The sequence below is a fragment of the Pyxidicoccus caerfyrddinensis genome, assembly GCF_010894405.1.
In the GTDB taxonomy this organism is placed as follows: Bacteria; Myxococcota; Myxococcia; order Myxococcales; family Myxococcaceae; genus Myxococcus; species Myxococcus caerfyrddinensis.
Window position 1 is genome coordinate 1 of record NZ_JAAIYA010000018.1, and the last position, 55,846, is coordinate 55,846.

A 55,846-nucleotide genomic window follows, 5' to 3' on the forward strand; every position below is an offset into this window, starting at 1 on the left:
CGCTCAGGTCCACCACCGACTGCGTCAGCGTCGCGGTGAGGGTGGCCACGGGCGTGGTGGCGGTGCGGCCGTCGCCAGCGGCCCCCGGGCTCACGCCCGAGGCGACATCCGGATTGAGCAGGTCATGGGCCAGGGCAGCCTGCGCGCGCGCATTGGGCAGCAGCGTGCCCAGCGCCTGTCGCCAGCGGCCACCGGCGCGCTCCACCCCGGCCTCCGCGCCGCGCAGGTCCGTGGAGCGCTCGCGCACGAGGGTAAGCGCCTCATCCCAGGTCTTCACCAGCCGGGGCGCCGGTGGAACGGGGGTGAGCATCGCGTCCTCGACCTTCGGCTGGATGGAAGCCGGGGGAAGGTCGGAGGGGGTCGGCTCGGACTGCACTGAGGTGGCGGCGAGCGCCAGGAGGAGGACGGAAGGGGTTGCCATACGCCAGACGTGCGGAAGGAGAGGGGTGACTGCGGCGTGCTGCCTGGAAATCCCCCCGAATGACGGCCTGCGGCGGAGACCGATGTAATTGACAACGGTTGTGGTTCGCAACCATCTTTACGGTCAATGACGCTCGCGGAGCAAGTAGCAACCCTGCGTCGCACCGTGCGCCGGCTCCTCGCCGAGCGGCTCGGAGAGCAGACGGGCAGGCCGTTCATGCAGCTGCTGGCGCTGAAATCCATCGCACATGGCGTGCGCAGCCAGGCCGCGCTCGCGGATCGGCTGTCGGTGGATCCTCCCGCAGCCAGTCGGCTCGTGGACCGCCTCGAGGAGGACGGGCTGGTGCACCGGCGCGCGGGCGAGGACCGCCGCTGTGTGCGGCTGGAGCTGGCGGAGAAGGGGCAGGCGGAGATGGTGCTGGTGACCGACGCGCTCCAATGGGTGGACGGGCAGCTGCGCGGGTACCTGGAGGACTCCGAGGCCGCGGAGCTGCAGCGCCTGCTGGCGAAGCTCCAGGACGGACTGACGCGGGATCAGGGCCCCACGCCGCCGGGCGGGTGCGCGACGGACGAGTGAGTTGCCCTGGCTCTTCCCTTCGCCGCTGCCACCGAGGATGGGTTCAGCTCTTCCGGCGGCGGCTCTGCCCTGCGCGAGGCCGCGGGCAGATGGTCTGCATCATTTGCCACATCGTCGGCTCCTTTCCATCCGAGGGAATCATCCCTCTCGAATGGATTGGAGAACCGTCATGCTTCAGTGCTCTTGGAAGAATTTGATTCTCGGCACGGGAATCGTCGCCCAGCTTGCCTGCGGGGGCCCGCCTCCCGCCGCCGGCGAAGCCCTGGGGCAGACGAAGAGCATTGCCTTGACGGGCAACAGCGCCATCAAGCGGCTCGACACGGCCTCTCTCAAGAAACACGTGGACATCACGGCGCTTGTTTCTTCAGGGCGCTCCGCTTTCGCGGTCGCACCCACCCTGCAAGCCAACGCTTTGTACGCCGAGGGCAGTGGCGGCTCCGTCGTTCAGACGAGCGACGGTGGCTATGCGTTCACCGGCACCACCACGGCCCTGGGCGATGATGACATTCTCCTGGTGAAGACAGACGCCTTCCTGAATGTCCAATGGGCCTACGCCTATGGCACCACCAACGACGACTCTGGGGTCGAGGTCCGCGCGACGAGTGATGGCGGGTTCCTGATTGCGGGACAGACCTTCCAGAACAACAACTTCGATTTCTATCTCGTCAGGACAGACTCCGCTGGCAACATCTATTGGCAGGGGCCGTATGGCGGAACCCTCCAGGAATATCCAGCCGCCATGGAGGTCACCCCTGACGGAGGGTGCATCCTCGTCGGCAAGACCCGGAGCAACCTGGGCTACCAGGATGCCTACATGATGAAGTTCTCCGCCACGGGAGCCGTGCAGTGGAGCAAGGCATTCACCAGCGGTGCGGACGGAACCTATGAGTTCGAGGGGGTCGCCAACGTTCCAGGCGGAGGCTATGTCGCCGTCGGTTCCAGGCAGGTCAAGGTGTCCGGAGGGGGCTGGGAGACCTATGGCTTTGCCGCGAAGGTGAGCAGCGCCGGCTCGACGCTCTTCCAGGTCAGCTCTGGACGGTTCGCGTACTTCACTGGAGTGGCGGCGACCTCCACTGGCTACGTGGCCGTTGGATACATCTATCCACCGGGGACCTCGTCGATTGGCGCCGATTTCTATTCAGCTCGATTCAACACCACGGGAGGCACTCTCTGGGCTCGTACGATCAGCGGAGGAACTCCCGGAGATTACCTGAGCGATGTCAAGGTCGCGAGTGATGGCAATTACGTCATCACGGGCAGCATCGTTCCGTCGAGCAGCCAGCGGAACCTGCGCCTCCTGAAGCTGGACAACAGCGGAAACACGCTCTGGTCTTTCGGCCCCTACCTCAGCACCGACGTCACGTCCGGTGAGAGCCTCGCCATGACCAGTGATGGGGGCTTCATCGTCAGCGGCGGCTACACCGACAGCACGAACACCCCCTATCTGCTGCTCTCCAAGTTCTCTCCCTGAGCGCGTCCTCGTGGGCGCCGTGGGTTCTACCTTCCCGTTCGACGTCCAAGGGAGAGCGCGGGAATAAGCGGAATGACCATGCGGAGGGGCGAGGTGGTGCTGGTCCGGTACACCTCGCTCCTCTTCGGTCTGTGCTGCCGGGAAGCCGGGGAGGCTCCACGCGAAGTCCCCGGGGAATTCACAAGTCCTATTGGCCTGGTGCCTCCTGCGGAGGGGGCGTCAAGGCGCGCAGGGGGGCATCGCTGCCCAGGACGATGAAGGGCGCCCAGTGGTGGGGGTGGGGTCGGGAAGCGCGCAGCGAGCGCATGGCTTCGCGAAGGGCGGAGGCGCGGCCCTGTCCGGCAACGAGGTTGCGGTAGTAGGCGTCCATGAGGAGGTAGGTGGAGTCGTCGGCGACCTTCCACAGACTCATGACGAGCGTTTCCGCGCCGGCGACCACCAGGGCGCGGCGCAGGCCGGAGACGCCCTGGCCCAGTTGGACCTCTCCGCGGCCGGTGTCGCAGGCGGAGAGGACGACGAGCTGGGTGCCCCAGAGGTTGAGTCCGGCCAGCTCGAGCGCCGTGACGAGAGCGGCGTCGGGCTGGGGCTCGTCAGGTGTGGAGGCGTCAGCCACCGGGGCGCTGGCGCCCGCGAGGGCGAGGCCGGAGCGCAGCAGCGGATCCTGGGGGCTCGGCGCCTGGGGGGCGTCGCCGAGTGCGCCGAAGTGGGCCACCGCGCGGGAGCCCGCGGGAATGGGGGCGTCCCCGAGGAAGAAGCCGTGAGTGGCCAGGTGGAGGATGCCGGGGGTGCGCACGCCGAGCAGCCGCTCCTTGGTGGCCTCGGGGCCTAGGAAGAGCTGGGCCTGCGGCAGGAGGCGCTGGATGCTCTCGGCCTCCTGGCGAGTGCCCGGCAGTGCCACCCACGCGCCGGGAGCAAGCTCCGCGCGCAGGGTGGAGAAGAAGCGCTTGAGCGAGGCGGAGGGCTCGGCCTGCGTGGGGAGGGCGCCAGAGGCGGAGGCGGCAGCGCGAGGTGATGCAGTGAAGTCTGGATCGGCGAGGACGAAGACGGTGGAAGAGGGGACTCCCTCCTGGGGATGAGGGAGGAGGTCCCTGCCTGAGGTGAGATAGGTGAAGTCGAAGGAGTCGAGGAGGAATCGGCGGCCATCGTGAAGAGCGGCAAAGGGGACGAGCCCCAGCTGGCCATCGGGAGAGAGGTAGATGCGGCGGGTCTTGCCCAGCAGGGGCAGCAGGGGCTGGAAGGCGAGCTGGTAGAGCGCATGGGCAGAGGTCTGGAATCGAGCGTCACGGTTTGCGAGTGCACCGCGCAGGCGCGAGGCGGCGAGGTCGATGGGCGCCGCGGGGCCGAGGTCCAAGGTTCGGGTGGAGGCATCGGGGAAGAGCACCAGCGCCAGATAGCGGAGCTGGCCAGGCGTCTTCGCGCGAGGCACGCCGGGTTTGCGGACGAGGGGCCCGTCCCTGTAGGCGATGAGCTCGATGAGGGCACTGTCTTTGGGAAGGGAGGCGGCGACGCGCTCGACGATTTCGGCGGGGGAGGGCAGCGCGGTGAGCGCGCGGAGGGGAGCGGAGCGCCTGGCCAGGTCTGCTTCGATGGCGTCGCCCTCGTCGGCCAGCGTCTTGAGGCGCTGTTGGTAGTCTTCAGGGAGGAGTGAGCCGGGCCCCGCGAGCGAGAGGGTGGCCAGTTGGGTGCGCAGGCCGCGCAGCCGCTCGAAGGTTTCGTGGTCCTCGGTGCCCAGGTTCCGGTAGAGGTTGCGGGAGATGTCGGCCGTCTCCCCGACGGAGCGGCCCTTGCGCAGGAGCACGGCGCTGAGGGCCAGGCGTTGCACGCGGGCGTCCCTGGGGTGAGCCCGCAGCAATGCGTAGAGCGCCTGCTCGTCCGCGCGCAGATATTGGAGGAAGCTGGCCAGGCGTGACTCGGAGAAGTCGAGCGCCTCCTGGCGCATGCGCTGCTCGGAACTGGAGAAGACGCGTGTGAAGAGCGGCAGGGCGTCGGCGAGGCGATGCTGGGCGAGGCGAAGCCGTGCGAGGGAGTTCACCGTCTGGGTGACGTCGGGGTGGTTCTTGCCGAGGGTCAGCTCACCGATGGAGATTGCGCGCAGGAAGAGAGGCTCGGCCCGGCCATATGCCCCCTGTGCCTGGTAGAGGGCGGCGAGATGGTGGAGCGTGGCGGCGACATTGGGGTGGTTGTTGCCGAGGGCCGCCTCCTGGATGGCGAGCGCGCGCTGCAAGAGCGGCTCGGCTCGGCCGTACAACCCCTGTTGCATGTAGTAGTTGGCGATATTCTGGATCAGGTAGGCGACGTCGGGGTGGTTCGGGCCGAGGGCTGTTTCCTGAATGGAGAGGGCGCGCTGGAAGATCGGCTCGGCCCGGCCATACAGCCCCTGTTCCGCGTAGACGAGGGCGAGGTTGTGGAGCGTGGAGGCAACGAGTGGGTGGGCGTTCCCGAGAGCCGTCTCGCGGATGGTGAGCACGCGCTGGAAGAGGAGCTCGGCCCGGCCGTACACCCCCTGGTTTGCGTAGAGGAGGCCAAGATTGTGGAGCGTCTGTGCGACCTCGGGGTGGTTGTTGCCGAAAGCCGCCTCGCGGATGGCGAGGGCGCGCTGGAAGAGCGGCTCGGCCCGGCCATACATTCCCTGTTGTGAGTAGAGATTGGCGAGGTTGTTGAGCCCCTGGGCGACGTCGGGGTGGCTCGCGCCAAGGGCCGCTTCGCGGATGGCGAGCGCGCGCTGGTAGAGCGGCTCGGCCCGGCCGTACAACCCCTGGTCGTAGTAGAGGGCGGCGAGGTTGTTGAGGGTTTGGGCGACACGTGGGTGGCTCTTGCCGAGGGCCGCCTCGCGGATGGCGAGCGCGCGCTGGTAGAGCGGCTCGGCCCGGCCGTACAACCCCTGATGCTTGTAGAGGATGCCGAGGGATTGGAGCGTGGAGGCGACGTCGGGGTGGTTCTCGCCAAGGGCCGCTTCGCGGATGGCGAGCGCGCGCTGGAAGAGCGGCTCGGCCCGGCCATACATTCCCTGTTCCTCGTGGAGGATGGCGAGGTTCTGGAGCGTTTCGGCGACGTCGAGGTGGTTGTTGCCGAGGGCGGCCTCTCGGATGGTGAGGGCGCGCTGAAGCACGGGTTCGGCGTCGGCCAGGCGGCTCCCGCCCCTCCAATGAAGCTCACCCATCAGGTTCAGACATCTGGCGACGTCGAGATGCGTGCCTCCGAGCACGGCCTCACGGAGGGCAAGTGCATGCTCGGCCCGTGCAAGGGCCTCGGAATACTTGCCTGTGGCACTGAGCTTCGTTGCCTCGTCAAAGGCTGCTTGTGCCTCCTGCAGCCGCGCATCCGGCATCTCCTGGCTTGCGCCTCCTGCAGCCGCGCAGCAAAAAATCACAAGCATCCATCGGAAGATCTGCCGCATCTTTTTGCCCCCCCGAAATCCAAAGACAGCCAGAGCTACGGAAACCGTGGCGAGTACGAGGCGCAGACGTGCGCGCGGATTCTCGCGACGCGCGCTGTACGCGGTGGCTGAATCATATCAGAGGGCTGGGAGCCTCTTGCCTCGCCTCCACCGGCCATCGAGTCGTCCCAATGGACGATGATGCCCCCGGAGGCCTGCTCGTACGCGAGGTTCCGCCGTGCGCCAATGGACATTCTCCTGGACACCTGGAAGTACCGGACGCCCGGGATGCCCTCGCACAGGTCTCCGACAGCGTCCTCTTCCGCGTCCACGCTGATGAGCTCCCGGCTGGGAGGGCCCGCGCGGCGAAGAGCTCGCGCGTGAGCGGGATGACCGCGCGGCGATCTGACGTGGGCATGATGCAGGAGACCCTGGACCGAACCCGGCTCCGTCAAGCTGGTGCGGAGCCGAAGCCGGAAGAGGCGGGTGTGCCGACGGAGGCGCCAGAAACGGCGAAGGGCCCGGTCCCCAAGAGGACCGAGCCCTTCATGTCCGACGTGGCGTGAGCCGGTGCCTCAGACGGGCGCGGGCTTGTTCTCGGAGTCGGTCGGAGCGGCGGACTCGGCGGCGGGCGCCTCGGAAGGCGCGGGGGCGGGAGCCTGCTGGGCGGCGGTCTGGGCCTCCGTCTCGGCGCGCACGCGGGCGGTCTCCTCGGTGCGCTGGTCGCTGGCGGCCATCTCCTCCGGCGTCAGCTCGGTGCGTTCGGCGAGCATGCCCGTCTTCTTCTCCAGGTCCTTGATGGCGCGGCGGATGAGGTCGCGCTCCAGGAGCGTGCGGTTCAGGCGCTTCTCCAGCGCCTTGTACTTGTCCCGCATCAGGTCCAGGTCGTTCTTGGCGGCGGCGTAGACGCGCTGCTGCGTCTCGTTGCGGCCCTTCACCCGGCGCAGCTCCTTCTCCAGCTCCACCGCGCGCGAGCGCTCCTTGTTGGCCTGCTGCTCCAGGCGCTCCATCTTCTCGCGGTCCGCGTCGTTCAGCTCGCGGAAGCGGCGCGCGCCGCGGTCCTGCTGCGCGGCGTCGGCAGCGGGGGTCACCGTCACGGCGGCGGCCACGACGGACTCACCCTCCTTGGCGGGGGCGGAAATCTGCGGAGCGGCCACGGGGGCCGCGACGGGCACGGGGGCCGGAGCCGGCTGCGGGCGACGGCCGCGCGACTCCATCTCCGCCTTCAGGCGCTGGTTCTCGGTGATGGCGTGCGCCAGCTCCTCGCGGGTCTGCTCGAGCTGGAGGGACGCGGCGCGCTCGACCTCGGCGCGGGCCTTCGCCAGGTCCTGCGGCCCCTTGTCCGACTCCTTCTGCTCGAAGATCTTGCGCTTGGCCTGCTTGAGCTGGTCCTTCACGTCCTGCAACTGGGTGCGCTGCTCGTCCAGCTCCTTCTGCTTCCGCTGGAGCTCCGCCTCCGCCTTCGTGCGCCGCTGCGACTCGGATTCCAGCTCGTTGCGGGACGAGGGCGCGGACGAAGAGGAGGAGGACGGGAGCGCGGCTCGGTTCGAGCCGCCAAAGAGCAGGATGCCGAGCGTCACGGCAAACCCGATCGATACGAGGATGAGTGCAACCAGCACGGGGACGACCTCCACGGGAGATGCAAAAAGCGGGGCAGCCTACCGTCAGACACCGGCCCGTCAAGGGTCCACTGCCGGACGGAGTTCCCTACGAGGCCCTCCATGCCCTGCCTCGAGACGCTTTGCACTCTGGAAATCGACTCCTGGGGTGGGCGGCGTCCGGGCAGGGCAGGGCCTTCCCCGGTCCCCTGTGAGCCGCGATGCTGCGCGCCATGCCTCACCTGGAGCTGCGCCCCAAGACGCACGTGTCGAGCTTCCGCAAGCTGGCCATCGGCAGCTGGGAGACGGCGTATGACCCCACGGTCTACGGCACGCTCACGGTGCGGATGGACCGGGCGCTGGCCTACATGGAGGCCTTCCAGGCGCGCACCGGCGTGCGGCTCACGGTGACGCACCTGGTGCTCAAGGCGCTGGCGGAGGCGCTGCGCCGCTGTCCCGACGCCAACGCCGTGCTCCGCTTCAGCCGCATCTACCTGCGCCAGCGCATTACCGTGTCCGCGCTGGTGGCGAGGCCGGAGGGAAACGGGACGCGGCTGGTGCCCGTGCGGGTGGAGGACGCGGACAAGAAAGGTCTGCGGGAATTGGCGGCGGAGTTGGAGGCGGCGGTTCGCGCGGAGCCGGAGGCCCGGCGCGGGTGGCGGCTGGTGGAGCGGGTGCCGTCGCCGCTGCTGCACCTGTTCACGCGGGTGGTGTCGTTCCTCGCGGTGACGCTGAACCTGGACCTGGGGCGGTTTGGCCTGCCGAGGGACGCGTTCGGCGCGGCCGTCGTCACGGACGTGGGCACGCTGGGGCTGGACATCGCGTACCTGCCGCTGGTGCCATTCACGCGCGTTCCGGTGTTCCTCTCACCGGGCGCCGTGCGCGAGACGGCGGTGGTGGAAGGGGAGCGCGTGGTGGTGGGGAAGGTGATGAGCGTGAATGCGTCCATCGACCACCGCTTCATCGACGGCTACCACGCGGGGGTTCTGGCCGGCACGATTCGCGAGATGCTCGAGGACCCGTTCACCGCCTTCGGCGAGCCTGAAGCAGGGGCGTGAAGTGAGCGCTACGTATTGATGGCATTCCAGAAGGCAGTCGCCAGTCCATCCAGCTCGGCCTGCGCATCACTCTTGATCAAGACATTGGAGTGCCGCTCTCCGGGAGCGGCGATGGTGACGTACTGGAAGGTCTTCTCGTCGTAGTACGCGCGCAGCCAACGTTTACCGCTTGCCTTGGTGATGTGGAACTTCTTGAACTGGGCCCGCCCGGAGTCGGTATCCGTGACGGTGAAATGCGGCGCCGCATCGAGCGCCACTCCCGCCCTTCGATAGCAATACGACGGAGAGTCGAGAAGGTCGCTGGTGGTGTAGTCGCTACCGCCGACGGTGACGGTTCCTGGCATGTCCTTACAAGTCACTGCCATGGGGTCTCGCTTTGTAGGCTGGTTGTACCCGTTCACGGATACGCTGGTGACGTTGAGGCCCTCAGGCGGTTGCCTGGGAACCACGGTCACCCAGTTGCAAGTGACGTACCAGAATGAACCTCAGAGAGGTTTGAGAGGGCCTCCCCTGGCATGACCTGCGCGCCCCGTGCAACTGCGTCTTCGATGGACGCAGCCGCGTTCAAGGGAAACGCGTTCCCGGCTGGCATGGCTCAAGCCCACCTCGATGGGCGGCCGCGTCGTCAGTACGCGTACTCCCAGCCGCCGGGTCCACGTGCCCGGTAGCCACCCGCGCGGGCGCCCAGCTCGCGCAGCCTGCGCACGCGCTCCGGAATGGGCGGGTGCGTGGAGAACAGCTTCATGACGCCGCCGTGGTGCAGCGGATTGACGATGAACAGGTGCGAGGTGGCCGGAGCCCTGTCGTAGGGCATTGCTTCCGCGCCGCGCTCCAGTTTCAGCAGCGCATCCGCCAGCGCATCCGGGTCACCGCACAGCTCCGCGCCCGCCAGGTCCGCGCCGTACTCGCGCGAGCGGCTCACCGCCAGCTGCAACAGCGTTGCGGCGATGGGCGCCACCAGCAGCAGGCCCAGGCTGGCGAACGCGCCGCCGAAACCCTCGTCGTCGTCACTCCGCGACAGCATGGACCCGCCGAACCAGAACAGCATCTGCGCCGCGTAGCTGATGACGCCTGCGAGCGTCGCCGCCACCGTGCCGATGAGCGTGTCCCGGTTGCGCACGTGGCCGAGCTCGTGCGCGAGCACGCCCTCCAGCTCGCGCCGGTCGAGGATGTCCATCAGCCCCGCCGTCACCGCCACCGCCGCGTTCTTCGGGTTGCGTCCGGTGGCGAACGCATTGGGCGAGCGCGTGGGCAGCAGGTACACCCTGGGCTTGGGCATGCCCGCGCGGGTCGCCAGCCGCTCCACCATCTGGTGCAGCCAGGGCGCACTCTCGTAGGGCAACGGCTTTGCGCCGTGGATGGCCAGGGCAATCCGGTCGCTGAACCAGTAGGAGCCGAAGTTCATCACCACCGCGAAGAGGCCCGCGAACATCAGGCCCTGCGCGCCGCCGAGCCGCTGGCCGAGGAGGAGCACGAGCGCCGTCAGGCCCGCGAGCAGCACCGTCGTCTTGAGCGCGTTGCCCAGACGGTGCCACCCACCACCGCCAATGCTTCGCGAGGGATTGTGGGTGCCGCTGTAAGCCATGGCCGTCTCGTTCCTTTCGCCCCCGTCTCGGGGTCTCAGAAACGTAAACAGGGACCCGGGTGCGGCAACGGAAGCGGGCGGGCACCCGGTGGGGACGTGGGGCACCGGGCACGCCCGGAGGACAGGCGCGGGGCCGAGCGCTTCGTCAGAGATAGAAGCGGTCCGTCACGCCAGCCGTGCGCTGGAGGATGGCGCTCCAGCCGAGCCACACGTCGATGCCGCTCTTCTCCGCCGCCGCTTCTCCGCCGAGCGCACCCAGCGAGCCCGTGCATCCGGCGAGCGTGCACAGCCCCGAGTCCGTGAGGTGCTCCAGGAGGACGCGCAGCGTGGGCATGCCGCGCGACTCGAAGCGGTCCGTCACGTCGTCGCGCCCCGCGAAGTCCGGCTCGTCCAGCGCGTCCTTCAGGAAACGCTCCAGGGCCCACCAGAAGAGGTACACCTCCGCCCGCCGTCCCGAAGCGACGGCCGCCGCGGCGATGGACAGCCCCTGGTGGACGCGGTCGTAGTCGCCGCTGTGCAGGAAGACGACCACCTTGGACGCGGGGGCGCTCACGAGGGCCTCATACCGCCCACAAGCGGGCCTCGTCCATTGGCGTCCATGGAGCGACCGCTCAGGGTCCTTTGTCTTGCGCCCCGCCCCTGCCGCTTGCTAGGAAACCCCCGGGCATTCAGGCACTTACACGCTTTGAGCAGTTTCGAGCGGACCGGGTTCGAGCACCATGAGCGAGGACATCACAGCCAGGCGCAAGGATGCCCACCTGGACCTGTGCGCCACGGGTGACGTCGAGCCCGCCCAGAACAGCACCCTGCTGGAGTGTGTCCGCCTGATCCACTGCGCCATGCCGGAGATGGCGGTGGAGGACGTGGACCTGCGCACGCCCTTTCTTGGGAAGACGCTGCGCGCCCCGCTGCTCGTCACGGGCATGACGGGCGGCACCGAGCGCGCCGGCGCCGTCAACCGCGACCTGGCGCTGCTGGCCGAGCGTCACGGGCTGGCCTTCGGCGTGGGCAGCCAGCGCGCCATGGCGGAGGACGCCTCGCGGGCCGCGTCGTTCCAGGTGCGGCAGGTGGCGCCCACGGTGGCGCTGCTGGGCAACATCGGCCTGTACCAGGCGGTGCGGCTGGGCGTGGACGGGGCGCGGCGGCTGGTGGAGGCCATTGGCGCGGACGGACTGGCGCTGCACCTCAACGCGGGCCAGGAACTCACGCAGCCGGAGGGCGACCGGGACTTCCGCGGCGGCTACCGCGTGGTGGAGGAGCTGGTGCGCGCCTTCGGCGACCGGCTGCTGGTGAAGGAGACGGGGTGCGGCATCGGCCCGGACGTGGCGCGGCGCTTGGCGGGCCTGGGCGTGCGGAACCTCGACGTGTCCGGCCTCGGTGGCACCTCGTGGGTGCGGGTGGAGCAGCTGCGCGCGTCGGGCGTGCAGGCGCAGTTGGGGGCCGAGTTCAGCGCGTGGGGCATTCCCACCGCGGCGGCCCTGGCCACCGTGCGGGGAGCCGTGGGACCGGACCTCCGGCTGGTGGCCAGCGGTGGCATCCGGACGGGATTGGAAGCGGCCAAGGTACTCGCGCTCGGCGCGGACCTGGCGGGCATGGCGCTGCCGCTGTTCCGCGCGCAGCAGGCGGGTGGGTACGAGGGTGCGGAGGCGGCGCTGGGAGTCATCCTCGCGGGCCTGCGGCAGGCGCTCGTCCTGACGGGGAGCAGAAGCTGCGCTGAACTGCGGCAGCGGCCCCGGGTGGTCACTGGAGAGTTGAAGGATTGGTTGGCGGCCCTGTAGAGCAGTGCCGCGCCGAAGTGGGGAAGAGAGAACATGTCTGAGACCGTGACGTCCCGGCTCGCCGGGTTCCACAAGCTGCCGATGGAGGAGCGCCTCGCGCAGCTCGCCCGGATGTTCCGGCTCACGCCCGAGGAACTGCTGCAACTGCGCGGCACGGAGTCCCTGGAGCCCGTGCTCGCCAACCAGATGATCGAGAACGCGGTGGGCACCTTCTCCCTGCCGCTGGGCCTGGGCCTCAACATGCAGGTCAACGGGCGCGACTACCTGGTGCCCATGGCCGTTGAGGAGCCGTCCGTCGTCGCGGCGGTGTCCTTCGCCGCGAAGATCGTCCGCGAGGCGGGCGGCTTCACCGCCGAGGCTGACGAGTCGGTGATGATCGGCCAGATCCAGGTGACGCGCTACGGCGACCCGACGGTGGCCACCGAGAACATCCTGGCGCACAAGGAGCAGATCCTCGCGCTGGCCAACAGCTTCCACCCGTCCATGGTGGCGCGCGGCGGTGGCGCCCGGGACGTGGAGGTCCGCGTGCTGCCGGCGCCGGAAGGCCCGCGCGGCGAGCCGCTGCTCATCGTCCACGTCCTCATCGACACGCAGGAGGCGATGGGGGCCAACCTCATCAACACCGTGGCCGAGGGCGTGGCCCCGCTCATCGAGCAGATCACCGGCGGCAAGGTGTACCTGCGCATCCTCTCCAACCTGGCGGACCGCCGGCTGGCGCGCGCGATGTGCCGCATTCCGCTGGCGCAGCTGGCGGACTTCAACATGCCGGGCGAGGAGATTGCCGAAGGCATCGCCCAGGCCAGCCGCTTCGCGGAGGCCGACCCGTACCGCGCCGCCACGCACAACAAGGGCGTGATGAACGGCATCGACTCGGTGGCCATCGCCACGGGTCAGGACTGGCGCGCGATTGAAGCCGGCGCGCACGCGTTCGCCTGCCGCGGTGGACAGTACCGGCCGCTCTCCACGTGGTACCTGGAGGAGGGCCACCTGGTGGGCCGGATTGAACTGCCCATGGCGCTGGGCACGGTGGGCGGCCCCATCAAGGTGCACCCGGGCGTGCAGATGTCGCTCAAGCTGATGCGCACCTCCAGCGTGCGCGAGCTGGCGATGGTGTTCGCGGCGGTGGGCCTGGCGCAGAACTTCGCGGCGCTGCGGGCGCTGGGCAGCGTGGGCATCCAGAAGGGCCACATGGCGCTGCACGCGCGCTGCGTGGCGGTGACGGCGGGCGCGCGCGGCCACTGGGTGGAGAAGATTGCCAACCTCCTGGTGAAGGCCGGGCACGTGAAGGTGGAGAAGGCCCGGGAGCTGCTCGCCAGCCTTCCGGCCGAGGACGCCGCGGCCGCCACCGGCACCAACGGCTGAGCCCGTGGCCCCGCGCTCTCCACCGCTGACGGCCTTCGGCGCCGGCAAGGTCATCCTGCTCGGCGAGCACAGCGTGGTGTACGGCCACCCGGCGCTGGCCGGGCCGCTGTCCCAGGGTGTGACGGCGCGCGGGGTGCCGGCGAAGCAGTGCCAGCTCGCGCTGCCGTCGAACCTGAGCCGTCCGCAGCGCGCGCAGCTCACCGCCGCCTTCGCCCGCGCTGCGGAGGCCACCGGCTCGCCGCCAGTGAAGGTGACGCTGGACGCGGACCTGCCGCTGGCCGTGGGCCTGGGCAGCTCCGCCGCGCTGTCGGTAGCGTGCGCGCGACTGCTCTTGATGGCGGCGGGGAAGGAGCCCACGCCGAGGGACGCCGCGCGCGTGGCGTGGGCCATGGAGCAGGAGTTCCACGGCACGCCGTCCGGCGTGGACCACACCACCAGCGCGGAGGAGCGGCTCGTCCTCTACCGCCGCAAGCCGGGGACGACGGTGGGCAAGGGCCGCGTGGTGGACAGCCCGGAGCCGCTGCACGTGGTGGTCGCGCTCGCGGGTGAGCGCAGCCCGACGAAGGCGACGGTGGGGGCGCTGCGCGAGCGGCAGGCGCGTTGGCCGGAGCGGTACACGCGCCTGTTCACCGAGATTGGCCGCGTGGCCTCCGAGGGCGCGCGGGCGGTGGAGGCGGGAGATTTGGAGGCGCTGGGTGACGCGATGAACGTCAACCAGGGCCTGCTGGCGGCGCTGGGGCTGTCGTCCCCTCCGCTGGAAGAGATGGTGTACCGGTTGCGGGGGCTGGGGGCGCTGGGCGCCAAGCTCACCGGGGCCGGCGGAGATGGTGGGGCCGTCATCGGCCTGTTCCTCGAACCCGGGCCGGCGGTGACGAAGCTCACCCGGCTCGGCGTGCGCTGCTTCAGCAGCCAGCTCGCGGGTCCGCGGGCGGTGTGAGTCCACTCATGAAAGCGACTGCCCTCGCGCATCCGAACATCGCCCTGGTGAAGTACTGGGGGAAGCGGGACGACGCGCTCATCCTTCCGCACCAGTCCAGCCTGTCCCTCACGCTGTCGCCGCTGTCGGTGACGACGACGGTGGAGTTCGGCGTGGGCAACGACGCCGTGGAGCTCAACGGCCACACGGCCCGGGGCAGCGAGCGCGAGCGCGTGCTGCGCCTGCTGGAGTCGGTGCGCGCGTCGGCGAAGAAGGAGCTGGGCCCGGCGAAGGTGGTGTCGCGCGGCGACTTCCCGATGGCGGCGGGCCTGGCCAGCAGCGCGGCGGGCTTCGCGGCGCTGGCGGTGGCGGGGCGCGCGGCGGCGGGGCTGCTGGCGGACCCCAGGGCGGCGAGCATCCTGTCGCGCCTGGGCAGCGGCTCGGCGTGCCGAAGCGTGCAGGGCGGCTTCTGCGAGTGGCAGCGCGGAGAGCGCGCGGACGGCGAGGACAGCTTCGCGGTGCAGCGCTTCGACGCGGCCCACTGGCCGGACGTGCGCATGGTGGTGGCCATCCTGGACCGCGGCGAGAAGGAGGTGAAGTCGCGGGACGGGATGAAGCACACCGTGGACACCAGCCCGTACTACCCGGCGTGGGTGCAGGACGCGGAGAAGGAGATTCCGCATGCGCGCGAGCACATCTCCCGGAGGGACCTGCAGGCCCTGGGAGAGCTGTGCGAGCGCAACGCGTGGCGGATGCACGCGACGAGCATGGCGGCCAACCCGCCGCTCTGCTACCTGAGCTCGGGGACGCTGGCGCTCATCCAGCACCTGCGCGAGCAGCGGAAGAAGGGCATGCCGGTGTGGTTCACGCTGGATGCGGGCCCCAACCCGGTGCTGCTGACGGACGCGGCGCACGAGGTCGCGGCCGAGGCGCTGGCGCGTGCATGCGGCGCGCTGGATGTGGTGCGCTGCGTGCCGGGTGGTGACGCGGAGCTGAAGGCGGAGCACCTGTTCTGATGGAGCGCGCCCTCTCCGCGCCGGGGAAGCTGTTCGTCTCCGGTGAGTACGCGGTGCTGTGGGGCGGGGTGTCGCGCGTGGCCGCGGTGGCGCCACGCACGGCGGCCTACGTGCGGCGGCGCGCGGATGCCCGCGTGCACGTGTGCCTGGAGGAGGGAACGCTGCGCGGGAGCACCACGCCCCTGGGCGTGCGCTGGGAGCGCGAGGTGCCGGCGGGGTTCTCCTTCGTGGCGAGCACGCTGGACGAGGCGCTGCGAGCGCACGGCCGCGCGAGCGCGGGCTTCGACCTGGCGGTGGCGCCGTCCGCGGTGGGGCCGAACGGGCAGAAGCTGGGCATGGGTGGCAGCGCGTGCGCGACGGTGCTGGCGGCGGAAGGCGCGCGCTACGTGCTGGAGGAGCGCTACGACGCGCTGAAGCTCGCGCTGACGGCGCATGCGCTGGGGCAGGGCGGGAAGGGGAGTGGCGGGGACGTGGCGGCGAGCTTCGCCGGAGGGCTGCTGCGCTACCGGCGCTATGACGTGGCGCCGCTGATTGAAGCGAGCAACGCGGGCCGGCTGCGCGCGGCGCTGGCGGAGTCGCCGTCGGTGGACGTGTGGCGGCTGGCGGTGCCCCGCGTGGCCATGGCGTACGCCTTCACGGGTGAGAGCGCGTCCACGCGGGTGCTGATTGCCCAGGTGGAGGCGCGGCTCGAAGAGGCGGGGCGGCAGGCCTTCGTGGCGCGCTCGGACGCGCTCGGGCAGGTGATTGAAGACGGCCTCGGTGGTGGAGACTTCCGTGCCTTCTCCGAGGCGGTGAAGGCGCAGCACGAGTTGTTGCTGGAGCTGGGCCCGCTGGAGACGGAAGGGATGCGCCGGGTGCTCGCGCTGGCGGCGGCGTACGGCTGCGCGGGGAAGCTGTCCGGCGCGGGCGGCGGGGACGGGTGCATCCTGTTCGCGCCGGATGCGCAGGTGCGCGCGGAGCTGTGCAAGGGATTGGAGGCGCGTGGCTTCCATACCCTGATGCTGGACGCGGAGCCCGGTGTGCGCGGTGAGGCGCAGGTGGACGCGCGGCTGCGCAACTGGTTGGACGCGCTGGGCTGAACCGCTCGGAAAAAGCGCGGGTGACAGGTTCGAACGCCTCCGGGGTTTGAACGTCAAACGCTCCTTCCGAGAGGTTTTCAGACCATGCTGAACCGTCGCTCCCTCCTCCAGGCCAGCCTTGGCATCACCGGGGGCTTTGCGCTCCTTCGCTCGACTCCCGCCAATGCGGCGCCTCTTTCATCGCCCGCGTCGCCCGAGGCCGCGGAGCCGCGCCCCTGGTACGCGCTGGGGTTGATGGAAGACCCCATCATGGAGAGTCAACTCCTGCACTTCCTGGCCGGGACGTACAGCGCCCAGTCGGACGTCGGCGAGGTGCTCGACACCGCGCGCCGCATCGTCCCGGGTGATGACTGGAGCTGGCCCACCGAGTGGGTCAGCACGGCCGACCGGCTTCGCATGATGGGCGACGCGAGCAACGCGAAGGGCCGCCGTCACAGTGCCGGCAATGCCTACCTGCGCGCCGCCAACTACTACCGCGCGGCCCTGATTCACCACCCGGAGCCCGGCCACCCGAGCGTGCTCGACACCGGGCGCAAGGCCGTGGACGCGTACAACAAGGCCCTCTCGCTGCTCCGGATTCCGGCCACCGCCGTGCGGATTCCCTACGAGAACACCACGCTGCCCGGCTACTTCTTCCGAAGCCCCTGCGCGCACGGCCACGCGCCACTGCTCGTCTTCCAGCAGGGACGCGACGCCTGGCCCGAGGAGTCCAAGTATGTGATTGATGCCGCCCTGGAGCGCGGCTACCACTGCCTCATCGTGCACGCGCCGGGACAGGGCATGGCCGTCCGCGCGCAGGGGCTCACCTTCCGGCCCGACTGGGAGAAGGTCATCACCCCCGTCATCAACTTCGCCACGCGAATCTCGGGCGTGGACGACCGCCGAATCGCGCTGCTGGGCTGGAGCATGGGTGGGGCGCTCGTGCCGCGCGCGGCCGCGTTCGAGCGGCGCCTCAAGCTGCTGATTCCGAATCCGGGTGTCCTGGACTGGGGACAGGCTTCGTTCGACCAGTTCAACATGTACTTCCCGGACATCATGCCGCTGCTCGACCAGGACCCGCAGGCGTTCGACGCGGCGATGGCGCAGCTGATGGACGCGGTGTTCCTGTACCGCTGGTACATGCGGGACTCGATGTCCAAGCACGGCGCCAGCTCGCCGTCGGACCTGCTGTTCAAGCTCCGCGAGTTCACCAACGTGCCCGTCGTCCAGCGCATCCGCTGCCGCACCCTCGTCATGGACGGCACCGCCGAAGCCTTCACGGTGGGGCAGGCGAAGCTTCTCTTCGACGCCCTGACATGCCCCAAGGACTACCTGCTCTTCACCGAGGAGGACACCGGGCAACTGCACTGCCAGGAAGGCGCGCAGGCCGTTGCCAACCACCGCATGTTCGACTGGGTCGACGAGTACATCTGAGTCACTTGCGCCCCTGCGGGGCCCGCACGCCCGGCTACACGGCGGCCGGGTTTAATGTCGGCAATTCAATCTTTTCTGTGTTTCGCGTTACCCAGTTGCGGCTGTCACGCCGTGCCATGTGCGGGGTCCAGAAAGCCCCCGCCGTGGCCCACCTACGCAAAGGGGGCAACATGAACGTGAAACACATCATCCGTGGTGGCGCTGTTCTGGGATTGGTGCTGACGGGCTGTGGTGGTCCGCAGACGGAGGAGGTTGCGTCTTCGGAGCTGGGGAGCACGGAGCAGGGGCTCCAGCTCATCACCAACAGCGGCTTCGAGGCGGCTCCGTCCGGTAGCTACAACTACACGGTCCTCACCACGGGCGCGACGACGCTCACGAACTGGACCATCGGCGGCAGCATCAAGGTGATGCACAGCACCTACAAGACGCCGAACAGCGGCACCAAGTCCGTGGACCTCAACGGCATGGGTGCGGGCAGCATCTCGCAGACGATTCCCACGGTGGTGGGCGGCGGGTACACGGTGAAGTTCTGGGTGGCCAACAGCCCGGGCTGTACGGGCCTCAACCGCTCCGCGAAGCTCACCTACGGCCCCTCCACCGCGAGCTTCACGAACTCGCTCGCGGGCTGGACGCAGCGGACGTACGTGTTCAACGCCACGACGACGAGCACGCTCATCAAGCTGGAGAGCACGTCGACTGGCACGACCTGCGGCATCGCCGTGGACGACCTCACGGTCGACGGCCCGTGATTCACGCGTAGTCGCGCGCCCGGGAGGGGCACCGTGGCTCCCTCCGGATGCGTGCCCCGTCCTGGCCCGTGGCACGTGGAGGACTTCGGGAGTCGTCCTCCTTCTGCACGCGCTGCCGTAGCGTCATGCCCTTCAGAAGCTGGAGGACCCTGCATGACGCTTCGACAGGTTGGTGCAGTACTCATGGTGCTCCTGACCGCTTGCGGAAGCACTCCACGTGTCTCGCGCTCCTCAGCGGATGGCGGCGAGGGCAGCCCCGCGGCGGCTCGTTACGGCTTGCTCGTCCTCTCTCCTCGAAGCACCCCTGTGTCGCCTGTCGAGGTGGATGAGGACGACTTCATGGAAGCGGTGACGAGGCTGGCTCGCGAAGCCCGGCCCGTCGAGATGCCCCGGGAGGAGGCCCGGCAGTTGCTCGCCCAGGCCCTGTCTCAGGTGGAAGGCGAACATGTCATCCGGCTGGCTCCCGTGAACGTGAGCGTTGGCGCGTCGCGGGTTGAAGCGGAGCTGACGCGCGAGTACCTGCGCTGGTGCCAGCGCATGCAAGGCGGCGGTGACTGTTTGCGCCTGCTGGTGGATGGCCCGACCGTGCGCGGTGACGACCGGTATGCACTGGCGCTGGCGATTTCGCTGGGCTCGGTGCTGGGGGAAACGACCAAGGCACTCAAGGGCATGGTGCAGCCGTCGGCCGTGCTGTCCCTGCTGGTGTGGGCGGCCGTCGTCTACCTGCTGCTGTGGGCACTACCCGACCCGCTCTCCAAAACCATCGCGGCGGGGATGACGGTGTTGCTGCTGGGCTGGCTGGGCGTGGACACGGTGTGGAGCCTGATGCGTGGCTGGGTGCGGCTGGTGGAGGACGCCGATCGGGCCACCACCTTCGATGAGCTGAGCAAGGTCGGAGAGACGTTCGGCCGGGTGATGGGCGAGAACACCGCGCGCGTGCTGGTGATGGTGGCCACGGCGGCCCTCGGTGGCGCGGTGCCGAAGCTGGCGAAGTTGATGCCGAAGCTGCCCGGCTTCTCGCAGGCGGCCGTGCAGGCCGAAGCACAGGGAGGGCTCCGGCTCGCGGCAATAGCCGAGGTGGAGTCGGTGGCGGTCTCGTCCGAGGGCACCTTCTCCGTCCTGATGAAGAGCCCGGGGAGCCGGGCGGGCGCGGCGACCGCGGAATCAGAGGCCGCGGTTACCACCATCATCCGGCACCAGGGCGGCAACCGGCAGGTGCTTACCAACGGTCAGCGGTGGCACGTGCCCGCGAACAAGCCGCTGAAGGAACTCCCAGCGGCAGACCCCGTTGGAGACCGGCTGCAGGCCGCTGCTGCCCGCAGTGCCGAGCGCTGGAGCGCGCGAGGTCCTGATGCCGACGAGCTCATCGCCATCCAGCGTGCCGCGGCACAGGGCAAGACGTGGCTGGCGCGATTGTTGGAACGGCAATCCAGGGGCCGCTTCGTGGAGAGTGAGTTGAGGAGACAATTCCCCGAGCTGCGATGGAGCCGGACCGGAGTCGACGCCGTTGATCCTGCAACAGGGTACAGATACGAAGTTCTCTCGGGGACGGTCTCCAACCTGGCCCTGCATGGGCAGCGCATGGCAGACGCCCTGTTCCGGATGATCACCTTCTGAGCGCGCCAGCGGAGTGAGGCTCCATGATTCAGTTCCGAGATACAGAACTCGTGAACGAGCGGCTCGAGCTGAACAGCAAGACCGAGCACTACTACCTCGGTCATCACCTGACCTTGCGCAGCTGCACGCTCGTCATCGGAGTGCCGGCCAGCGCGCTGACCATCGCCAGGACACGCCTCATCGACTGCTCCATCGAGGTGAAGAAGTCACTCAAGCACTTCCGCTGGGACGAGGTCTTCGTGAAGGGCTGTCGCTTCACGGGCACCCTGAGCGGCAATGACTTCGGCCGCTGGCCGGACTTCGAGGCAGGGGGCATCGAGGACTGCGACTTCTCGGGCGCCCAACTCGATGGGTGCCGGTTCATCGGCTGTGACGCCAGCACCCTGCGGTTCCCCTCATGGCCGTGCTTCACCGTGCTCGACCCTGCTCGGAGGAGTCGTGAGCTGGCGGCGCTCCCATGGCCCGGTCAGCTCGGAATCGTGGTGGGCACGTTCTCGAAGTACCCGCCGTCCACGGCGGCCGTGACGTTCTCCGCGACAAGGCTCGCCAAGGAGTCTGGCACCACCGAGCACGAAATCCGCGCCGTGCTTGAGCAGGTGGACGGCGTGAAGCTGTAGTCGTCCCGAGCCTCGGGCCTACTTCAGAACATGTGCCCGAACGTCAGGTAGAACCGCCCCCGTCCGGTCTCCGTGGAGCGCGCATAGTCCGCGCGCACCGTGGCGGCACGACGCGACAGGCGCACGCCGCCGCCGATTCCCGGGTGCCACTCGTACCACTTGCCGTCCGGCACGCCCGGGTGCCACACGCGGCCGAAGTCCATGAACACCACCGCGCCCAGCTTCATGCTCTGGCCGAACATCTGCAGGTTCGCCGCCTGGAACCGCAGCTCCGTGTTGCTGAACGCCTTGATGTTCCCCGAGAAGCGGTTGCGCTCAATCCCGCGCACGCTGCTCATCCCGCCGATGCCCTCGGACACGTTGACGCCGCCCGTGTTGCTCCACTCGTAGAACGGCACGTCGCCGAACAGCATGTCGAGCGTCAGCCGGTGCGCCAGCGTCAGCCGCGACGACAGCTTGATGTAGCGCCGCTCGCTCAGCGTGATGCCCGCGTACTGGTACCTGCTCCCCGTCGCGCTGCCCGACACGCGCAGCGCCAGCTCCTCCACGCCGCCCACCGTCGGGTCCGACTCGTCGTCGCGCGTGTCCCAGAGCACGCCCGCCAGAAGCTGCCCCGTGGAGCCACCCTCGATGCCGAGCGGCTTCTGCTTCGCCAGCATGGACGCCTCCTCCGAGTCCACGCTCGTGTACCGCCACCCGTAGCCCAGGTACGACTGGAGCGGGTGCGTCAGGCCGAACGGCCGCCCGCGCAGGCGCACCCAGAAGCCCGGCGAACCCTTGTCGAAGTTGTAGCGAGGGTCATCCTCATCGCCGCGGAAGTCCGGGGCGGACTTGTTGCCCGCGCCGAAGAAGGGACTGCGCATCTCCCGCCGGTACTCCAGCCGCCCCTCCAGCCGCAGCGGGCCGATGAGCTGCGGCCCGTCGTAGCGCAGGTAGTGGGTCTGCACGCCGCGGGTGCTGAAGAACACCTGCGCGCCAATGGCGTGCGCGTACGGCACCTTCCCCGGCGCATACAGGTACATGCCGCCCACGCCGCCGTAGCCGAAGCCGTGGTCCGAGTTGAAGCTCACCAGCGGCAGCGCAATCGCGTCGACGCCGGACTCCTTCTTCGCGGGTTGCAGCCCGGGCGCGGGCTGTGGTGGCACCACCGGGGCGGCGGCCAGGCTGGCGAGGATGAGGACGGCGGGAATCATCATTGGGGGGCCGCTCTGAACTGTCAGAGGAACGAAAACATCCCGAACACCGGAACGGCCCAGGCCGCTTGCCTACCCACCAGCAGACCAGGCTGCTGGCGAAGGCGAGCGGCCCCCCGAGTGCTCATTTTGCCTCGCGGGGGAGGGGAGGCGTCAACGTGAGCGGTGTAATCAGCCCAGCCATGCACATGTGGGCCAACGGTCTGGTACGTCGTATTGGCTCAAAGGTTCCACCGTCGCCGCAACGCCGGCCGAGGAATGTGGTCATCGTGCACCTTGACGGTGTGCCGAAGACCCTCCTGGACGAGGCCATTGTCGCCGGAAAGATGCCGTTTTTCTCGAGTCTCGTCCGCTCTGGCACCTTTCACCTGGAAGACGCGTTCTGGGGCGCACCCACGTCCACGCCCTATTTCCAGGCGGGGCTGCTGTACGGGATGCGGCACTCCAACCTGCCGGCGTACTCCTGGTACGACCGCGAGCTGGGCCGCAAGGTGCAGATGAACACGCCGGCGGACGCGCTCGAAATCGACCAGCGCCTGCGCGGCGCGGGGCGCACCAGCCTGCTCGACGGCGGCGGACACGGGTACTTCTCGCTGTTCCGCGCGGGCGCGAACAACGCGCTCAGCATGAGCACGCTGGCCAGCTTCAAGCTGATGGCCCGCTCGTTCTCCTACGAGATGATGGGCCTGTCCGCGGCGCGCACGCGCGGCATCTTCGCGTACCTGCGCTCGCTGGGCATGGACACGTGGCACGCGGCGCGCGAGGTGCGGCACTGGGCGCGCTCCATCCGCGACTGGCGCCACGAGCAGGGCTTCCTCCTGAGCCGCGTCCTCCTGCAGCGGCTGGGCTGGAGCTTCGCGCACACCAAGGCGCTGGTGGACATGGTGCGCGGCGTGCCGGCCGTCTACCTCGTCTACGGCAACTACGACGAGGTGGCCCACCGCCGCGGGCCCCGCTCGCAGCTCGCGCTCGATGAGCTGCACCGCGTGGATGCGTACCTCGCGGAGCTCTACGCGGTGGCGCGCACCGTGGAGCGGCCCTACGACGTCGTCATCCTCTCCGACCACGGGCACGTGGACAGCCTGCCGCTGGAGCGGCGCCGCGGACAGCGCCTGGAGCAGTGGCTGCTGGAAGGCGGAGACGGGAGCCCGCTCTCCGAGGACGTGGTGCGCGGCCTCTGCGAAGGCCGCGTCCGTCCCGAGCCGGACACCACTCCGCGCGCCCCCTTCACCCCGGTGGTCATGGAGTGCGGCAACTTCGCGCACGTGTATCTCTCTGGGGGGCGCCAGCCGCTGGAGGCCCGTGAGCTGCTCGCGCGCTTCCCGCAGGTGCTCGCGCGCGTCACGCGCAGCCCGGAGATTGGCATCGTCGCGATGCGGCGCGGCCACTCCGCGGTGGCCGTGGTGAAGGGCGGCGTGTATGGCCCGGAGGAGCTGGACCATGCGCCGCTGTCCCCCGAGTTCAGCAAGCGCGCGGTGGCGGACTTCCTCCGAGGGTTGCCGTCGATGACGACGGCGGGCGACGTGGTGCTCTTCGGCGAAGCGGTGCAGCGCGGCGGCACCGTGGGCTTCGCGTGGGAGTTCGGCTCGCACGGGGGCCTCACGCGCACGGAGGCCAACAGCCTGGTGGCGTGGCCGGCCGACGCGCCGGTGGACCTGTCCGGCCTGGGCCACTGCGTGCAGCTCCACGAGCGGCTGGCGGAGGCATACCTGGACCCGGCACCGGCCCTCAGGTTGGTGCTGTGAGGGGGAGGGGAATGAGTCCCACGCAAGGGAGCGGAGGCCGTACGCTCATCAAGGCCCTGCTGGCGGCGCTGGGGCTGGTGCTGTCCGTCGTCCTCCTGTCCACGGCCTTCTTCAAGTGGAACCTGCGCGGCGCGGGAGCGCTGCTCCAGCCGCGCTTCCCGCTGGACGAGTTCGTGCGTGCTCTGCCCGGCCACCTCGTGTGGCTGCTGCCCTTCCTCCTCCTGCAGGCCTCGGTGATTCCGCTGCGCGCGGTGCAGTGGCAGAGCACCCTGCGCCGGCCGGTGCCGCTGAAGGAGCGCTACCACCTGGTGGCGATTGGGGCCTTCGTGCACAACGCGCTGCCGGGGAAGCTGGGCGATGTGATGCGCTCGTTCCTGCTGTCGCGCACGCAGCGCATCCCCTTCCTGCGCTGCCTGGGCTCGGTGGGCGTGTGCAAGCTGATGGAGTTCGCCGCGCTGATGCTGCTCGTCTCCGCGTCGCTGCTGGGCCCCTTCGGCGGGACGCTGGCCCGCTTCCAGGGCGAGCTGAAGGTGGCCGTCTACCTCTGCATCGGCCTGGTGGCGTTGGTGGTGCTGCTGGCCCACTGGTCCGCGCCGCTCGCGCATGCGATGCACCGCCGCCACAAGCTGCCCCGGCTGGAGAGCTTCCTCCACCACCTGAGCGAGGGCCTGGGCACCGCGCGCTCCTTCGTCGGCATGGCGCGAGTCTTCGTCTTCTCCGTGGGCCCGGTGCTGGCCTCCGCGCTGGCGTACGGCATGGCGCTGCACGGCATCGGCATCAGCGGGGGACTCTTCGCGGGGGCCGTCGTCCTGGGCGCCATCTCCCTGGGCCAGTCGCTGCCCGGCGTGCCTGCCGGCATGGGCCTCTACTACTTCGTCACCAGCTGGGCGGCTCGCAGCCTGGGCGCCACGCCGGAGGACGCCGCGGCCTTCTCCACGCTCACCCACCTGGGCACCGTCATCAGCCAGGTGGCCGTGGGCGCCTGGTCCGTGCACGTGCGGAAGATTCGGATTCGCGACCTGCGCAAGGGCGGCAGCCTGGCGCGCGAGGCCGCGCACCACGTGGCCCATGACGCCGTGGAGCCCGCGCCGCCCTGAACGAGGGGCGCCGAAGCGGGCTCCGGAATCCAGACCTCCAGAAAGCGAAAAGGGGCCCCGGTTCGGAAACCGGGACCCCTTATCAACTTCATGCCCAGGAGAGGACTCGAACCTCCATGCCCTTGCAGGCGCTAGACCCTGAATCTAGTGTGTCTACCAATTCCACCACCTGGGCGGGTGGGGCTTTGCTGCCGGTGCTGCGATGGGCGAGACGTATAGATTTCCTGCCCGGCCTCGTCAAGCACTACGTAACAACCCTACTTCTTCAGCGGCCATTTCCCCTCGGCCTCGAGCGCGCGGCGCAGGGCGGGGTTCTCGTCCATGAAGGCGGTGAGGGACTCCTCGGTGATCTCCACCTGGATGTCCTCGGAGCCCAGCTCCGTCTGACAGCTCAACCGGGAGTACGGGCGGACGTCGAACCCCATGTCCAGGCGGTCGGCTTCCGCGTCCGTCTGCTCGCTCAGCGAGTCGAGGCCCTTGCGCACCCAGATATGGCAGGTGGAGCAGGCGCAGACGCCGCCGCAGCTGTGGCCCACCTGGGCGCCGCACGTTTCCGCGGCGTCCAGCAGGGTGGTGCCGGTGGGCACGTCGGCGCTGACCTCGGCCAGCGGGCTCTTGAAGGTCACCTTCGGCACGTCAGTACTCCTCCACGGAGTGCCCGGCCACCACCTGGGTGATGGCCTGGTTCATCACCCGCTCGATGAAGGGCCGCGACGCCTCGTCCAGCGTGTGCACGGCCTCCTTCAGCTTCAGGTGGTCCTCGCCCTTCATCAGCTCGCGCACGCGCGCCATGCCCGCGTCGATGGCGGGGCGCTCGCCTTCCTGGAGGAGGTCGCCGTGCTCACGCAACTGGCGCTCGGCCTCGGCGAGGACGCGCTCGGCGTCCACGCGCTGCTCGCGCACCTGCCGGGCCTGGATGTCCTCCTCCGCGTGATCGATGGAGTCGAGCAGCATCTGCTCGATTTCCTCGTCGGTGAGGCCGTGGCTCGGCTTGACGGTGATGGACTGGCTGACGCCGGTGCTCTGCTCCTTCGCGCTCACGGAGAGGATGCCGTCCGCGTCCACGCTGAAGCGCACCTCCACCCGCGCCATGCCCGCCGCCAGCGGCGGAATGCCGGAGAGGGTGAAGCGCGCGAGGCTGCGGTTGTCCTGCACCAGCTCGCGCTCGCCTTGCACCACGTGCACGTCCAGGCCCGTCTGCCCGTCCTTGAAGGTGGTGAAGACCTGGGCCGCCGCCATGGGGATGGTGGAGTTGCGCGGAATGAGCTTCTCGGTGATGCCGCCCATCGTCTCCAGCCCGAGCGACAGCGGAATCACGTCCAGCAGCAGCACGTCGTCCTGGCGGTCGACGGTGGTGAGCAGGTTGGCCAGCACCGCCGCGCCCATGGCCACCACCTGGTCCGGGTCGATGTCACCCAGCGGCTCGCGGCCGAACACCTCCGCCACGTACCGGCGCACCGCCGGCACGCGCGTGGCTCCGCCCACGAGGACGACGCCGTCCAATTCGGCCGCCGTCACGCCCGCGTCCTTCAGCGCCCGCCGGCACACCAGCCCCGTCTTCTGCACGAGCGGCTGAATCCACGCGTCGAAGTCCGCGCGCTTCACCGTCTGCGTGTGGCTGCCCACGGTGAGCTGCACCTCGGGCGCGTCGGTGAGCGCCTCCTTCGCCTTGCGCGAGGCCGCCAGCACCTCTGCCACCAGCGAGGGCGAGGGCTCCGTCACGCCCATCGTCTGCAGCACGTGCTGGGCAATCACGCGGTCGAAGTCGTCGCCGCCCAGCGCGGAGTCGCCGCCGGTGGACTTCACCTCGAAGATGCCGTCCTCCAGCTTGAGGATGGAGACGTCGAAGGTGCCGCCGCCGAGGTCATAGACGGCGTAGGTGCCCTGGCTGCCCTTGTCCAGGCCGTAGGCCAGTGCTGCGGCGGTGGGCTCGTTGAGCAGCCGCAGCACCTCCAGCCCGGCCAGCCGGCCCGCGTCCTTGGTGGCCTGCCGCTGGGCGTCGTCGAAGTAGGCAGGCACGGTGATGACCGCCTGCTCCACCTTGGTGGAGAAGTGCGCTTCCGCGCGGCGCTTGAGGGCGCGCAGCACCTCGCCGGACACTTCAATCGGCGTCACGGGCGTGCCACCGGCCACGTCGAAGCGGACCACCTTGGCGCCGGGGACGAAGCGGTAGTGCCCCAGCTTGCGCGTCTCCGCGTCGTCCGGGCTGCGGCCCATGAAGCGCTTCACGGAGGCAATGGTGTCGTCGGGGTGCTCGGGCGCCAGGCGCCGGGCCCGTGCGCCGACCACCACGCCGCCGTCCTTCGCGTAGTGCACGACGGAGGGCAAAAGCAGCGAGTCCCCCTCGTCCACCGGGACGCAGCGGGGCTTGTCCTGGACCACCGCCGCGACGAGCGAGTTGGTGGTGCCCAGGTCGATGCCCACTGCCTGCCCCTTGGGCTTCAGCGGGTCGTGGATCTGCAGGTAGCCGTTCTTGCTCACGACAGACTCTCCTCCTCGAACGCGTCCACCTGCTCGAGGAAGCGCGTGAAGTAGCGCACCCGCCCCAGCGCGTGCGATGCCTTTTTCACCAGGTCTGCTCCCCCGCCACCCCCTTCGAGGGCACGCAGGGTACCGGCCGCTTCAGCGAGCGCCGCCTTGCGCCGGGCCTCCACGTCGGTGGCCATGCTCCGCGCGCGGGCGAGGTCCTTCTTCTCCATGGCGCCGTCCAGGGCCTCGCGCAGCTCCATGACCTCCTCCAGGAACTCCAGCGGCATGTCCTTCTGGGCGCCCGCGTCCTCGCGGTCCAGGTCGATGCCGTGCAGCTTGAGGAGGTAGAAGGCGCGGCGCACCGGGTCCTTCAGCGTCTTGAAGGCCTCGTTGAGGGCGGTGGTTCCCTCCAGCGCCTTGAGCCGCTCGCGCGCGTCCGCCTGCGCCACCCGGTCCGGGTGCCACAGGAGCGACAGCTCGCGGTACTGCTTCTCCAGCGCCGGCACGTCCACGTCGTAGGCGCGGGGCAGCCCGAAGACGTCGAAGTGGGTCCTCACGGGGGCTTTCTCCAAGAAGGGTGACAAACGAAAAGGGCCCGGCAGCTGGCCGGGCCCGGGTGACGGTGGCTCCCGCCGTGGGAGGGGGAACTCCAAGGTCAGACGGAGAAGCTCTCTCCGCAGCCGCAGGCGGCCTTGATGTTGGGGTTGTTCAGCTTGAACCCCGAGGCCATCAGCGTCTGCTCGAACACCAGCTCCGTGCCGATGAGGTACAGGTAGCTCTTCGGGTCCACGAAGACGCGCACGCCGTCCTTCTCGAAGACCTTGTCGCGCTCGCGGGACTTCTCGGACCACTCCATGGAGTACTGGAGGCCCGAGCACCCGCCGCCCTTCACGGCCAGCCGCAGGCCGGCCTCGGGCGTCTGGCGCTGCTCGAGCAGCTCCTTCAGCCGGGCCACCGCGCTGTCCGCGATGGTGATGCCCTTGGGGGCGGGCTTCGCCACGGGCGCGGTGGCAGGCGTCGGGCTCTGCATCGTCTCCTGGGTCGCCTGCTCACTCATGGGTGTCTCTCCCTTCCCGCCTCAGGACGCCTTCGCCTGGCGCGCGGCGCGCTTCTTCTTGAAGTCCTCGATGGCCGCCTTGATGGCGTCCTCGGCCAGCACGGAGCAGTGGATCTTCACCGGCGGCAGGGACAGCTCGCGAGCCACGTCCTTGTTGGAGATGGTCATCGCCTCGTCCACCGTCTTGCCCTTCACCCACTCGGTGACGAGCGACGAGGAGGCGATGGCCGAGCCACAGCCGAAGGTCTTGAACCGCGCATCCTCGATGCGACCGTCGTCCGTGATCTTCAGCTGGAGCCGCATCACGTCACCGCAAGCGGGCGCGCCCACCAGACCGGTGCCGACGTTGGGGTCTTCCTTGTCCATCGTCCCGACGTTGCGGGGGTTCTCGTAGTGGTCGATGACCTTGTCGCTGTAAGCCATGTCGACTCCTTCAACGAATGCTTCGCACCAAAGGTTCCGGAGGGCAATGCCCCCCGTGCGAGGGGCCATGCGCTCCGCTGTATGCCTGGAAAGACGGGCTTATGCGCCGTTCACTCGGAAGGCGCTAGTGCGCCGTCCACTCGATCGACTTGAGGTCGATGCCTTCCTTGGCCATCTCGTAGAGCGGGCTCATCTCGCGCAGCTTGCGGACCTTGTCCACCACCAGCTTCACCACGTAGTCGACTTCCTCGTCGGTGGTGAAGCGGCCCAGGCCGAAGCGGATGGAGCTGTGCGCCAGCTCCTCGTCCACGCCCAGTGCCCGGAGCACGTAGGACGGCTCCAGCGAGGCGGACGTGCAGGCGGACCCGGAGGACACCGCCACGTCCTTGATGCCCATCATCAGGGACTCACCCTCGGCGTGGGCGAAGGAGATGTTGAGGTTGCCCGGCAGCCGGTGCTCCATGGAGCCGTTGATGATGGTCATGTCCAGCGCGTCGGTGAGCCCCTTCCGGAGCTTCTCGCGCAGCCGGAGGATGCGAGCGGCCTCGTCAGGCAGCTCCTTGCGGGCGAATTCCGCCGCCGCGCCGAAGCCGACGATGGCCGCGACATTGAGGGTGCCGGAGCGCATGCCGCGCTCATGCCCGCCGCCGTCGATGATGGGGGCGATGCGCACGCGCGGCTTGCGGCGCACGTAGAGGGCGCCGACGCCCTTGGGCCCGTACATCTTGTGGGCGGTGATGGACGCGAGGTCCACCTTCATGGCCTCCACGTCGAAGGGCACCTTGCCAATGCCCTGCACCGCGTCGCAGTGGAAGAGCACGCCCTTCGCACGGCAGAGGGCGCCAATCTCCGCGATGGGCTGCACGGTGCCAATCTCGTTGTTGGCGAACATGATGGAGACGAGCACCGTCTTCGGCGTCATCGCCGCGGCCAGCTTCTCCATGCTCACCCGGCCGTCGGGCTCCACGTCCAGGTAGGTGACGCGCGCGCCGCCGGTGGGGCGCTCCGCCCACTTCAGGTAGACGGCGTCGTTCTCCACGTCGTACTTCGCCGCCAGCTCCGCGAGGTTGTCCTCGGTGACGTCCTGTCCGGACAGCTCGCCCAGGCGCAGCGCCTTCAGCTCGTCCAGGCGCTCCTGGCGCACGCGCTCCAGGCGCTTGCAGGTGTCCAGGATGGCCTTGTGCTCCGTCTTGAGGGTGATGATGTGGTCACCCTTCGACTTGTAGAACTCGATGACGCCCTTGATGGCCAGGTTGTCGGACTCGGTGGCGCCGGAGGTGAAGACGATTTCCTGCTCGGACGCGCCGATGAGCTCGGCCACCTGCTGGCGGGCCTTCTTCACGGCTGCCTCGGCCTTCCAGCCGAACACGTGATTGCGGCTGGCCGCGTTGCCGAAGTCCTCACGCAGGTAGGGGAGCATGAGCTCCAGCACCCGCGGGTCCAGCGGCGTGGTGGCGTGGTAGTCCATGTAGATCGGCAGCTTCACCATTGGGTCCAACACCTTCCTGTAGGGGGGCTTCCACCTCCCCCGCGCCCCGGCGCCTTCGGGAGGCGCGCCGCAGGGGACTCACACCGGCCCACATGAATGTGGACCGGACTGGTCAAATATAAAAAGGGGTGCCCTCGGGTCAAGCGAACATAAGGCGGACGTAGGACCCGGGGAGGAGGTGCTCCAGTGGGGAGCTGGAAGCGCTCCTGATTGATGCGCCGGGGTTGAACGCCGCGCCGCCGTGGATCAGTCCGGCCGCGCCGTCCTGGAGCAGGGTGCGCCGGAATGGCGCGGCCCCTTCGCCCAAAGGCCTGATTTCCCGGCAGGCCATGCCTTGGCCGACCGCCTGCACAGAGGGCGTGTCGCAAGGGAGGCAGGCATGAGCTCGAACACGAAGCAGGCGGCCAAGGCGAAGGAGTTCTCCGAGTCCGGTGAGGCAGGAGGCCGGACGCAGCTCGTCCGCGTGGACGGCGGCGGCGGTGGTGACGGGAGGAATCCCCGCCACATCGAGGGCTGGCGCGCGGGCAAGCCGGTGGAGGACCCGGAGAAGATGAAGCGCTGGGGGCTCGTCACCGCGCGGCCGAGCGAGTTCCTCGTGCACATGCGGCGCGGCCGGTTGCGCGAGGTCAGCGGCCAGGGCGCCAGCTGCTTCAAGCTGCCGGGTGACTCGGTGGCGATTGTCCCCACCAGCATCCAGCGCCTCCAGTTCACCGCGGACCAGGTGACGAACGAGAAGGTGGGCGTGGCGGTGACGGGCCTGGCGGTGTACCGAATCGCCGACCCGCTGGTGGCCTTCCGCATGCTGAACTTCTCCTTCCCGGAGCGGGCCCAGGAGAAGCTGGCGGAGCTCTTGCGCGAGATGTTCGTGGGCGCGGCGCGGCGCCTCGTGGCGAACATGTCCGTGGAGGAGTGCCTCTCCAGGCGCAAGGAGGGCATCGCCGCGGAGCTGATGCGCGAGATTGCGCCGGTGGTGGCGGGCAAGGGCAAGCTGGAGGACCAGTCCGACGCGGGCTGGGGCGTCATCCTCGACACGATTGAAATCCAGGACGTGCGCGTCCTGTCCGCCACCGTCTTCGAGAACATGCAGGCGCGCTTCCGCCGCGAGCAGGAGCGGCAGGCGCGCGAGGCGGAGCTGGCCAAGGAGCGCTTCGTCCACCGCGAGGAGACGGAGGCCGAGCGGCAGCTCAGCCTGCAGAGGCTGGCCGCGGAAGAACAGGTGCGCCAGAAGCGGCAGGTGGCGGACGAGCAGGCCCGGCTGGAGGCGCTGGCGGTGGAGGCGCGCGTCGCCGAGGCGAAGCTCGCCCAGGAGCGCACGCTGAAGCAGGAGCAGGCCACGGTGGAGCGCGAGGTGGCGCTGACCAAGCTGGCCGCGGAGCAGGAGGTCCGCCAGAAGAAGCAGCTCTCCGACGAGCAGGCCAAGCTGGAGGCGCTGGCCGCCGAGTCGCGCCTGTCCGAGGCGAAGATTGTCTCCGAGCGCGCGCTGTCCACCAGCCGCGCGCAGGTGGAGATGGAGAAGCTGCAGCGCGAGCAGGAGGCGGAAGTCGCCCGCCAGCGCATGGCGCTGGAGCAGCTCAAGCGCGAGCAGGACGCGGACGTGCACCGCGCGAAGCTGGAGCTGGAGCAGCTCAAGCTGGCGCAGGAGGCCGAGGCCGCGCAGGCGAAGGTGGAGCTGGTGCGCCTGCAGCGCGTGCAGGAGGCGGAGGCCGCGAAGTCGCAGATGGAGCTGGCCCGCCAGCAGCGCGAGGCGGAGCTGGAGCTGGCGCGGCAGGAGCGCGAGCAGCAGCTGGAACTGGCGCGGCTGCAGCGCGAGCAGGAGGCGGAGGCCACCAAGGCGCGCATGGAGCTGGCGCGGCAGCAGCGCGAGCAGGAAATCGAGCTGGCGGCCCAGCAGCACGAGCAGGAGCTGTCGCTGGAGAAGCAGAAGCGCGAGCAGGAGGTGGAGCTGGCGAAGCTGCGCCAGGAGCAGGAGGCGGAAGCGGAGAAGGGCCGCATGGTGTTGGAGCGCATGCGCCGCGAGCAGGAGCAGACGACGGCGCGCCACGAGGCGCTGCTCGCCGAGCACCAGCAGGAGGCGGAGCGGCTGCACGCGGAGCTCCAGGTGGTGCAGGCCCGCAGGGCCATTGTCGAGACGGAGGTGGCCATCGCCGAGCTGCGCGTGCGCAAGGACCGGGCGCACCAGGACCTGGAGCTGGGCAAGGCAAAGGCGCTGCGCGACATCGAGAACAGCGTGAGCGCGGAGGTCATCCAGATGACGCTGGCGCAGCAGCTGCCGCAGGTGGCTGCCGCCTTCCAGCAGAAGATGGGCGAGGTGCACGTCACCGCGGTGGATGGAGCGAACCCGTTTGGCTACATCGCCGCCGCGGTGGAGGGCGTCATGGGGCTGGCGCGCTCCGCGGGCCTCAAGGTGCCTGCCTCCTCGCCTGGTGCCACGGCGCAGTAGCCGGTTGCCCCGGCTCTGCGTATAGAGGGGGAGCCCCGGGGCAAACGGAGTCGAGCGCGCATGGATGCGAAGAAGCTGGGAGTCGTGGCGGTGCTGGCGGGTGTGGCGGTGGCTGTGGTGCCCTGGCTGCTGCCCACCGGCCCCAACGCCGGCCTGGACGCGGCCCGGTTCCTGGAGTCGGGGAGCCTGGCGTGGGGCGCCGCGGTGGTGTTCGCCGGTGGCCTGCTCACCGCGCTGACGCCCTGCGTCTACCCGCTCATCCCGATTACCGTCTCCGTCTTCGGCGCGCGCAAGGCGGAGGGGCGGGGACGCGCGCTGCTCCTCACCTCGGCCTACATCGTGGGCATGGGGGTGGTGTTCAGCGCGCTGGGAATCCTGGCGGCGAAGACGGGGCAGGCCTTCGGCGCGCTGCTGGGGCACCCGGCGGTGGTGACGGGGCTGGCGGTGTTCCTGCTGCTGCTGGCCACGTCCATGTTCGGCGCCTTCGAGCTGGCGCTGCCGGCCAGCTGGCAGGGAAAGCTGACGTCGGTGGGTGGCGCGGGCCTGGCGGGTGCATTCCTCATGGGCAGCGTGTCCGGCTTCCTCGCGGCGCCGTGCACCGGGCCGGTGCTGACGGGCCTCCTGGCCTTCGTGGCGAAGACGGCCAACACCACGCTGGGCGCGACGCTGCTGTTCATCTACGCGCTGGGCATCGGCGTGCCGTTCTTCCTCATCGGCGTCTTCACCGTGCGCCTGCCGCGCGGCGGCGTGTGGATGGAGTGGGTGAAGAGCGTGCTGGGCATCATGCTGGTGGCGCTGGCCTTCAGCTACCTCAAGGACGCGATGCCCTGGGCGCGTGACGCGGTGAAGGGGCTGGGCGCGCAACTGGGACAGCTGCCGGGCGCGGCCATCGCCGCGGTGCTGGTGGTGGCCGGCATGGCGGTGGGCGCGGTGCACCGCTCGTTCAAGGAGGGCGCGCGCGACTTCTCGCTGAAGGCGCTGGGCGTGGCGCTGGTGGTGGTGGCGCTGGTGCTGCGCGGCGGCGCGCTGGACGCAGGCCCGGTGGGCGCGCTCTGGGTTCGCATGGGACTGGCCGAGCAGCCGCAGGCGCCGTCCTGGAAGTGGAACCACGTCATGCCCGCGAAGCAGGCGACGTTCTCTCCGGACGAGTTCGAGAAGGTGCTCGCGCAGGCGAAGGCGGAAGGGCGCCCGGTGCTCATCGACTTCTTCGCGGACTGGTGCGCGGCCTGCAAGGAGCTGGACCGCGAGACGTACCCCGCCGAGGAGGTCATCTCCCAGTCGGCGGAGGGGCACTTCCTCACCGTCAAGATTGATGCGACCAACAGCGAGGACAACCTGGACGCACTGATGGAGCGCTTCGGCGTGGAGGGCCTGCCCACCGTGGCCTTCGTGTCACCGCAGGGCGAGGTGCTGAAGAAGCCGCGCGTCACCGGCTTCCTGGAGCCCAGCCCGTTCGCCGCGGAGATGAAGAAGGCGCGCTGCACCGCCGGAAGCGCCTGCTAGTCCCCGTCGTCCTCGTCACAGCCGGGGAGCGCGAGCCGGCCGCGGCTCATCATCACCCGGTCGATCATCACCTCGTGCAGGGCGTAGAGGGGGCGCGCGACGTCCTCGCCCTCCAGGTACGCCAGTGCGCCAGCGATGGCCTCCAGCGTGGACATGCCGTCCGGGTGCGGCGGCCGGCGCAGGCGGCGCGTGTCCGGCAGGGGTGGGGGCAGCTTCAGTCCCGGCAGCCGCCGCAGCGCCGGTACCCGCTGCACCATGCGGCGCGCCTGGCCCCAGCTTCCGTCCAGGACGATGAGCCGCTTGGGTGCGGGTGCGTCCGTCGCGGGCGCCTGCTGCGCATCCGGGAAGAGCAGCCACGTGTCCGGCGCCTCCAGCACCGAGGCATCGAAGGGCAGCCCCGGCGAGCCATACGAGATGATGCGGCAGCGGGGCAGGGCGAGCGCCGCCATGCGGGCCGTGTTCGTGGACTTCAGCGTCTCCTTGTGGTGGCGGATGACGAGCAGCTCCGTGCGCGTGGAGACGCTCGGAAGCTCCGCACAGAGACACAGGGACGTGGGCAGGAAACAGCGCGGGCAGCGGCCAGCGAGGTCCTCGGGAGTTCTCGACCTCATTTCCCCTGACGGTAGCGCTCCATCAGGGTGCGCGCCTCGCGCAGCTTCTCCTCGACGAAGCGGTCGTCCGCGTCCGGCTCGTAGTCCGCGTCCGGCAGGTCGAGGTGGAAGAGGGCGGACAGGCTCGTGGGGGCCACCTCCAGCCACTCCGCGGTGCGGTTGAGCGCGGCCTGCCGGCGGCCGGCGAACGTCTCCGGCCCGTCCTCGGGGCCGCAGCGGCAGATGCGGGCCGAGTCTCCCGACACGTCCACGTAGAGGCCCAGCACCTCCGCGTCCAATTCCGCGGCCAGCGCGCAGGTGGCCTCGCTGACGTAGGCGGCCATGGCCTGGGCGGCGGAGCGCTCGGTCAGCGAGCGGACGAGGAACACCTGCCACCCCGCCTCGGTGAGGGGGCCCGCCTCCTGAAGGGGAGCCAGCTCCGCGGGCGGCGCCTGGATGCGCGAGAGCAGCCGCCGCACGGGCGCCTCCAGCCGCTCGAGCCGGGCGCTCGACGCGGGGCAGAAGAAGACGACGCGGTACTCACGGCTGTCAGCTGCGGTTTCCATAGGCATACGGCGTCGCCAGGAACAGAGAAGGTGCCCGCGAGGCGCGGGGCCCCAAGAGGACCAAAGGATTCCCCGCGCACGCAAGGGGGGATTTGGAATGAGGGTTCAGGGTGTGGCGGACGGCACCGGGACGCCCGGCGTGGGTGCCCGGCGCTCGGCGGCCACCCAGGCCCCCGTCACCAGCACCAGCACGCCCCCCACCATGCCCGCTGGCGTCAGCGACTCCGCGAAGAAGACCTGGCCCACCACCGACGCAGTAAGGGGTTCCAGGTACGTGAGGGCGCCCGCCGCCGCCGTGGGCACGCGCCGCAGACCGGCGTTGAAGAGGATGTTTCCACCGAGGCCGCACACCGCACCGCCGACGAGCACTCGGAGTGCGGCTCCGTCCAGCGCCGGGGGCAGGGCCTCCGCGCCGAAGTACAGCAGCAGTGCCACCACGGAGATGGGCGCATGCAGCGAGGTGACGGCGAGCGGCGAGTACGCGCGCGCGGCCTCCTTGGAGCCCAGGACGATGATTGCGTAGAAGATGGCGCTCGCCGCGCCCAGCGCCGCCGTCAGTCCGGAGAAGGCGGTGCCGGGCTGGATGATGAGCAGGGCCAGGCCGAAGAGCGTCACGGGCACGCCGATCAGGGCCCGCGTCGAGGGGCGCTCGCGCAGCACCCACGGTGCGGACAGCGCCAGCAGCAGCGGGGCGAGGTAGTGCGTGAGCACGGCGACGGAGACGGGCCCGTTGCGCATCGCCGCGAAGAAGCAGGCCACGTTGGCCGCGTCCGCGAGCCCGATGATGACGAGCCCCACGGTGGCGCGCCTGTCACGCAGGGCCTCACGCCGCAGCAGGAAGGGGGCGGGGAGCGACATGGCCGCGAGCACCAGCAGCCCGTTCTGCGGCCCGGACAGCCCCGCGGGCCGGAGGAAGAGGGCCCAGCATCCCCAGAGGATGGCCCCGGCCGCGACCATGGCGAAGTACCGCACCGCGTGACTCCTGGTGACACCGGCGCACCCCAGGGCGACGGCGGGCGCGCAGCGTACACCAGGTGTCGTGGGACGCGCGGGGAGCGGGGAAGCCTGCTTCCCTGCCTGCGCCCGCGTCGATTACCGAGCGGCTCGGAAGCGCCATGGCGTGTTCCGCGCCCCGGTGTGGAAGGGCGGCCCGCGCCCGTGGCTCACGGTGCCAGCGCGTGCTGCTCATCGCGGCGCAGCAGGAAGAGCGCATTCGGGATGGCCGCTCCTTCCGCCGTGTTGTCGAAGATGCACCACACGCGTCGCCCGGCCCGCTCGTGCCCAGCGATGGCCACGGCCAGTTCCTCCAGATACGGCTCGGAGTACTCGGAGTAGTAGATCTTCGGCGAGCCGTGCAGCCGGTAGTAGACGACCTGCGCATCGGGTGGCGGGGCGGTGCGCACCGGGGGTGGGTCGGCCTTCACGTAGGCGACGCGGCAGTCCGCCAGCACCTGCCGGGCCTCGTCCGTGAACCAGGTCCGGTGACGGGGCTCGCACACGACGTCGACCGGGGTCCGCTCGCGCAGGGACTGGAAGAAGGCGCGGGCTGTCTCGGGCTCGTACTGGAGGCTCGGGGGCAGCTGCACCAGCAGGCAGCCCAGCTTCGCCTCCAGGTGGTTCACCTCGCACAGGAAGCGCTCCAGCGGCTCCCGCGCGTCGCGAAGCCGCAGCTCATGGGTGATGGCCTTGGGAACCTTCACCGAGAAGCGGAACGTCTCCGGAACGCTGTCCCGCCACCGCGCGTAGGTGACGGGTTTGTGCGGCCGGTAGAACGAGGAGTTGATCTCCACCGCGGGAAACACCCGCGCATAGCGTTCCAGGTGCGCGCCCGTGGTGGGGAAGTGCTCGCCCACCACGCTCGACAGGCTCCATCCGGCGCAGCCGACCCGGCAGCGCGCGGGAGGGGGCTTGGCTGTTGGATGTCGGTCCATACCCGTCTCGGTGCCGTGCCGCGCGAGGGGCGCGGAGGCCCCTTGCTCGCTCCCAGAAGCCAGGCACCGTCCTACCCCGTGGCACGCCGCTCCCGGAGTCGGCGAAGGCAATCAATTCCGAAGGGCCCTACGGCGCGTCAGTCGCCGCAGCTCGATGAAGCGTTGGGGCAGGGGACGCTCGGGCGAGTCGTCTTCCGGTCGGTACTCGGGGAGGGTGGAGTCCCCGCGTGACGTGGCGATGTAGACCCGCTTCGAGACCTGCTGGCCGTGGACGAAGAACTTCAGGTTTCCACGGGCAAGCTTCACGCCCTGCCAATACCGCGAGGGGCCATGCCACTGGCCTTCATGCCAGTGGGTCTCGCTGTGGACGGACTTCTGGTCATCGTTCCACCAGCGTTCCCATCCCGAGGGACTTCCCGCCAGGAGCGGATGCTCTTCGCGAAGCTTGCCCCGGTCATCGCACCAGTAGTCGATGCCCGTGCCCCGCTTGAAGGGACTCATGAGCAGCAACCGCCCCTGGGGACTGAACTGCTTCGCCTGGCCGTGTAACAACCCCTTCACGAAGGGTTCGGCGTAGACGGTGCCGTTGTCGTGGTACTCGACCTGAAAGCCCGCTGGGACACCGTCGCGCAGGCCCACCGCGAGGCACGGCGTGCCGTCCGGGTTCCAGTACGCGCGGCCGACGAGGCGCCCTTCGAGCCAGAACTCCGATGCGGCCTTCACCCCGGTTTCGTCGAGCCGGGTCACCTTCTCCTGGGCCCGCGCCGGTATCCGCGGACGAGGTTGTCCGGGGCGTCCAGGCCAGCGGCGTTGTTTCCCCGCGCCCTGTTTCCTGCTCATGCCGTGTTCTCCCGGGGCCTCGCGCCTGGCGCTCAGGGCCCCACGCGTCCGCTTCCATGACGGAGCGGACGCGCGGAACCGGACGGCGACTACTTCTCCTGCGAGACCTTGTTGCCCACGCCGGTGCGGGAGATCTTCGGCTTCGACTTGCCGTGACCGCGCTTCCACGTGACGTTGTTGCTCGTGCCCGTCACGTCGATGACGCTGGTGGCCTCCACCTTCACGTTGTTGCTCGTGCCGCTCACGGTGACGCTCTTGCACTCGCCCGTCAGCGTGACGTTGTTGGACGTGCCGGTGATGTCCACCTTGCTGCCCGGCGTGCACTCATACGTCGCCTTCTCGCCCATGCCGGTGACCTCGATGAGGTTCTCGTCCTCCGCGGAGGCCGTCATCGGTCCGAAGGCACACGCCACCATCATGAACACTGCCGTGCCCAGCTTCCTGTTCATTCGTTGATTCCTTTGATGAGAGATGCGGGCTCGTCCTGGCTCCGCACCGCTCCCATCTACGTGACGGACGGCGCGATATTCAATCTTTGCGCGAGGGCCTGCGCCTTCAGCCCCTCCATGTCGGGGACGAAGGAGCGCTCGGGTACGAGGCGCGCCCGCCGGATGCGGTCCATCCGGAACATTCGCGCGGCGGACTTCTCCACGTCCCGCGCGAGCACGTACCAGGCCGGTGCCTCCACCAGCAGTCCATGCGGCTCCACCAGGCGGCGGCTCGCGTGCCCATGCCGGTCTCTGTACTCGAAGGACAGGCACACCTTCTGCGCGAAGGCGCGCTCGAAGACGGCGAGCAGCTCCTCGGGCGGAGTGCCGAGCTCCGCGAGGACGCGGGGCGTGGCGGGTCGCCCCACCACCACGCGGCGACAGAGCTCGCGCATGCTCCGGGCGCGCTCGCGCGGGACGCTGGCGAAGAGCTTCTCCAGCCCCGAGCGCGCGGCGCGTCCCCACGGCAGCGACGTGGCCGTGGCCGACAGGTTCGCGGCCAGCCACAGCGCCACCACCTCCTCCAGGGACAGGTGGACCGCCGTCAGCCCGCGGTCTCGCTCCAGGCGCACGCCTCCGCCCGGTCCCGAGTCGCTGCTGATGGGCACTCCCTGCTCTCGCAGCGTCGCGAGGTCCCGGTGCACCGTGCGCACGCTCACCTCCAGCGCCGCGGCGATATCCGCGACGGTGGTCGCCTCGTGGGCCCGAAGGAAGTCGTGCAGCCGCATCACCCGGTCGACTCGTGCCATTGCCGCCAGTCTCCGACAGGCATGGCGCTTCGCTCCAGGTTTCGCTCGCGGCTAGCGGCGCTTCGACTCCAGGACGGCGCGGAGATGCTCCTCCTGCTGCACGAGCTCGGGCGTCATGGCGGCACCGAAGTCCGCCGCCTCGAACACCTGGCGGATTTCAATCTCCGACTCGCCGCCCATCGGGTTGGGGCAGCGCTTCACCCACTCGATGGCCTCCTGCTTCGATTTCACCTCCCACAGCCAGAAGCCGGCGATGAGCTCCTTCGTCTCGGAGAAGGGCCCGTCGATGACGGTCCGCTGCGTCCCGGAGAACCGGACGCGCGCGCCCTTCGAGCTGGGATGCAGCCCCTCGCCCGCCAGCATCACCCCCGCCTTCACCAGCTCCTCGTTGAACTTGCCCATCTCGGTCATGAGCTTCTCGTCCGGCATCACCCCCGCCTCGCTGTTCTTGTCTGCCTTGATCAGGATCATGAAGCGCATCGTCGTCTCTCCTTCGGTTCGGAAGGCCGGTGGAGTCCGGCCTCATCATCACGTCGAACGAGTCCCTGGAAGATCGACACGCCGATGGCTGATTTCCGGAGTTCCTCCAAGCGACTGTAATCGCAGGGGTTTCCCGAGTCGCCAGCGCATTGCTGCCAGTTCCTGACAGGGATGGGCCGTACTCCCAAAGCCATGGTGCGCGAGGCCGCGCATCTTCAAGAGCGAAGGGAGAACGCCATGGTGAAGGGACCTGCTGGAGCGCTGTACGTGGACGATGGGGGCCAGGGTGGGCTGCCCGTGGTGTTCGTCCACTCGAGCTGTGGGAGCACCACGCATTGGGAGGCCCAGCTCGCCCACCTGCGCAGGCACCGGCGGGCCGTGGCGTTGGACCTGAGGGGACACGGGCGTTCAGTGGCGCCGAAGCAGGGGGACATCTCCATCGAGGACCTGGCCAGCGACATCGCAGCGGTGGTGGACGGGCTCGGGCTCCAGCGCTTCGTGCTGGTAGGGCACAGCATGGGCGGGGCCATCTGCACGGCCCACGCGGGGCTGCACCCCGAGCGCGTCGCGGGCCTGTTCCTCCTGGACCCGGCGTCGGATGGCCGCACGATTCCCGCCGAGCAGGCCGCCGGGGTGATGCAGGCGCTGGCGACGGACGCGTGGCGCGAGGTCATCGCGGAGTTCTGGGCCCCGATGCTCGCGGCCTCTCGGCCGGAGGTGCGCGAGCGCGTGCTCTCGCAGATGCGGGCCACGTCGCAAGCGGGCGCGCGCGCGGGGCTGGGAGCGCTGCTGACGTTCGACCCCGTGGCGGCGCTCCGGCGCTACCCGGGGCCCCGCCTGACGGTCATCACCGCGTTCAACGAGGAGCCGGGCTCGTATCAGCGCCTCGTCCCCGAACTGCCGTTCCGGAAGGTGGAGGGCACCGGCCACTGGGTGCAGCTCGACGCGCCGGACACGGTGAACGACTTGCTGGACGGCTTCCTGGCCACCGTCCGCTGAGCACCGGAGCGCCGGCTCTGTCACAGTGCGGGCATGGGGCCCTTGTTCGCCTACAGCCTCGTGCCCGTCCTCTCCGTGGCGCTGCTGCTGTGCTTCACCGCCGCGCTCAGGGGCCGCAATGCCCGGGGCCTGGCGCTCTACTGTCTGGCCACGGCGATGTGGAGCGGAGCGCTGCTGCTGCTCTGCATTCCCAGCACGGCCTGGGTGGGCCAGCGCTTCGTCACCGTCGGCGCCTTCATCTCCGCCACGTACCTCCACGCCGCCTATGACGTCACCCGCCAGCGCTCGTACCGGCTGGTGGGACTGGCCTACGCGGTGGCGGTGGTGGTGACGGGCATCGGCGTCTTCATCCCCAACATCCTCTATGGCCCGGTGGCGCTGCGGCGCGGCCCCCTCTTCTGGCCGTCCATGGTGCTGGCCGTGGCCGCGGCGGTGGTGCCCCTGGTGCACCTGGCGCGCTCGTACCGGCGTGAAGCTCCAGAGCGCCGGCCCGTGCTGCGCAGCCTGGGCATCGCCGGCGCGCTGGCGTACTCGGGCAGCATCGGCAATGCGCTGCTGCTGTCGAGCGGCTACGCGGTGCCCCTGGGCATGTACCTGGTGCTGGCCGCGCTGCTGGTGCTCGTCCACGTCATCAACGCGCACCAGGCGCCGGGAGACCGGCGGCTCCTGGAGCGCAGCCTCGTCTACTCGGCCATGGCGGCGGTGCTGTCCGCGGGCTTCCTCTTCGGTGTGCTGACGCTGATGGCGGGCAGCGGCCAGCCCTTCCTCGCCGAGTACCGAGCGGGCGCCTTCTTCCTGCTCGCCCTGGCGGCGCTCGCCTTCGAGCCCGTGCGCCAGGGGCTCCAGGAGTGGCTGGGACGCCGGCTCTTGAAGGGCCGCGCCACGGGCAGTGAGCTGGCCGCGGCGCTCGCCGCGCAGGAGGCCCGCGCGGACCAGGCGGCGCGGCTGGCAGAATTGGGCCAGTTCACCTCCGCCGTGGCCCACGAGGTGCGCAACCCGCTGGGCGTGCTCTCCGCGCACCTCAAGTTGCTGGAGCGCCGGGGGGGAGATCCAGAGTCCGTGGCCGCCATGCGCGAGCAGATTGAGCGCGCCAGCCACTTCGTCGACGAATTGCTCCGCTATGGCCGACCGCGTCCGCTGGACTTGCGCCGGGTGGACGTGCCCGCCACGCTCGCGCTGGCCGGGTCCACCGCACGTCAGGGATTGGGCGCCCTCGCTCCGGAGGTGGAGATTGAGTTGTCCGGAGGTGAGTCATTGGAACTCGAGGCGGACCAGGCGCAGCTCTCGCAGGTGTTTGTGATTCTCCTGGAGAATGCACTGCTCGCGCTACGCGACGTGTCGGCGCCACGCCTGCGCGTGCGCTGCGAGCGCGGTGAGCGCGGGCTCCGCGTCGTCGTGGAGGACAGCGGGCCCGGCATTCCCTCGGAGCTGTTGCCCCGACTCTTCCAGCCCTTCGTGACGGGACGCAAGCGCGAGGGGCCCCGGCCGGGTACGGGCCTGGGCCTGGCGATTGCTCGCGGCATCGTCGAACGTCATGGAGGCAACATTCGGGCGGGGCGCTCGGAAGTGCTCGGCGGCGCGAGCTTCGAGGTGGAATTGCCTTACACCCAGCCGGTTTCCATCGCCGCCGCCACCTCGTAGCGCACCGCGAAGCTGCAAGGAATTGGCACCCTTGTGAGCCCGGTCACAGCGCCGTCACGCGTTTCTGTCTACGACACGGGTACGGGGGGTTGGATGAATTCTGGATAAGGAAACCAGCCCTCTGCGTCTGTTGGATGGAAACGGAGGGGGTCGTGAGAGCGAATACGAGACTGTGGGTGGTGAAGTCACCATCCGGGGGGGAGTTCGAGGCTTTCGCGTGGCGCGTGCAACCCACCTTGTTCGCCATCCTGGGTCGGTATTGCGGAGGGATTGAGCACGAGCTCGAGGACCTGGTTCATGACGTGCTGCTCCGGGCGCTGCTGCGCTGGGAGCAGCTGCGGCACCTGGACGAGGACGCGCAGCGGGCATGGACGGGGCGCGTGGCTCACAACTGCTTCCTGGACCGGTGCCGCCGGAAAGGGAGCGAGTCCAGCCGGATGGAGGCCCTGCTGCGCCTGCACGAGCAGTCAGAGCAGTTCGACGACACCTGGGAGCCGGAGCTGTGGGAGTTCATCGGTCCGGAGGACCTGCTCCAGGCCGTCGAGCGGCTCAGCAGCCCGAAGCTGCGGCGCACCTTCGAGCTGTTCCTCCAGGGGAACTCCTACGCGGAGATTGGGAAGGACACGGGAGAGAAGCCCGGCACGGTGGGCGCGCGGCTGACGCGGGCGCGCCGGGAGCTGCGCGAGCTGCTGCGTGAGACCGCGGAGCGGCGGCGGGGGGAGCGGCGGCGATGATGATGAGCGCCGACGGATGCGAAGCGCTGCCCCGCTTCCTGGATGGTGAGATGCCACCCGAGGAGCAGGTGCGCTTCCGCGAGCACCTGGCCGGCTGCGAGGCGTGCTCCCAGGAGTTCCAGGACTCGCTGCAGCTGGAGCTCCTGGGGCAATTCACCCTGGAAGAGGGCCCCGTGCGCTCCGCGCCGAAAGTCCCCGAGGTGCGTGCCGGAGGCTGGCGGTGGTGGAGCCGCCGGCGGGTGTGGCTGCCCGCCAGCGGCGTGCTGGCGGCGCTCGGGGCGTTGCTGCTACTGACGCTCCCGCGCCAGGACGTCGCGGAGGACGTGGCGTGGCTCATCCCCGCGAATGGCCGGCACCTGGAGGCGCGGCTGACGTACGCGGCGGTGGACGGGCACCACCAGCACTACGTGCCGGACCGGAGCGGGCCCGAGGCGGACGGCCCGGTGACGGCGCTGCCGCTGCACGAGCTGTCCCGCCTGGAGGCCCGGAAGGACTTCCATGGCATCGCCACGGCGTACCTGCTGCACGGCGCGCCGCTGCAGGCCCGGGCCTTCCTGGAGCGGATGCCGCGCTCCGCGGACCGCACGTGCGACCTGGCGGTGATTGCCCTGGAGCGGGCGAGGGCCACGCGGGCCTCGGAGGTGGAGGGTGCCTGGGCGCGGCAGGCCCAACTGGAGGAGGCGCTGCAGTTGCTGGAAGGGGTGCTGCGCGACGCGCCGTCGCACCCGCAGGCGCTGTGGAACCAGGCGCTGGTGCTGCGAGAGCTGGGACTGTCGCTGCTGGCGGCGGAGTCGTTCGAGGCGGTGGCGAAGCTGGATGAGCCCGGCTGGAGCGAGGAGGCGTGGGGACTGGCGCGTGGGCTGCGCGACGACATCGCGGCGCGAGGGCGCGAGTGGACGGACGCCTCGGAGGCGACGAGGGAGCTGCTGGCAGACCCGGACGCGCGGCTGCCGATGGACGAGGCCCGCACACATCCCGGCCTCGTCCGGCGGGCCTTCTACGACGCCGTGCGCGCGGCCCCCTCGCGCGATGCCGTGCGGCGGCTGGCGCCGCTGGCGGAGGCGCTCGACGCGGGCCAGGGCGGCGACGTCCACGTCCTCGCCGGCTACGTGCGGCGCGTGGCGGAGCGCGACTTCACCCGCCGGGGACCGGCGGCACGGCGCTATGCGCGGCTGGCCCGGGGAGAGCTTCCGGCGAGCGCGGAAGTGGTCGAGGCGCTGCGGGGCTCGGGCGAGGAGGACCTCCTGCTGGGCGCGCTCGTGCAGGCGAGCACGGCGGGGGTGGCGGTGGACGTGGAGCTGCTGGCGCGGCTCGCCAGGGCGCAGGGCGACCCGTGGCTGGTGCTCCAGGCCGAGCAGGCGTGGGCCCGGCACGAGGCGCGGGAGGGGGCGTGGTGGAAGGCCGAGCAGCGGCTGAAGGCGGCGCTGGAGTCCTGCCAGGGCGCGGCGCTCGTGGACCGCTGCGTCGACCTGGAGCGGGAGCTGACGCGCCTGTACCTGGACCTGCAACGCCCGGCGGAGGCCCTCCCGTACGCGTGGAGCGGCTGGGAACGGGCGAAGGTGGCCCGGGGCTGGCGCGTCGAGCAGGAGTTCCTCCTGGAGCTGGCGGACGTCCTGCGCTTCCAGCACGCCTTCGCGAGCGCACGCGCGTACCTGGAGGAGGCCCTGGCGCGGATGCCGGAGGACTGTGAGCAGCGCTCGCGCGTCCACCGCACCCTGGCCGCCGTGGAGTGGGAGCGCTTCCGCCCGGACGAGGCCCGCCGCGCGCTGGACAGGGTCCTGGCCTGCGAGCGGCCCCTGGAGCTGACGGGCGCGCTCGTGCTGTCGGACCTGGCGCGGCTCCGCCCCGAGCCCGGGGACGCGGACCACCTGCGCCGCGCCCTCTCCGCGCTGCGCCGCGACGCCGTCCCGCCCGCCCACGAGGCGCTGCTGCTCTCCATCGAGGGACAGTTCGAGCTGGCGCGCTCCCGCGGCACCGGACAGCTGTTGCTGTGGCGCGCCGTGGAGCTGGCGGAGCAGTGGCCGGACGCCGTGGACGCGCGCCTGGCCCGGGCCCGCGTGTACGGCGCCCTCATCTCCGAGGCGGCGAGGACCGGCGCCTGGAGCGAAGTCCTGGAGCTGCAGGGCCGCCAGCTCCGGATGGCGACGGTGCCGGAGCGCTGCGTGCTGTCGGTGTCCGTCCACCACGAGCGCACGGTGGTGGTGGCCCGGGGCCCCTCCGGCAGGCTGCAGGGGGCCTCCGACGCGTCGCGCACCGGGGCCCCGCGCGAGTCCGAGGCGCTGGTGCCGGAGCCGCTGGTGGAGGCGCTGCGCGGCTGCGAGCACGTGGACGTGCTGGCCCTGCCGCCCGTGCACGGCTTCACCGGGCTGCTGCCCCTGGACCTGGCCTGGAGCTACCGCGTGGGCCGGAGCACCCCCGCGCGGCCTCCCCTGGCGCGTGAGGCCGCGCGGCACCTCGTGGTGACGGACGTGGCGGGCCCGCCGTCGCTGAAGCTGCCGCGGCTCGCCCGGCTCCAGCCGCCCCGGGTGCCGGACCCCCTGCGCATGGAGCTGCGGGGAAGCCATGCCACGCCGTCGCGCGTGCTGGCGGACATGGAGGACGCCAGCGAGGTGGAGCTGCACGTGCATGGGATGTTCAGCTCCGCGGTGTCGGACGCGTCGCTGGTGGTGCTGGCCCCGGACGTGGACGGCCGCTATGCGCTCACCGCGGACCGGGTGCGCCGGGCCCGGCTGACCCGCGCGCCGGTGGTGCTGCTGGCCACCTGCGGCGCGGCGCGTTCTGCGCCCTACCTGGACGAGCCCTCCAGCCTGCCGGTGGCCTTCATCGACGCGGGCGCGAGCGTGGTGCTGGCCGCCACGACGGACATCCCCGACACGGCGGGCGCGTTCTTCGAGGAGGTGCGGGAGCTCATCCGCGGCAACGCCCGGCCCTCGGCGGCGCTGCGGGACGCCCGCGCGCGGTGGCTGAAGGAACACCCCGGCGACGCGTGGTGGCTCACCCACGTCCTCCTCTTCGAGTGAGCCTGCCCGGCCCCGCTGGAAGTCGGGGAGCGCTGTCGCTCAGGTTGCGCAACCCCGCGTGGCTGCGTCGGTTTCCGGACGGCCATCCAAGGATTCACTCCGAGCGCGTTCCGAGAAGGCGTGCAAGGAGTGTGGAGGTCGATGAGGGTTCAACGCAATGCCACGGGCAGCCCTCACCCCGTGGCCTACAGTGCTGGCGTGCGACAGGGTGGCTTCGAGGCGTTCGCGCGGATGAGCAGCCAGGCAGGCATCGACCCGGGGAGACGAGGGCATGCGCCGCTCGCACCGGGGCTGTCGCCGACCGGCGGAGGGGAGGCCTCATGAGCTCCCAGTGCGAAAAGCTGTACCTCTTCCTCGACGGTGAGCTGGGCTCGGTGCACGAGGAGCACTTCCGTCACCACCTGGCCCGCTGCGAGGCGTGCGCGACCGGGCTGCACGAGGCGATGCAGCTGGAGATGCTCAGCCTGTACGCGCTGGGGGAGGGGGCTCCCCCGGCGAGGCTCGAGGCCGTGCCGCCGGTGAAGCCGGAGCGGGCGCCGCGCCCGCCCTTCCTCCGCGTGCTGCCGGGAGGACGTCACATCGCGGGCGCGGCGCTGGTGCTGGCCCTGGGACTGGCGGCGCTCATGGCCTTCTCGCCGTCCCCGAGCGCGGTGTCTCGGGAGGTGTGGCTCGCCCAGGCGCCCACGCGGCTCTTGGAGGCCCGCGTGGCGTATGCCCGAGCGGACGGGCACCGCCCCTACGCGCCCCTGCGCAGCGCCGGCGAGATGTCCTCCGACATGCCCCGGCCGCCTCCGCTGCGCGAGCTGGCGGACCTGGAGGACGAAGGGGATTTGCACGGCATCGCCGCCGCGTACCTCGTCCGCAAGGACTGGCGGCAGGCGTCGGACTTCCTCCTGCGCTCGCCGCCGTCGCCGGACCGCGACAGCGACAGGGCCATCATCGTGCTGGAGCAGGGCCACCTCGAGGAGGCGCTCACCCTGCTGGACGGCGTGCTGCGCCGGGTCCCCGCGCACCCGCAGGCGCTGTGGAACCGGGCGCTGGTGCTGCGAGAGCAGGGCCTGACGCTGCTGGCCGCCGAGGCCTTCGAGGCGGTGGCGAAGCTGGGCGAGCCCGGCTGGAGCGAGGAGGCGCTGATCCGCGCCCGGGCGCTCCGCCATGAAACACAGGCACGCGGGCGGCCCTGGAAGGCCGGCCTCGCGGTGGTGGACTGAGCCACGGTTCCGGGACTCGCTGGAATTTGAAACAAATTTCTTATTTTCGGAGCACCGCCCCGCAGGGAGGTGCTCCGAAACTTTTTTGAGCAGGACTCACAAGAAAAAGGGCTGTGTACGTATTTGAAAGTGAAGGCCGCCGCGGGGCGGAAGCGCCGCGAAGCCGACATCGCAAGGGGGGAGTGATGTTTCGTTGTGACGCGCGCGGCCATGGGGAGGCCAGCGGAATGTGGGCGCCCGAGGAGGGACGGGGGGCGGCCGGGGGGCCGTGGGGGGCGAGGTCGGAGGCAGGCGTGGAGGTGGTGGCGCCAGCAGACCGGGGGGACGCGCGGTTTTCAGTGGGGGCCAGCGGGAACGACGAGGACCTGGGGTCGCTGGAGGTCGAAATGTTCTACGAGGATGACATGGAGTTCCAGATCGCCAGCTTCTGAAGCTCGGCGCGAGGGGGTCCGCTCCCGGAGTCTCCAAGGGCTCCGGGGGCGGGGCCCTTCGGTTTCTGGGAGTAGTAGGGTGCGGGCTCCTTCTCGACGAGGAGTCCTCGAATGCGTGGTGGATGCTGGGCGGTCCTCTCGTGCGTGCTGCTGGCCGCGTGTGCCACGCCGGCCCGGAGAGGCCCCGGTGCGGATGCGCCGCGACTGCTGACCTGGTCCGAGCAGATGTCCGTGCGCGAGGCCTGGCTGGAGAAGCGCCACGGGCTGCTGCTGGACATGATGCGCCGTCATGGCGTGGGCATGTGGATTGTCGTCAACGAGGAGTTCCATGACGACCCGCTCACGCAATTCGTCGCGCCGCCGCGGCCGTACGCGGGCAACCGGGACGTGTTCGTCTTCGTGGATGCGGGGCCGGAGGGCCTGAAGCGGGTGGCGCTGACGGGCTACGCGGAGGCCTCGCTCGCGCGCTTCTTCGAATTTCCCGCCGAGGGCCGCACGGCGCGCGACGTGCTGAAGGAGCTGGATTCGCGTTACCAGCCGAAGACGATTGCGCTGGGCATCGGCGGCCGGCGCGGGGTGACGCGCAGCCTGACGCGCGACGGGTATGCCTTCCTGGTGGAGGCGCTGGGCGCGGAGGCGGAGTCGCGCTTCGTGAGCGCGGCGCCGCTCATCGAGGAGTACCTGGACACGCGGCTGCCCGAGGAGCGGGAGCACTACCGCGCGCTGGTGGCGCTGACGGACGCGGTGGTGAAGGAGGCCTTGTCGCCCGCCGTGGTGGTGCCAGGGAAGACGACGGTGGGCGACGTGCGCCGCTGGCTCTACGACAGGCTGTGGGAGCTGGGTGTGGACACGTGGTTCCAGCCGGACCTGCGCGTGCAGCGCAAGGGGCTGGTGAGCTCCACGTCGCGCGGCTTCCTGGCGCCGTCGACGGAGGACGTCGTCATCCAGCGCGGTGACCTGCTCCACGTGGACTTCGGAATCACCTACCTGGGGCTGAACACGGACTGGCAGAAGATGGCGTACGTGCCGCGCGAGGGTGAGACGGATGTGCCCGCGGGACTGAAGAAGGCGCTCGCGAACACGAACGCACTGCAGGACGCGCTGATGCTGCGGGCCTCGCGGCCGGGCCGCTCGTCGGCGGACGTGTACGAGCAGACGATGGCGGAGATGAAGGAGAAGGGCATCGAGGCGATGGTCTACAGCCACCCGCTGGGCAACCAGGGCCACGCGCTAGGGGCGCACATCGACTTCCGCTCGGCCAGCCGCAAGGAGGAGCCCAAGCTGCTGCGCGAGGGCTCATACGTCGCGATTGAGCTGAACACGGCCACCGCGGTGCCCGAGTGGGATGGGCAGAAGGTGTTCGTGATGCAGGAGGACCCGGCGTACCTGACGGGTGAAGGCTGGAAGTTCTTCGTGCCGCGGCAGGAGGCCTTCTACTTCGTCGGGAGCCAGGTCTTCACGACGCGCGGCGCGGCCATCCACTGACTGAGTGGCCATCCACTGACTGAGTGAGGTGACGGCCCTCAGAAGCCGAGGCCCGCGCCCACGCTGAAGGCCCACATCCGCGCGGTGCCGGCGGTGCGGAGGCCGTCCGGTGTGTCCACGTCGATGCGGACGCCGGCCCGCGCGAAGCCGGAGCCGAGGCGGGCGCGGACGAAAGGCTCGAGGGACAGTTGCGAGTCCTTGCCATCCCACGCCGCGTCGGTGAGGTGGGGCGAGACGAGCTGCGCGCGCAGGCCGGGCTCCAGCAGGCCGAGCCCGAGCGAGGCCTCGGCGCTGGCCTGCGCGACGAAGTGGGTGTCCTCCGAGGAATGGGAGACGGGCACCAGCATGCCGAGGGCGACATCGGCGCGGAGCTGGAAGCCCGGCAGGTCCATGCCGACGGCGAGGGGCAGCACCACGGACGTGGTGTCGAGCGACCACAGCCATGGGTCCGCCAGCCCGCGCACGGCGGAGGCGGCGGCGTAGTTGGCGCCCTCGGCGGCGGTGGCGGACTCGCCGGCCTTGCGCGCGTCTGCGCGTAGGGCGATGGGAAGGGCCACGGCGGCGCCGACGCGGACGAAGAGGACGTCCTCCGCGGCCGTGCGCGTGTGGTGGATGCCGAGGAGGAGGTTGGACGGGCCGACATGGCTCCACTCGCGGCTGCTTCCGGACGCGAGCGTGGTGTAGGGCAGCCCCCAGTCCAGGCGGAGCTGGCCGTGCTCGGACACCTTGAATCCCGCGGAGAGCGTGGGTGAGAAGTGGCGCGTGGACACGTCGTTCAGCCGGGGCGCCGACGAGAAGAGGAGGGTGGTGGCGACGAAGTTGTCGGGCTCGCGGACCTGCGCAGAGGCGGTGGTGCTCGCGAGCGCGAGGCAGGTGGCGAGGAGCCACGCGGCGGCCCGGCGATGCGGGGCGCGAAGGCGGAAACGTGTCTGCATACGGTGTGTCCCGTGAGGCCTGTCCGGCTCACGGCCCCCTGTACTTCCTGGAACACCGGTAAAGACGTAGACGGTCACCCGTCCTTCAACGCGTCGGCTGATTTTTCGCCATCCGTGCACGAGCGGACACGCGCGGCCGCGTCTCATCCTGCGACAGTCCGAGAACGCGCAGCCGATGGTTGTGAAATGGCTTATGCCTGACGCGATGAGGACCTGCATGACGCGGACATGACGAGCCCCTCCGGCGGCCGGTCGTGCCGGAAGGAACGTTCATTCCGCGAGTGGGGCCGCCCGGAGGAGTGGAGTGCTTGGCCAACCTCCGGCGGCCGGTCGTGCCGGAAGGAACGTTCGTTCCGCGAGGCAGGCGCCCGGAGGCGAGGCGTGCAGGTCCGTCCGCCGGCGGCCGGTCACCCTGGAAGGAACGTTCATTCCGCGAGTAGGGCGCTCGGAGGCGAGGCGTGCAGTGCCGCCCTCCGGCGGCCGGTCATGCTGGAAGGAACGTTCATTCCGCGAGTGGGGCGCCCGGAGGAGTGGAGTGCCTGGCCGACCTCCGGCGGCCGGTCATGTCGGAAGGAACGTTCATTCCGCGAGTCAGGCGCCAGGAGGAGTGAAGTGCTTGGCCGACCTCCGGCGGCCGGCCATGTCGGAAGGAACGTTCATTCCGCGAGTCAGGCGCCCGGAGGGGAGCAGTGCCGGCCCTGTCATGATGGCCGCGAGTCAGGCCGCTTCGGTAGTCCCGCGCCCGCTCACGTCCGCCCACGTGAGGCCGAAGCGAGCGAGGTACTTCTTCAACCGGTCCGCGTCGTTGACGCTCTTCTTCTGCGCACGCGACTGCGCGAACAGCACGCGTCCGGCATCCGACAGCGTGCGCGAGGCGCGGCACACGCTCAGCACATCCGCCAGCTGCACCCGGTCGAACCGGTCCAGCTCCCGAGCCAGGTCCTCCCCGAGAAGCTCCGCCACCGGGTCCACCGCGCCACCGCGAGACTCGGAGCGAGTCCCCGCCGGGCGCCACTGCTCGCGCAGCCGGCCAAGCTCTTCGTCCACCACCTCGCGCGTAATCCGCCCTCCGGCGGCGAGCGTCGCCATGCGCAGCACGGCGGCATTGAGGTCCCGGAAGTTCCCCGACCACCGCGCATCCGGTGACGTGGCGAACGCGAGGAACCGCTCCTGCGCCTCCTTGTTCATGGTGACGCGCGTGCCCATCGCCTCCGACGCCTGGTCCAGCTCGTAGAGAAGATTGGGCGGAATGTCCTCGGGGCGCTCGCGCAGCGCGGGCAGTCGGAAGGTCCACAGGTTGATGCGCGCAAGCAAATCTTCACGGAAGCGCCCGCGCTCCACCTCGATTTGCAGGTCGCGGTTGGTCCCGGCGATGAGCTGGAAGTCGCTCTCCACCTCCCGGTCGGAGCCCACCGGCAGGAAGCGCTTGTCCTCCAGTGCGCGCAGCAGCATGGCCTGCTCGTCCGCGCCCAGTTCGCCAATCTCGTCGAGGAACAGCACGCCGCCATTCGCCTGTCGCAGCAGGCCGGGCCTGTCCTGAAGCGCCCCGGTGAAGGAGCCCTTCACATGGCCGAACAGTGCGGACATGGCGCCGTCACCGCGCAGCGTGGCGCAGTTGAGGTCCACGAAGGGGCCGGTCACCCCGCGCCGTGCCTTCTTCAGCGCATAGACGCGGCGCGCGAGCTGCGACTTGCCCGCGCCGGTGGGGCCGGTAATCAGCAGCGGCGCCTTCGACTGCACGGCCACCTGCTCAATCCGCTCGATGAGCCGGTTGAAGGCGGGGTTGAGCGTGTCGATGCCGGCCTTGAGGAAGGACAGGCCCTCGCGCTGCTCCTGCTGGAAGCGCGCGGCCAGCGTGTCGTACTGCGACAGGTCCAGGTCGATGAGCGTGTGCGAGCCCGGCCCGGAGCGGTCCCTCCCGGTGCCCGCGGGCGACATCTGCACCAGCCTGCCGGGGATGAGGCGGCTCTCCACCAGGAGGAACATGCAGATCTGCGCGATGTGCGTGCCCGTGGTGATGTGGACGAGGTAGTCCTCCTCCTCGGGGTTGAAGGTGTAGCCGCGCACGTGGTCCAGCAGCGCGCCGTACGTCTCCTCCAAGTCCCACGGGTTCTGGATGTCCAGCACCGTGGGGCGCACCTCCGTCTCCGGTGACACCTGCTGGATGTCCGCCCGCAGCGTGCCCAGGAGCGACGCCGCATTGGGTGGGTGCAGCAACTCCAGCCGGTGCACCACCAGGTCCTCCTGCTGGCACAGCGCCACCGTGGGCCGCCACTTCGCCCACCGCTGCGGCCCCTGTCCCGTGTCCAGCGTCGTCCCCAGCATCCCGAGGACCACCGTCTTGCGCGCCCGTGCTTTCGCCATACAGATAGGATTTTATCCCAACAGATAGGCGAAGGCACCTCGCCCGAAGGTCTCTCCTCGGAAGAAGGGTTGGCACGCCGGCTGCTCTACCTCCCGACGTGCCCGGGACGCAGAGCCCGGGCGGACGACCGAAAGGTGCAGGCCATGAACCGCAACAACGCGAACTACGAGGTGCTGTCGGACGAGGCGGGTCGCCCCATCAAGGCGTGGACGGTGGGTGTGCCGTTCGAGGACGAGGCGAAGAAGCAGCTCCGGAACCTCCGTGGCCTGCCCTTCATCCACAAGTGGGTCGCGGTGATGCCGGACGTGCACCGTGGTTACGGCGCGACGGTGGGGAGCGTGGTGCCGACGGTGGGCGCGGTGGTGCCGGCGGCGGTGGGCGTGGACATCGGTTGCGGGATGATTGCGGTGCGCACGACGCTGCGCGCGGACCAGCTCCCGGACTCGCTGCGTGGGGTGCGCTCCGCGATTGAGCAGGCGGTTCCGCACGGCCGTACCGACAACGGCGGCCGTAACGACGCGGGCGCGTGGCGCTCGGCGCCGGCTCCGCACCAGGCGGAGTGGAAGCGGCTGATGGAGGGGTACGACGTCATCGTCGGGAAGCACCCTCGCATCGGCCGTGGGCCGGACATCGCGCACCTCGGGACGCTCGGGACGGGTAACCACTTCATCGAGCTGTGCCTGGATGAGTCGGACGGCGTGTGGCTGATGCTGCACTCGGGTTCGCGCGGGGTGGGTAACCGCATCGGGAGCCACTTCATCGAGCTGGCGAAGGAGGACATGCGCCGCTTCTTCATCCACCTCCCGGACGCGGACCTGGCGTACCTGCCCGAGGGCTCGCAGCACTTCGATGACTACGTCTTCGCCGTGAGCTGGGCGCAGGACTACGCGGCGACGAACCGGCAGTTGATGCTGCACTCGGCGGTGGACGCGCTGAAGCGCAGCGGTGAGCTGCCCCCGTTCGAGCTGGCGGACGAGGCGGTGAACTGCCACCACAACTACATCTCCCGTGAGCACCACTACGGGAAGAACTGCTTCGTGACGCGCAAGGGCGCGGTGCGGGCGCGCGAGGGTGACCTCGGCATCATCCCCGGCAGCATGGGGGCGCGTTCGTACATCGTCCGCGGGAAGGGGAACGAGGAGAGCTTCCACTCCTGCAGCCACGGCGCGGGCCGGGTGATGTCGCGTGAGGCGGCGAAGAAGCGCTTCACGCTCGAGGACCACGCGAAGGCGACGGCGGGTATCGAGTGCCGCAAGGACGTTGACGTCATCGACGAGACGCCGGCTGCGTACAAGCCCATCGATGCGGTGATGGCGGCGCAGGCGGACCTGGTGGAGGTCGTCCACACCCTGAAGCAGGTGGTGTGCGTGAAGGGTTAGGGCACGCGAAGTCATCGACAACCCAGATACCCGCACGAGGTGGCCATGCCGGGATGAAGACACCGAGGCGCCCGCTTCCCCCTGAGAGACCGAAAGGTCGCCAGCATGGGGGGAGCGGGCGCCGCTATTTTTGGATAGGTGTCAGGCTGTCCCGGATGGCGCGTGGGTCGCGGGAGCGAGGAGGCAGTGCAGATGGTGCGCATCGATGGTTCTCAGGGAGAGGGTGGCGGACAGGTGCTGCGCACGGCGCTGGCGCTGTCGCTGGTGACGGGGACGCCGTTCACCATCACGAACATCCGCGCGGGCCGGAAGAAGCCGGGCCTGCTGCGCCAGCACCTCACGGGGGTGAAGGCCGCGGAGGCGGTGGGCGCGGCGGAGGTGTCGGGCGCGGAATTGGGCTCGTGCGAGCTGACGTTCCGTCCGCGGGCGCTGGCGGCGGGCAACTACCACTTCTCGGTGGGCACGGCGGGCAGCGCGACGCTGGTGATGCAGACGGTGCTCCCGGCGCTGCTGATGGCGGGGACGCCGTCCACGCTGATGCTGGAGGGTGGGACGCACAACCCGGCGGCGCCGCCGTTCGACTTCCTCCAGAAGGCGTACCTGCCGCTGCTCCGGAAGATGGGGCCGGCGGTGGAGGCGACGCTGGAGCGGCCGGGCTTCTTCCCGGCGGGAGGCGGGAAGTTCCGCGTGGACGTGCGCCCGGCGCCGCTGAAGCCGCTGAGCCTGCTGGAGCGCGGAAGGGTGCTGCGCCGCGACGTGAAGGCAGTGGTGGCGATGATTCCGTTCGACGTGGCACAGCGAGAGCTGGACGTGGTGGGCGGGGCGCTGAAGTGGCGGCCGGACGAGCTGCGCACGGAGGAACTGAAGCGCTCACCGGGCCCGGGCAACGTGCTGGTGGCGGAGGTGGAGAGCGAGCACGTGACGGAGGTCTTCACCGCGTTCGGCGAGCGGGGGAAGCGGGCGGAGGTGGTGGGCGAGGAGGTGGCGTCGGAGGTGAAGCGCTATCTGGACGCGGAGGTGCCGGTGGGCGAGCACCTGTGCGACCAGCTCCTCCTGCTGCTGGCCCTGGCGAAGGGCGGGGCCTTCCGCACGCTGCCGCTGGATGGGCACGCCCAGACGCAGCTCCACACGATGGCGCACTTCCTGGACGTGAAGGTCCAGGTCCGGGAGGTGTCTCGCGAAGTGCGTGAGGTGGAGGTGCGGGGTTGAGCTAGAATCGCGCCGCCATGCGCTCACTCCGCACGTGTCTCCTCCTCGTGTTGTCCCTCTTGCTGGCCGCGACGGGCTGCTCGCGACAGAGCGGTGGTGGGTTGCAGGCGGACGTCGCGATGCACTGCGCGGAGCTGCAGCGCAACACCGAGCAGGCGGCGAAGATCTACCGGGCGGGGCTCGACGACCTGCCTCCCATTGGCGGCGAGATCAGCGGGCACCTGCTCTCGCGGCTCTACAATGAGGTCAACTGGTGCTCCCGGGTCCGTTCAGAGGGACAGCGGGAGTTGATGGGGCTGATGCAGGAGCTGTCCATTGTCGTCGACACGGCGACCAGCAAGCTTCCGCTGGCCAGGCAAGGCGTAGGCGGCGTGGAGGGTGGGGCCTCGCCGGAAGCGAGCGCTGCTCGTGTGGAGGTCTCCGGGTACCTGAACCGCATCGCGGTCATCATCGGGGAAATCAACCAGCGCCCGCTCAAGCGCTGACGCCCGCGCGCCGGCTCAGCGCACGAAGCCCGCCACCGGGTTCTCGAACACCTTGCTCACGACGTTCATCGTCCGGAGCCAGGCGTGCGCCTCCTCACCGAGCCGTCCGTACACCCGCACGTCGATGGGCTTCACGACGCCGAGCAGGGCCTTGAACTCGGGCCAGCCGGAAATCATGTGGATGTGGTCCATGACCTGGCTGGAGTCGGCGAAGGTGATGATGGCGCCCGCTTCCGAGTCACCGGGGCTCCCGTAGAACT

General features: G+C 70.0%; 49 protein-coding genes, 1 tRNA gene and 1 pseudogene (1 of these 51 cut by a window edge). 26 read left to right on the plus strand and 25 right to left on the minus strand.

Going from position 1 to position 55,846, the window contains the following annotated elements:
* A pseudogene (locus G4D86_RS34545) lies at nucleotides 1-421 on the minus strand (TolC family protein); the annotation flags it as partial.
* A 126-nt stretch (nucleotides 422-547) separates the two neighbouring features.
* Between G4D86_RS34545 and G4D86_RS34550 the strand changes: the two are divergent.
* Both G4D86_RS34550 and G4D86_RS34555 read left to right on the plus strand, forming a co-directional pair.
* A complete protein-coding gene (locus G4D86_RS34550) occupies nucleotides 548-997 on the plus strand; it encodes a MarR family winged helix-turn-helix transcriptional regulator (protein WP_163998382.1) in 450 nt (149 codons plus the stop codon).
* Between the two features lie 169 nt (nucleotides 998-1,166).
* Nucleotides 1,167-2,468, plus strand: coding sequence for a hypothetical protein (locus G4D86_RS34555; protein ID WP_163998383.1), 1,302 nt, complete (start codon nucleotides 1,167-1,169; stop codon nucleotides 2,466-2,468).
* A gap of 187 nt (nucleotides 2,469-2,655) precedes the next feature.
* On the opposite strand, the gene G4D86_RS34560 is transcribed toward G4D86_RS34555, so the two are convergent.
* Together G4D86_RS34560 and G4D86_RS34565 are read right to left on the minus strand one after the other, a co-directional pair.
* Nucleotides 2,656-5,865 carry a CHAT domain-containing tetratricopeptide repeat protein gene (locus G4D86_RS34560; RefSeq protein ID WP_163998384.1) on the minus strand — a complete coding sequence of 1,070 codons (3,210 nt, stop codon included), beginning with the start codon at nucleotides 5,863-5,865 and terminating at the stop codon, nucleotides 2,656-2,658.
* Nucleotides 5,866-6,419: 554 nt separating this feature from the next.
* A complete protein-coding gene (locus G4D86_RS34565; protein ID WP_163998385.1) occupies nucleotides 6,420-7,463 on the minus strand; it encodes a coiled-coil domain-containing protein in 1,044 nt (347 codons plus the stop codon).
* 200 nt (nucleotides 7,464-7,663) lie between these two features.
* Here G4D86_RS34565 and G4D86_RS34570 point away from each other — a divergent pair, with 200 nt between their 5' ends.
* The gene (locus tag G4D86_RS34570; RefSeq protein ID WP_275899176.1) at nucleotides 7,664-8,500 is read left to right on the plus strand and encodes a 2-oxo acid dehydrogenase subunit E2; all 837 of its coding nucleotides are present in this window, start codon (nucleotides 7,664-7,666) and stop codon (nucleotides 8,498-8,500) included.
* 8 nt (nucleotides 8,501-8,508) lie between these two features.
* On the opposite strand, the gene G4D86_RS34575 is transcribed toward G4D86_RS34570, so the two are convergent.
* The 3 genes from G4D86_RS34575 to G4D86_RS34585 form a co-directional block, all read right to left on the minus strand.
* Entirely contained in the window at nucleotides 8,509-8,844 is a 336-nt protein-coding gene (locus tag G4D86_RS34575; RefSeq protein WP_163998386.1) for a hypothetical protein, read from the minus strand.
* 281 nt (nucleotides 8,845-9,125) lie between these two features.
* Nucleotides 9,126-10,085: a zinc metalloprotease HtpX gene (locus tag G4D86_RS34580; protein WP_163998387.1), complete on the minus strand. Its 960-nt coding sequence runs from the start codon at nucleotides 10,083-10,085 to the stop codon at nucleotides 9,126-9,128.
* Nucleotides 10,086-10,230: 145 nt separating this feature from the next.
* Nucleotides 10,231-10,638, minus strand: coding sequence for a hypothetical protein (locus G4D86_RS34585; protein WP_240360624.1), 408 nt, complete (start codon nucleotides 10,636-10,638; stop codon nucleotides 10,231-10,233).
* 166 nt (nucleotides 10,639-10,804) lie between these two features.
* On the opposite strand from G4D86_RS34585, the gene fni reads away from it, so the two are divergent.
* The 9 genes from fni to G4D86_RS34630 all read left to right on the plus strand — a co-directional run bounded on the left by fni (nucleotide 10,805) and on the right by G4D86_RS34630 (nucleotide 20,632).
* On the plus strand, nucleotides 10,805-11,863 hold the full coding sequence (gene fni, locus G4D86_RS34590; protein WP_163998388.1) for a type 2 isopentenyl-diphosphate Delta-isomerase: 1,059 nt from the start codon (nucleotides 10,805-10,807) through the stop codon (nucleotides 11,861-11,863).
* 33 nt (nucleotides 11,864-11,896) lie between these two features.
* Nucleotides 11,897-13,225, plus strand: coding sequence for a hydroxymethylglutaryl-CoA reductase, degradative (locus G4D86_RS34595; protein WP_163998389.1), 1,329 nt, complete (start codon nucleotides 11,897-11,899; stop codon nucleotides 13,223-13,225).
* A 4-nt stretch (nucleotides 13,226-13,229) separates the two neighbouring features.
* The gene (gene mvk, locus G4D86_RS34600) at nucleotides 13,230-14,162 is read left to right on the plus strand and encodes a mevalonate kinase (RefSeq protein WP_163998390.1); all 933 of its coding nucleotides are present in this window, start codon (nucleotides 13,230-13,232) and stop codon (nucleotides 14,160-14,162) included.
* A gap of 8 nt (nucleotides 14,163-14,170) precedes the next feature.
* A complete protein-coding gene (gene mvaD / locus G4D86_RS34605) occupies nucleotides 14,171-15,157 on the plus strand; it encodes a diphosphomevalonate decarboxylase (RefSeq protein WP_163998391.1) in 987 nt (328 codons plus the stop codon).
* Complete coding sequence (locus tag G4D86_RS34610) at nucleotides 15,157-16,236, plus strand: mevalonate kinase family protein (RefSeq protein ID WP_163998392.1); 1,080 nt, start codon at nucleotides 15,157-15,159, stop codon at nucleotides 16,234-16,236. Before mvaD ends, G4D86_RS34610 begins: the two co-directional genes overlap by 1 nt.
* A gap of 84 nt (nucleotides 16,237-16,320) precedes the next feature.
* Complete coding sequence (locus G4D86_RS34615; protein WP_163998393.1) at nucleotides 16,321-17,649, plus strand: alpha/beta hydrolase family protein; 1,329 nt, start codon at nucleotides 16,321-16,323, stop codon at nucleotides 17,647-17,649.
* Nucleotides 17,650-17,819: 170 nt separating this feature from the next.
* Nucleotides 17,820-18,398 (plus strand): DUF642 domain-containing protein, encoded by a 579-nt coding sequence (locus G4D86_RS34620; RefSeq protein ID WP_163998394.1) that lies wholly within the window; start codon nucleotides 17,820-17,822, stop codon nucleotides 18,396-18,398.
* A 153-nt stretch (nucleotides 18,399-18,551) separates the two neighbouring features.
* Complete coding sequence (gene sitA5, locus G4D86_RS34625; RefSeq protein ID WP_476705413.1) at nucleotides 18,552-20,015, plus strand: SitA5 family polymorphic toxin; 1,464 nt, start codon at nucleotides 18,552-18,554, stop codon at nucleotides 20,013-20,015.
* A 23-nt stretch (nucleotides 20,016-20,038) separates the two neighbouring features.
* Nucleotides 20,039-20,632, plus strand: coding sequence for a hypothetical protein (locus G4D86_RS34630; protein WP_163998396.1), 594 nt, complete (start codon nucleotides 20,039-20,041; stop codon nucleotides 20,630-20,632).
* 23 nt (nucleotides 20,633-20,655) lie between these two features.
* Here the strand turns inward: G4D86_RS34630 and omp85 are convergent, their stop codons facing one another.
* The gene (gene omp85, locus G4D86_RS34635) at nucleotides 20,656-21,828 is read right to left on the minus strand and encodes an Omp85 family outer membrane protein (RefSeq protein WP_163998397.1); all 1,173 of its coding nucleotides are present in this window, start codon (nucleotides 21,826-21,828) and stop codon (nucleotides 20,656-20,658) included.
* Nucleotides 21,829-22,007: 179 nt separating this feature from the next.
* On the opposite strand from omp85, the gene G4D86_RS34640 reads away from it, so the two are divergent.
* Complete coding sequence (locus G4D86_RS34640; protein WP_240360625.1) at nucleotides 22,008-23,570, plus strand: alkaline phosphatase family protein; 1,563 nt, start codon at nucleotides 22,008-22,010, stop codon at nucleotides 23,568-23,570.
* 11 nt (nucleotides 23,571-23,581) lie between these two features.
* Nucleotides 23,582-24,667 carry a lysylphosphatidylglycerol synthase transmembrane domain-containing protein gene (locus tag G4D86_RS34645; RefSeq protein WP_163998398.1) on the plus strand — a complete coding sequence of 362 codons (1,086 nt, stop codon included), beginning with the start codon at nucleotides 23,582-23,584 and terminating at the stop codon, nucleotides 24,665-24,667.
* A gap of 91 nt (nucleotides 24,668-24,758) precedes the next feature.
* On the opposite strand, the gene G4D86_RS34650 is transcribed toward G4D86_RS34645, so the two are convergent.
* From G4D86_RS34650 to G4D86_RS34680, 7 genes are all read right to left on the minus strand, one after another.
* Nucleotides 24,759-24,842: transfer RNA gene (locus tag G4D86_RS34650), tRNA-Leu, on the minus strand.
* A gap of 82 nt (nucleotides 24,843-24,924) precedes the next feature.
* Nucleotides 24,925-25,302: a 2Fe-2S iron-sulfur cluster-binding protein gene (locus G4D86_RS34655; RefSeq protein ID WP_163998399.1), complete on the minus strand. Its 378-nt coding sequence runs from the start codon at nucleotides 25,300-25,302 to the stop codon at nucleotides 24,925-24,927.
* 1 nt (nucleotide 25,303) lies between these two features.
* Entirely contained in the window at nucleotides 25,304-27,148 is a 1,845-nt protein-coding gene (gene hscA / locus G4D86_RS34660) for a Fe-S protein assembly chaperone HscA (protein WP_163998400.1), read from the minus strand.
* A complete protein-coding gene (hscB, locus tag G4D86_RS34665; RefSeq protein ID WP_163998401.1) occupies nucleotides 27,145-27,693 on the minus strand; it encodes a Fe-S protein assembly co-chaperone HscB in 549 nt (182 codons plus the stop codon). The genes hscA and hscB overlap by 4 nt, the downstream gene beginning before the upstream one ends.
* 98 nt (nucleotides 27,694-27,791) lie before the next feature.
* On the minus strand, nucleotides 27,792-28,193 hold the full coding sequence (locus G4D86_RS34670; protein ID WP_163998402.1) for a HesB/IscA family protein: 402 nt from the start codon (nucleotides 28,191-28,193) through the stop codon (nucleotides 27,792-27,794).
* Between the two features lie 21 nt (nucleotides 28,194-28,214).
* Nucleotides 28,215-28,616: a Fe-S cluster assembly scaffold IscU gene (iscU, locus tag G4D86_RS34675; protein ID WP_163998403.1), complete on the minus strand. Its 402-nt coding sequence runs from the start codon at nucleotides 28,614-28,616 to the stop codon at nucleotides 28,215-28,217.
* Nucleotides 28,617-28,740: 124 nt separating this feature from the next.
* On the minus strand, nucleotides 28,741-30,102 hold the full coding sequence (locus tag G4D86_RS34680) for an IscS subfamily cysteine desulfurase (protein WP_240360640.1): 1,362 nt from the start codon (nucleotides 30,100-30,102) through the stop codon (nucleotides 28,741-28,743).
* Nucleotides 30,103-30,484: 382 nt separating this feature from the next.
* Here G4D86_RS34680 and G4D86_RS34685 point away from each other — a divergent pair, with 382 nt between their 5' ends.
* Both G4D86_RS34685 and G4D86_RS34690 read left to right on the plus strand, forming a co-directional pair.
* On the plus strand, nucleotides 30,485-32,545 hold the full coding sequence (locus G4D86_RS34685; protein WP_240360626.1) for an SPFH domain-containing protein: 2,061 nt from the start codon (nucleotides 30,485-30,487) through the stop codon (nucleotides 32,543-32,545).
* Between the two features lie 60 nt (nucleotides 32,546-32,605).
* On the plus strand, nucleotides 32,606-34,048 hold the full coding sequence (locus G4D86_RS34690; protein WP_163998406.1) for a protein-disulfide reductase DsbD family protein: 1,443 nt from the start codon (nucleotides 32,606-32,608) through the stop codon (nucleotides 34,046-34,048).
* Here the strand turns inward: G4D86_RS34690 and G4D86_RS34695 are convergent.
* The 8 genes from G4D86_RS34695 to G4D86_RS34730 all read right to left on the minus strand — a co-directional run bounded on the left by G4D86_RS34695 (nucleotide 34,045) and on the right by G4D86_RS34730 (nucleotide 39,692).
* Nucleotides 34,045-34,659, minus strand: coding sequence for a tRNA-uridine aminocarboxypropyltransferase (locus G4D86_RS34695; protein WP_163998407.1), 615 nt, complete (start codon nucleotides 34,657-34,659; stop codon nucleotides 34,045-34,047). The genes G4D86_RS34690 and G4D86_RS34695 overlap by 4 nt on opposite strands.
* Complete coding sequence (locus G4D86_RS34700) at nucleotides 34,656-35,204, minus strand: hypothetical protein (RefSeq protein WP_163998408.1); 549 nt, start codon at nucleotides 35,202-35,204, stop codon at nucleotides 34,656-34,658. The genes G4D86_RS34695 and G4D86_RS34700 overlap by 4 nt, the downstream gene beginning before the upstream one ends.
* A 105-nt stretch (nucleotides 35,205-35,309) precedes the next feature.
* On the minus strand, nucleotides 35,310-36,176 hold the full coding sequence (locus G4D86_RS34705) for a DMT family transporter (protein WP_205519975.1): 867 nt from the start codon (nucleotides 36,174-36,176) through the stop codon (nucleotides 35,310-35,312).
* Between the two features lie 191 nt (nucleotides 36,177-36,367).
* Nucleotides 36,368-37,135, minus strand: a complete 768-nt coding sequence (locus tag G4D86_RS34710; protein ID WP_163998409.1) for a DUF72 domain-containing protein — start codon at nucleotides 37,133-37,135, stop codon at nucleotides 36,368-36,370.
* Between the two features lie 111 nt (nucleotides 37,136-37,246).
* A complete protein-coding gene (locus G4D86_RS34715) occupies nucleotides 37,247-37,882 on the minus strand; it encodes a toxin-antitoxin system YwqK family antitoxin (RefSeq protein WP_163998410.1) in 636 nt (211 codons plus the stop codon).
* 182 nt (nucleotides 37,883-38,064) lie between these two features.
* The gene (locus tag G4D86_RS34720) at nucleotides 38,065-38,424 is read right to left on the minus strand and encodes a DUF3060 domain-containing protein (protein ID WP_163998411.1); all 360 of its coding nucleotides are present in this window, start codon (nucleotides 38,422-38,424) and stop codon (nucleotides 38,065-38,067) included.
* 56 nt (nucleotides 38,425-38,480) lie between these two features.
* Entirely contained in the window at nucleotides 38,481-39,212 is a 732-nt protein-coding gene (locus G4D86_RS34725) for a helix-turn-helix transcriptional regulator (RefSeq protein WP_163998412.1), read from the minus strand.
* A gap of 51 nt (nucleotides 39,213-39,263) precedes the next feature.
* Complete coding sequence (locus G4D86_RS34730) at nucleotides 39,264-39,692, minus strand: YciI family protein (RefSeq protein WP_163998413.1); 429 nt, start codon at nucleotides 39,690-39,692, stop codon at nucleotides 39,264-39,266.
* Nucleotides 39,693-39,929: 237 nt separating this feature from the next.
* On the opposite strand from G4D86_RS34730, the gene G4D86_RS34735 reads away from it, so the two are divergent.
* From G4D86_RS34735 to G4D86_RS34765, 7 genes are all read left to right on the plus strand, one after another.
* Nucleotides 39,930-40,691 (plus strand): alpha/beta fold hydrolase, encoded by a 762-nt coding sequence (locus G4D86_RS34735; RefSeq protein ID WP_240360627.1) that lies wholly within the window; start codon nucleotides 39,930-39,932, stop codon nucleotides 40,689-40,691.
* 33 nt (nucleotides 40,692-40,724) lie between these two features.
* The gene (locus G4D86_RS34740; protein ID WP_163998414.1) at nucleotides 40,725-42,332 is read left to right on the plus strand and encodes a sensor histidine kinase; all 1,608 of its coding nucleotides are present in this window, start codon (nucleotides 40,725-40,727) and stop codon (nucleotides 42,330-42,332) included.
* Between the two features lie 134 nt (nucleotides 42,333-42,466).
* Nucleotides 42,467-43,066, plus strand: coding sequence for an RNA polymerase sigma factor (locus G4D86_RS34745; protein ID WP_163998415.1), 600 nt, complete (start codon nucleotides 42,467-42,469; stop codon nucleotides 43,064-43,066).
* The gene (locus tag G4D86_RS34750; RefSeq protein ID WP_240360629.1) at nucleotides 43,063-46,086 is read left to right on the plus strand and encodes a zf-HC2 domain-containing protein; all 3,024 of its coding nucleotides are present in this window, start codon (nucleotides 43,063-43,065) and stop codon (nucleotides 46,084-46,086) included. Before G4D86_RS34745 ends, G4D86_RS34750 begins: the two co-directional genes overlap by 4 nt.
* Before the next feature lie 320 nt (nucleotides 46,087-46,406).
* Nucleotides 46,407-47,297 (plus strand): zf-HC2 domain-containing protein, encoded by an 891-nt coding sequence (locus G4D86_RS34755; RefSeq protein ID WP_163998416.1) that lies wholly within the window; start codon nucleotides 46,407-46,409, stop codon nucleotides 47,295-47,297.
* A gap of 302 nt (nucleotides 47,298-47,599) precedes the next feature.
* Complete coding sequence (locus G4D86_RS53950) at nucleotides 47,600-47,728, plus strand: hypothetical protein (protein ID WP_275899177.1); 129 nt, start codon at nucleotides 47,600-47,602, stop codon at nucleotides 47,726-47,728.
* Between the two features lie 111 nt (nucleotides 47,729-47,839).
* Entirely contained in the window at nucleotides 47,840-49,213 is a 1,374-nt protein-coding gene (locus G4D86_RS34765; RefSeq protein ID WP_163998418.1) for a M24 family metallopeptidase, read from the plus strand.
* Nucleotides 49,214-49,251: 38 nt separating this feature from the next.
* On the opposite strand, the gene G4D86_RS34770 is transcribed toward G4D86_RS34765, so the two are convergent.
* Both G4D86_RS34770 and rtcR read right to left on the minus strand, forming a co-directional pair.
* Complete coding sequence (locus G4D86_RS34770) at nucleotides 49,252-50,148, minus strand: hypothetical protein (RefSeq protein ID WP_163998419.1); 897 nt, start codon at nucleotides 50,146-50,148, stop codon at nucleotides 49,252-49,254.
* A 717-nt stretch (nucleotides 50,149-50,865) separates the two neighbouring features.
* On the minus strand, nucleotides 50,866-52,512 hold the full coding sequence (gene rtcR, locus G4D86_RS34775) for an RNA repair transcriptional activator RtcR (protein WP_163998420.1): 1,647 nt from the start codon (nucleotides 52,510-52,512) through the stop codon (nucleotides 50,866-50,868).
* A gap of 144 nt (nucleotides 52,513-52,656) precedes the next feature.
* Between rtcR and G4D86_RS34780 the strand changes: the two genes are divergently transcribed.
* From G4D86_RS34780 to G4D86_RS34790, 3 genes are all read left to right on the plus strand, one after another.
* A complete protein-coding gene (locus G4D86_RS34780; RefSeq protein ID WP_163998421.1) occupies nucleotides 52,657-53,892 on the plus strand; it encodes an RtcB family protein in 1,236 nt (411 codons plus the stop codon).
* Nucleotides 53,893-54,084: 192 nt separating this feature from the next.
* Nucleotides 54,085-55,101 (plus strand): RNA 3'-terminal phosphate cyclase, encoded by a 1,017-nt coding sequence (gene rtcA, locus G4D86_RS34785; protein ID WP_163998422.1) that lies wholly within the window; start codon nucleotides 54,085-54,087, stop codon nucleotides 55,099-55,101.
* Nucleotides 55,102-55,118: 17 nt separating this feature from the next.
* Nucleotides 55,119-55,586: a hypothetical protein gene (locus G4D86_RS34790; protein WP_163998423.1), complete on the plus strand. Its 468-nt coding sequence runs from the start codon at nucleotides 55,119-55,121 to the stop codon at nucleotides 55,584-55,586.
* 15 nt (nucleotides 55,587-55,601) lie between these two features.
* On the opposite strand, the gene G4D86_RS34795 is transcribed toward G4D86_RS34790, so the two are convergent.
* Nucleotides 55,602-55,846 carry the 3' portion of a hypothetical protein gene (locus G4D86_RS34795; protein ID WP_163998424.1) on the minus strand. The gene runs 139 nt beyond the window's last position, so the window shows 245 of its 384 coding nt (coding positions 140-384); its start codon lies off the right edge, out of view; the stop codon is at nucleotides 55,602-55,604.

What these genes read in the sequence shown, in the direction of transcription:
- G4D86_RS34550 (WP_163998382.1), top strand. Translation starts at nt 548, where the DNA reads ATGACGCTCGCGGAGCAAGTAGCAACCCTGCGTCGCACCGTGCGCCGG.
- G4D86_RS34555 (WP_163998383.1), top strand. Translation starts at nt 1,167, where the DNA reads ATGCTTCAGTGCTCTTGGAAGAATTTGATTCTCGGCACGGGAATCGTC.
- G4D86_RS34560 (WP_163998384.1), bottom strand. Translation starts at nt 5,865, where the DNA reads ATGCGGCAGATCTTCCGATGGATGCTTGTGATTTTTTGCTGCGCGGCT.
- G4D86_RS34570 (WP_275899176.1), top strand. Translation starts at nt 7,664, where the DNA reads ATGCTGCGCGCCATGCCTCACCTGGAGCTGCGCCCCAAGACGCACGTG.
- G4D86_RS34575 (WP_163998386.1), bottom strand. Translation starts at nt 8,844, where the DNA reads ATGCCAGGAACCGTCACCGTCGGCGGTAGCGACTACACCACCAGCGAC.
- G4D86_RS34580 (WP_163998387.1), bottom strand. Translation starts at nt 10,085, where the DNA reads ATGGCTTACAGCGGCACCCACAATCCCTCGCGAAGCATTGGCGGTGGT.
- fni (WP_163998388.1), top strand. Translation starts at nt 10,805, where the DNA reads ATGAGCGAGGACATCACAGCCAGGCGCAAGGATGCCCACCTGGACCTG.
- G4D86_RS34595 (WP_163998389.1), top strand. Translation starts at nt 11,897, where the DNA reads ATGTCTGAGACCGTGACGTCCCGGCTCGCCGGGTTCCACAAGCTGCCG.
- mvaD (WP_163998391.1), top strand. Translation starts at nt 14,171, where the DNA reads ATGAAAGCGACTGCCCTCGCGCATCCGAACATCGCCCTGGTGAAGTAC.
- G4D86_RS34610 (WP_163998392.1), top strand. Translation starts at nt 15,157, where the DNA reads ATGGAGCGCGCCCTCTCCGCGCCGGGGAAGCTGTTCGTCTCCGGTGAG.
- G4D86_RS34615 (WP_163998393.1), top strand. Translation starts at nt 16,321, where the DNA reads ATGCTGAACCGTCGCTCCCTCCTCCAGGCCAGCCTTGGCATCACCGGG.
- G4D86_RS34620 (WP_163998394.1), top strand. Translation starts at nt 17,820, where the DNA reads ATGAACGTGAAACACATCATCCGTGGTGGCGCTGTTCTGGGATTGGTG.
- sitA5 (WP_476705413.1), top strand. Translation starts at nt 18,552, where the DNA reads ATGACGCTTCGACAGGTTGGTGCAGTACTCATGGTGCTCCTGACCGCT.
- G4D86_RS34630 (WP_163998396.1), top strand. Translation starts at nt 20,039, where the DNA reads ATGATTCAGTTCCGAGATACAGAACTCGTGAACGAGCGGCTCGAGCTG.
- omp85 (WP_163998397.1), bottom strand. Translation starts at nt 21,828, where the DNA reads ATGATGATTCCCGCCGTCCTCATCCTCGCCAGCCTGGCCGCCGCCCCG.
- G4D86_RS34640 (WP_240360625.1), top strand. Translation starts at nt 22,008, where the DNA reads ATGCACATGTGGGCCAACGGTCTGGTACGTCGTATTGGCTCAAAGGTT.
- G4D86_RS34645 (WP_163998398.1), top strand. Translation starts at nt 23,582, where the DNA reads ATGAGTCCCACGCAAGGGAGCGGAGGCCGTACGCTCATCAAGGCCCTG.
- G4D86_RS34670 (WP_163998402.1), bottom strand. Translation starts at nt 28,193, where the DNA reads ATGAGTGAGCAGGCGACCCAGGAGACGATGCAGAGCCCGACGCCTGCC.
- iscU (WP_163998403.1), bottom strand. Translation starts at nt 28,616, where the DNA reads ATGGCTTACAGCGACAAGGTCATCGACCACTACGAGAACCCCCGCAAC.
- G4D86_RS34685 (WP_240360626.1), top strand. Translation starts at nt 30,485, where the DNA reads ATGAGCTCGAACACGAAGCAGGCGGCCAAGGCGAAGGAGTTCTCCGAG.
- G4D86_RS34690 (WP_163998406.1), top strand. Translation starts at nt 32,606, where the DNA reads ATGGATGCGAAGAAGCTGGGAGTCGTGGCGGTGCTGGCGGGTGTGGCG.
- G4D86_RS34695 (WP_163998407.1), bottom strand. Translation starts at nt 34,659, where the DNA reads ATGAGGTCGAGAACTCCCGAGGACCTCGCTGGCCGCTGCCCGCGCTGT.
- G4D86_RS34700 (WP_163998408.1), bottom strand. Translation starts at nt 35,204, where the DNA reads ATGGAAACCGCAGCTGACAGCCGTGAGTACCGCGTCGTCTTCTTCTGC.
- G4D86_RS34710 (WP_163998409.1), bottom strand. Translation starts at nt 37,135, where the DNA reads ATGGACCGACATCCAACAGCCAAGCCCCCTCCCGCGCGCTGCCGGGTC.
- G4D86_RS34720 (WP_163998411.1), bottom strand. Translation starts at nt 38,424, where the DNA reads ATGAACAGGAAGCTGGGCACGGCAGTGTTCATGATGGTGGCGTGTGCC.
- G4D86_RS34725 (WP_163998412.1), bottom strand. Translation starts at nt 39,212, where the DNA reads ATGGCACGAGTCGACCGGGTGATGCGGCTGCACGACTTCCTTCGGGCC.
- G4D86_RS34730 (WP_163998413.1), bottom strand. Translation starts at nt 39,692, where the DNA reads ATGCGCTTCATGATCCTGATCAAGGCAGACAAGAACAGCGAGGCGGGG.
- G4D86_RS34735 (WP_240360627.1), top strand. Translation starts at nt 39,930, where the DNA reads ATGGTGAAGGGACCTGCTGGAGCGCTGTACGTGGACGATGGGGGCCAG.
- G4D86_RS34740 (WP_163998414.1), top strand. Translation starts at nt 40,725, where the DNA reads ATGGGGCCCTTGTTCGCCTACAGCCTCGTGCCCGTCCTCTCCGTGGCG.
- G4D86_RS34745 (WP_163998415.1), top strand. Translation starts at nt 42,467, where the DNA reads ATGGAAACGGAGGGGGTCGTGAGAGCGAATACGAGACTGTGGGTGGTG.
- G4D86_RS34750 (WP_240360629.1), top strand. Translation starts at nt 43,063, where the DNA reads ATGATGATGAGCGCCGACGGATGCGAAGCGCTGCCCCGCTTCCTGGAT.
- G4D86_RS34755 (WP_163998416.1), top strand. Translation starts at nt 46,407, where the DNA reads ATGAGCTCCCAGTGCGAAAAGCTGTACCTCTTCCTCGACGGTGAGCTG.
- G4D86_RS34765 (WP_163998418.1), top strand. Translation starts at nt 47,840, where the DNA reads ATGCGTGGTGGATGCTGGGCGGTCCTCTCGTGCGTGCTGCTGGCCGCG.
- G4D86_RS34770 (WP_163998419.1), bottom strand. Translation starts at nt 50,148, where the DNA reads ATGCAGACACGTTTCCGCCTTCGCGCCCCGCATCGCCGGGCCGCCGCG.
- rtcR (WP_163998420.1), bottom strand. Translation starts at nt 52,512, where the DNA reads ATGGCGAAAGCACGGGCGCGCAAGACGGTGGTCCTCGGGATGCTGGGG.
- G4D86_RS34780 (WP_163998421.1), top strand. Translation starts at nt 52,657, where the DNA reads ATGAACCGCAACAACGCGAACTACGAGGTGCTGTCGGACGAGGCGGGT.
- rtcA (WP_163998422.1), top strand. Translation starts at nt 54,085, where the DNA reads ATGGTGCGCATCGATGGTTCTCAGGGAGAGGGTGGCGGACAGGTGCTG.
- G4D86_RS34790 (WP_163998423.1), top strand. Translation starts at nt 55,119, where the DNA reads ATGCGCTCACTCCGCACGTGTCTCCTCCTCGTGTTGTCCCTCTTGCTG.